Annotated in this window: 53 protein-coding genes and 1 tRNA gene; 34 read left to right on the top strand and 20 right to left on the bottom strand. The window is 69.1% G+C overall.

Annotated features, from left to right (window positions below; genetic code table 11):
* The first annotated feature begins 147 nt into the window (after positions 1–147).
* The 3 genes from ON31_RS23780 (at position 148) to ON31_RS23770 (ending at position 3370) form a co-directional block, all read left to right on the top strand.
* Positions 148–768, top strand: a complete 621-nt coding sequence (locus ON31_RS23780; RefSeq protein WP_039816976.1) for a CHAP domain-containing protein — start codon at positions 148–150, stop codon at positions 766–768.
* A gap of 81 nt (positions 769–849) precedes the next feature.
* A complete protein-coding gene (locus ON31_RS34855) occupies positions 850–2418 on the top strand; it encodes a hypothetical protein (protein ID WP_157533762.1) in 1569 nt (522 codons plus the stop codon).
* A 220-nt stretch (positions 2419–2638) separates the two neighbouring features.
* Complete coding sequence (locus ON31_RS23770; protein ID WP_039816974.1) at positions 2639–3370, top strand: DUF1906 domain-containing protein; 732 nt, start codon at positions 2639–2641, stop codon at positions 3368–3370.
* 18 nt (positions 3371–3388) lie between these two features.
* On the opposite strand, the gene ON31_RS23765 is transcribed toward ON31_RS23770, so the two are convergent.
* Positions 3389–3766 (bottom strand): hypothetical protein, encoded by a 378-nt coding sequence (locus tag ON31_RS23765; RefSeq protein ID WP_039816973.1) that lies wholly within the window; start codon positions 3764–3766, stop codon positions 3389–3391.
* Positions 3767–3892: 126 nt separating this feature from the next.
* Positions 3893–4675, bottom strand: coding sequence for an Rv1157c family protein (locus ON31_RS23760; protein WP_039816972.1), 783 nt, complete (start codon positions 4673–4675; stop codon positions 3893–3895).
* A gap of 298 nt (positions 4676–4973) precedes the next feature.
* Between ON31_RS23760 and ON31_RS23755 the strand changes: the two genes are divergently transcribed.
* The gene (locus ON31_RS23755) at positions 4974–6194 is read left to right on the top strand and encodes a mannosyltransferase (protein WP_039816969.1); all 1221 of its coding nucleotides are present in this window, start codon (positions 4974–4976) and stop codon (positions 6192–6194) included.
* On the opposite strand, the gene ON31_RS23750 is transcribed toward ON31_RS23755, so the two are convergent.
* Both ON31_RS23750 and ON31_RS35790 read right to left on the bottom strand, forming a co-directional pair.
* Positions 6136–6429, bottom strand: a complete 294-nt coding sequence (locus tag ON31_RS23750; RefSeq protein WP_029931425.1) for a 4a-hydroxytetrahydrobiopterin dehydratase — start codon at positions 6427–6429, stop codon at positions 6136–6138. The genes ON31_RS23755 and ON31_RS23750 overlap by 59 nt on opposite strands.
* Before the next feature lie 74 nt (positions 6430–6503).
* Positions 6504–6683, bottom strand: a complete 180-nt coding sequence (locus tag ON31_RS35790) for a hypothetical protein (RefSeq protein ID WP_081592687.1) — start codon at positions 6681–6683, stop codon at positions 6504–6506.
* A gap of 153 nt (positions 6684–6836) precedes the next feature.
* Between ON31_RS35790 and typA the strand changes: the two genes are divergently transcribed.
* The 5 genes from typA to ON31_RS23725 all read left to right on the top strand — a co-directional run bounded on the left by typA (position 6837) and on the right by ON31_RS23725 (position 12095).
* On the top strand, positions 6837–8732 hold the full coding sequence (gene typA / locus ON31_RS23740; RefSeq protein ID WP_039816965.1) for a translational GTPase TypA: 1896 nt from the start codon (positions 6837–6839) through the stop codon (positions 8730–8732).
* 69 nt (positions 8733–8801) lie between these two features.
* Positions 8802–10517 carry an ABC transporter family substrate-binding protein gene (locus ON31_RS23735; protein ID WP_051037669.1) on the top strand — a complete coding sequence of 572 codons (1716 nt, stop codon included), beginning with the start codon at positions 8802–8804 and terminating at the stop codon, positions 10515–10517.
* Entirely contained in the window at positions 10514–11437 is a 924-nt protein-coding gene (mshB, locus tag ON31_RS23730) for an N-acetyl-1-D-myo-inositol-2-amino-2-deoxy-alpha-D-glucopyranoside deacetylase (protein WP_051037665.1), read from the top strand. Before ON31_RS23735 ends, mshB begins: the two co-directional genes overlap by 4 nt.
* Before the next feature lie 5 nt (positions 11438–11442).
* A complete protein-coding gene (locus ON31_RS37325) occupies positions 11443–11601 on the top strand; it encodes a hypothetical protein (RefSeq protein WP_162836497.1) in 159 nt (52 codons plus the stop codon).
* On the top strand, positions 11598–12095 hold the full coding sequence (locus ON31_RS23725) for a hypothetical protein (protein WP_051037664.1): 498 nt from the start codon (positions 11598–11600) through the stop codon (positions 12093–12095). The genes ON31_RS37325 and ON31_RS23725 overlap by 4 nt, the downstream gene beginning before the upstream one ends.
* 70 nt (positions 12096–12165) lie before the next feature.
* On the opposite strand, the gene ON31_RS23720 is transcribed toward ON31_RS23725, so the two are convergent.
* The 3 genes from ON31_RS23720 to ON31_RS23710 are packed head-to-tail and all read right to left on the bottom strand — an operon-like array spanning position 12166 to position 14860.
* Positions 12166–12771, bottom strand: a complete 606-nt coding sequence (locus tag ON31_RS23720) for a hypothetical protein (protein WP_039816962.1) — start codon at positions 12769–12771, stop codon at positions 12166–12168.
* Positions 12768–14357, bottom strand: a complete 1590-nt coding sequence (locus ON31_RS23715; RefSeq protein WP_306306425.1) for a PH domain-containing protein — start codon at positions 14355–14357, stop codon at positions 12768–12770. Before ON31_RS23715 ends, ON31_RS23720 begins: the two co-directional genes overlap by 4 nt.
* Entirely contained in the window at positions 14354–14860 is a 507-nt protein-coding gene (locus ON31_RS23710; protein ID WP_039816961.1) for a PH domain-containing protein, read from the bottom strand. The genes ON31_RS23715 and ON31_RS23710 overlap by 4 nt, the downstream gene beginning before the upstream one ends.
* Before the next feature lie 128 nt (positions 14861–14988).
* Between ON31_RS23710 and ON31_RS23705 the strand changes: the two genes are divergently transcribed.
* Positions 14989–17649: a bifunctional FO biosynthesis protein CofGH gene (locus ON31_RS23705; RefSeq protein ID WP_039816959.1), complete on the top strand. Its 2661-nt coding sequence runs from the start codon at positions 14989–14991 to the stop codon at positions 17647–17649.
* Positions 17650–17717: 68 nt separating this feature from the next.
* Here the strand turns inward: ON31_RS23705 and ON31_RS23700 are convergent, their stop codons facing one another.
* Positions 17718–18875: an MFS transporter gene (locus ON31_RS23700; protein ID WP_039816958.1), complete on the bottom strand. Its 1158-nt coding sequence runs from the start codon at positions 18873–18875 to the stop codon at positions 17718–17720.
* 80 nt (positions 18876–18955) lie between these two features.
* Here ON31_RS23700 and ON31_RS23695 point away from each other — a divergent pair, with 80 nt between their 5' ends.
* The 7 genes from ON31_RS23695 (at position 18956) to ON31_RS23665 (ending at position 25563) form a co-directional block, all read left to right on the top strand.
* Entirely contained in the window at positions 18956–19393 is a 438-nt protein-coding gene (locus ON31_RS23695) for a MarR family winged helix-turn-helix transcriptional regulator (protein WP_051037663.1), read from the top strand.
* A 151-nt stretch (positions 19394–19544) separates the two neighbouring features.
* Positions 19545–19868, top strand: coding sequence for a ferredoxin (gene fdxA, locus ON31_RS23690; RefSeq protein ID WP_029931437.1), 324 nt, complete (start codon positions 19545–19547; stop codon positions 19866–19868).
* A gap of 9 nt (positions 19869–19877) precedes the next feature.
* On the top strand, positions 19878–20984 hold the full coding sequence (gene dapC, locus ON31_RS23685; protein ID WP_039816957.1) for a succinyldiaminopimelate transaminase: 1107 nt from the start codon (positions 19878–19880) through the stop codon (positions 20982–20984).
* Positions 20985–21075: 91 nt separating this feature from the next.
* Positions 21076–21149: transfer RNA gene (locus tag ON31_RS23680), tRNA-Asp, on the top strand.
* Positions 21150–21417: 268 nt separating this feature from the next.
* Positions 21418–22941, top strand: a complete 1524-nt coding sequence (locus ON31_RS23675) for a GMC oxidoreductase (RefSeq protein WP_255222230.1) — start codon at positions 21418–21420, stop codon at positions 22939–22941.
* A 40-nt stretch (positions 22942–22981) separates the two neighbouring features.
* Positions 22982–24616: an L-glutamate gamma-semialdehyde dehydrogenase gene (pruA, locus tag ON31_RS23670; RefSeq protein WP_039816954.1), complete on the top strand. Its 1635-nt coding sequence runs from the start codon at positions 22982–22984 to the stop codon at positions 24614–24616.
* On the top strand, positions 24616–25563 hold the full coding sequence (locus ON31_RS23665) for a proline dehydrogenase family protein (RefSeq protein ID WP_029931441.1): 948 nt from the start codon (positions 24616–24618) through the stop codon (positions 25561–25563). Before pruA ends, ON31_RS23665 begins: the two co-directional genes overlap by 1 nt.
* Before the next feature lie 337 nt (positions 25564–25900).
* Here ON31_RS23665 and ON31_RS23660 read toward each other — a convergent pair whose 3' ends face one another.
* The gene (locus ON31_RS23660; protein WP_039816953.1) at positions 25901–26767 is read right to left on the bottom strand and encodes an oxygenase MpaB family protein; all 867 of its coding nucleotides are present in this window, start codon (positions 26765–26767) and stop codon (positions 25901–25903) included.
* 158 nt (positions 26768–26925) lie between these two features.
* On the opposite strand from ON31_RS23660, the gene ON31_RS23655 reads away from it, so the two are divergent.
* Positions 26926–27558 (top strand): TetR/AcrR family transcriptional regulator, encoded by a 633-nt coding sequence (locus ON31_RS23655; RefSeq protein ID WP_029931443.1) that lies wholly within the window; start codon positions 26926–26928, stop codon positions 27556–27558.
* A gap of 17 nt (positions 27559–27575) precedes the next feature.
* On the opposite strand, the gene ON31_RS23650 is transcribed toward ON31_RS23655, so the two are convergent.
* Positions 27576–28427 (bottom strand): oxygenase MpaB family protein, encoded by an 852-nt coding sequence (locus ON31_RS23650; protein WP_039816952.1) that lies wholly within the window; start codon positions 28425–28427, stop codon positions 27576–27578.
* Positions 28428–28561: 134 nt separating this feature from the next.
* Here ON31_RS23650 and ON31_RS23645 point away from each other — a divergent pair, with 134 nt between their 5' ends.
* A complete protein-coding gene (locus ON31_RS23645; RefSeq protein ID WP_039816982.1) occupies positions 28562–29971 on the top strand; it encodes an acyl-CoA synthetase in 1410 nt (469 codons plus the stop codon).
* Positions 29972–30023: 52 nt separating this feature from the next.
* Positions 30024–30395 (top strand): PPOX class F420-dependent oxidoreductase, encoded by a 372-nt coding sequence (locus ON31_RS23640; protein ID WP_039816950.1) that lies wholly within the window; start codon positions 30024–30026, stop codon positions 30393–30395.
* Between the two features lie 81 nt (positions 30396–30476).
* Here the strand turns inward: ON31_RS23640 and dapD are convergent, their stop codons facing one another.
* Positions 30477–31433, bottom strand: a complete 957-nt coding sequence (gene dapD, locus ON31_RS23635; protein ID WP_039816948.1) for a 2,3,4,5-tetrahydropyridine-2,6-dicarboxylate N-succinyltransferase — start codon at positions 31431–31433, stop codon at positions 30477–30479.
* Positions 31434–31517: 84 nt separating this feature from the next.
* Between dapD and dapE the strand changes: the two genes are divergently transcribed.
* The 6 genes from dapE (at position 31518) to ON31_RS23605 (ending at position 37942) form a co-directional block, all read left to right on the top strand.
* Complete coding sequence (dapE, locus tag ON31_RS23630) at positions 31518–32621, top strand: succinyl-diaminopimelate desuccinylase (protein ID WP_039816946.1); 1104 nt, start codon at positions 31518–31520, stop codon at positions 32619–32621.
* 253 nt (positions 32622–32874) lie between these two features.
* The gene (locus ON31_RS23625) at positions 32875–33675 is read left to right on the top strand and encodes an LOG family protein (RefSeq protein WP_039816944.1); all 801 of its coding nucleotides are present in this window, start codon (positions 32875–32877) and stop codon (positions 33673–33675) included.
* Positions 33669–34241, top strand: coding sequence for an LOG family protein (locus ON31_RS23620; protein ID WP_039816942.1), 573 nt, complete (start codon positions 33669–33671; stop codon positions 34239–34241). Before ON31_RS23625 ends, ON31_RS23620 begins: the two co-directional genes overlap by 7 nt.
* A 59-nt stretch (positions 34242–34300) precedes the next feature.
* Positions 34301–36070: a long-chain-acyl-CoA synthetase gene (locus ON31_RS23615; protein WP_039816941.1), complete on the top strand. Its 1770-nt coding sequence runs from the start codon at positions 34301–34303 to the stop codon at positions 36068–36070.
* 82 nt (positions 36071–36152) lie between these two features.
* On the top strand, positions 36153–37025 hold the full coding sequence (gene folP, locus ON31_RS23610) for a dihydropteroate synthase (RefSeq protein ID WP_039816939.1): 873 nt from the start codon (positions 36153–36155) through the stop codon (positions 37023–37025).
* Positions 37022–37942 carry a glucosyl-3-phosphoglycerate synthase gene (locus ON31_RS23605; RefSeq protein WP_039816938.1) on the top strand — a complete coding sequence of 307 codons (921 nt, stop codon included), beginning with the start codon at positions 37022–37024 and terminating at the stop codon, positions 37940–37942. Before folP ends, ON31_RS23605 begins: the two co-directional genes overlap by 4 nt.
* 75 nt (positions 37943–38017) lie before the next feature.
* Here the strand turns inward: ON31_RS23605 and ON31_RS23600 are convergent, their stop codons facing one another.
* From ON31_RS23600 to sigE, 5 genes are all read right to left on the bottom strand, one after another.
* Positions 38018–38854, bottom strand: coding sequence for a hypothetical protein (locus ON31_RS23600; protein WP_029931453.1), 837 nt, complete (start codon positions 38852–38854; stop codon positions 38018–38020).
* 59 nt (positions 38855–38913) lie between these two features.
* Complete coding sequence (tatB, locus tag ON31_RS23595) at positions 38914–39315, bottom strand: Sec-independent protein translocase protein TatB (RefSeq protein ID WP_039816937.1); 402 nt, start codon at positions 39313–39315, stop codon at positions 38914–38916.
* A 97-nt stretch (positions 39316–39412) separates the two neighbouring features.
* Positions 39413–40996 (bottom strand): S1C family serine protease, encoded by a 1584-nt coding sequence (locus tag ON31_RS23590; protein ID WP_051037662.1) that lies wholly within the window; start codon positions 40994–40996, stop codon positions 39413–39415.
* Positions 40997–41006: 10 nt separating this feature from the next.
* Entirely contained in the window at positions 41007–41417 is a 411-nt protein-coding gene (locus ON31_RS23585) for a zf-HC2 domain-containing protein (RefSeq protein ID WP_029931456.1), read from the bottom strand.
* A gap of 81 nt (positions 41418–41498) precedes the next feature.
* Positions 41499–42167 (bottom strand): RNA polymerase sigma factor SigE, encoded by a 669-nt coding sequence (gene sigE / locus ON31_RS23580; protein WP_063821556.1) that lies wholly within the window; start codon positions 42165–42167, stop codon positions 41499–41501.
* A 235-nt stretch (positions 42168–42402) separates the two neighbouring features.
* On the opposite strand from sigE, the gene ON31_RS23575 reads away from it, so the two are divergent.
* From ON31_RS23575 to ON31_RS36915, 7 genes are all read left to right on the top strand, one after another.
* Positions 42403–43050 (top strand): O-methyltransferase, encoded by a 648-nt coding sequence (locus ON31_RS23575; RefSeq protein ID WP_051037661.1) that lies wholly within the window; start codon positions 42403–42405, stop codon positions 43048–43050.
* 235 nt (positions 43051–43285) lie between these two features.
* Positions 43286–44014 carry a hypothetical protein gene (locus ON31_RS23570; RefSeq protein WP_039816936.1) on the top strand — a complete coding sequence of 243 codons (729 nt, stop codon included), beginning with the start codon at positions 43286–43288 and terminating at the stop codon, positions 44012–44014.
* 210 nt (positions 44015–44224) lie between these two features.
* On the top strand, positions 44225–44893 hold the full coding sequence (locus tag ON31_RS23565; protein WP_039816935.1) for a TetR/AcrR family transcriptional regulator: 669 nt from the start codon (positions 44225–44227) through the stop codon (positions 44891–44893).
* A 33-nt stretch (positions 44894–44926) separates the two neighbouring features.
* On the top strand, positions 44927–45856 hold the full coding sequence (locus tag ON31_RS23560) for an ABC transporter ATP-binding protein (RefSeq protein WP_039816934.1): 930 nt from the start codon (positions 44927–44929) through the stop codon (positions 45854–45856).
* On the top strand, positions 45853–47505 hold the full coding sequence (locus tag ON31_RS23555) for an ABC transporter permease (RefSeq protein WP_039816933.1): 1653 nt from the start codon (positions 45853–45855) through the stop codon (positions 47503–47505). Before ON31_RS23560 ends, ON31_RS23555 begins: the two co-directional genes overlap by 4 nt.
* 153 nt (positions 47506–47658) lie before the next feature.
* The gene (locus tag ON31_RS23550) at positions 47659–47880 is read left to right on the top strand and encodes a hypothetical protein (RefSeq protein WP_039816932.1); all 222 of its coding nucleotides are present in this window, start codon (positions 47659–47661) and stop codon (positions 47878–47880) included.
* Between the two features lie 72 nt (positions 47881–47952).
* Positions 47953–48390: a hypothetical protein gene (locus ON31_RS36915; protein ID WP_147286994.1), complete on the top strand. Its 438-nt coding sequence runs from the start codon at positions 47953–47955 to the stop codon at positions 48388–48390.
* Here ON31_RS36915 and ON31_RS23545 read toward each other — a convergent pair.
* Positions 48317–49522, bottom strand: a complete 1206-nt coding sequence (locus ON31_RS23545; RefSeq protein ID WP_039816931.1) for a DUF7373 family lipoprotein — start codon at positions 49520–49522, stop codon at positions 48317–48319. The two genes, ON31_RS36915 and ON31_RS23545, sit on opposite strands and share 74 nt — an antisense overlap.
* Positions 49523–49597: 75 nt before the next feature.
* Positions 49598–50812, bottom strand: coding sequence for a glucose-1-phosphate adenylyltransferase (gene glgC / locus ON31_RS23540; protein WP_039816930.1), 1215 nt, complete (start codon positions 50810–50812; stop codon positions 49598–49600).
* Between the two features lie 209 nt (positions 50813–51021).
* Here glgC and glgA point away from each other — a divergent pair, with 209 nt between their 5' ends.
* Positions 51022–52191 carry a glycogen synthase gene (gene glgA / locus ON31_RS23535; RefSeq protein ID WP_039816977.1) on the top strand — a complete coding sequence of 390 codons (1170 nt, stop codon included), beginning with the start codon at positions 51022–51024 and terminating at the stop codon, positions 52189–52191.
* Between the two features lie 174 nt (positions 52192–52365).
* Here glgA and ON31_RS23530 read toward each other — a convergent pair whose 3' ends face one another.
* Positions 52366–52884 carry a nitroreductase family deazaflavin-dependent oxidoreductase gene (locus ON31_RS23530; protein WP_039816929.1) on the bottom strand — a complete coding sequence of 173 codons (519 nt, stop codon included), beginning with the start codon at positions 52882–52884 and terminating at the stop codon, positions 52366–52368.
* Between the two features lie 79 nt (positions 52885–52963).
* Positions 52964–53470 (bottom strand): methyltransferase domain-containing protein (locus ON31_RS23525; protein WP_039816927.1); only part of this gene is annotated, 507 nt, incomplete at its 5' end.

The raw sequence follows: 53470 nt of genomic DNA, 5'->3' as shown, positions 1-53470 counted from the left end.
AGCCGCGGGAGCGCTGGTGCGGTAACGCGCGGGAACCGGGGCGGCGCTGCGAGACGACGCAGGACGCCGCTGGGAGTGGTGCGGAACCGAATGCGCCCGACGATCGTCGAACTAAGGTGGTCGTTGAAACGCCGGGAGGGGAGCGAGATGAGCGTGGGTGCGAGATCGGTCGCGGAGTCCGCGGGCCGTGGTCGCAGGGGTGCGCGCTGGGTGGCGGCGGTGGCGGCGCTCGCGGCGGTGACCGTGCTGGCGGTGGTCGGGGTCGGCTGGTGGCAGCGGGGGCACCTGCCCGCGGTGGCGGGGGAGCGGCTGCGCGACTTCCCGGCGGTCGAGCAGGCGGGGCTGGACGATACCCAGAAACGCATTGTGGAGGTGCTGCGCGGCGAATTCGCGCGCCAGCCCGCCGGCACCGAATACTCCGAGGGCGTCGAGGAGCCGTGGTGCGCCGATTTCGTCAGCTGGGTGCTGCGCGAGGCCGGACGGCCGCTGGCCAATCCGAACTCGGGATCGTGGCGGATTCCCGGGGTGTACACGCTCACCGAGTACTACCAGCAGCAGGGGCGCTTCGAATCGCCCTCATATCGACCGCGGGTCGGTGATGTGGTGCTCTACAGCGAGACCAGTCCGTTCAGTCAGCACACCAACTTCGTGGTTGCCGCCGACGGCGATACGATCACCACCGTGGGGGGTAATGAGTTCGGGCGCATAACCATCCACCGCTATCGGCCCGCGGAGCTTTCCGGCCTGGTCGGATACGGCCGACTGTGATCACCGGCATCCCGCATGATGAAAAACATGCGGGCGTGCCCTAGGTAACGGGGGAATTACGCCCTACCATGGAGCCCGGCGGTGCCCGGCAGCATCGCCGAACGATCCCTGTCCTGCTGCCCCCTCATCGGCAGGACAGGGATTCCGCCCGACGAAAGAAGCTGGATGCCGTTATCCGACCAACCGACCTGGATCGATTACGCCGAATTCGGTGAACGATTCGTCGAGGCGGCGGTCACGGAATCCCGAATCGAGGCGGCGGTCTCCGGTATGGCCGGTCGGGGGATGACGATCGGACCGTTCTCGGTCGGACCGGCCGGACTCGCGCGATTCGTCGCCAAAGGCAGTGTGGGCAAACCACATATCGTCCGCCATGGGCCGCATGTGCACTTCGAGGTCATGGTGCCGGTGAAATTGCGGGTGGACATCACGCTGGGCGGCCAGCGTCTGCGACTCGAGGCGGTCGTCGAAATCGACTTGGACCTGCACGCCCGCACCGCGCGACCATTGCTCATCGTGATCGACATTCCGCCCGTCACCGGGCGGGACGTCAGCTTCGTCATGCGGGCGCAGGCCATCGGCACCGCGTTCGAACTGCTGCTCGACCCGATTTCCCGGATGGTGCAGCGCGAGGTCGCCAATCGGCTCAATGCCATGCTCGACGATCCGGAATCGCGACGCGGCCGGGTATTCGATGTCGAGGCCATCGTCGACGGCCGGCAATCGGAGTATCGCGGACAGGCGGAATTCGACTGGATCGGCTACGACGAATTCGGGCGACAGTTCTTCCAGCGCGTGGTGACCGCTCAGCGGGTGCGCGAAGTCGTGGAGTCGCTGGCGGGCAAACCGATCGAGGTCGGGCCGCTGCGCACCGGGCCGCGCAATGCCGCCGAGGTGTCGGTGCGGGGGAGCGTACGCATGCCGCGACTGGTGCCGCACGGGGACGCCACGAATGACGCGGTGCCCGGCCGCGCGACGACCGCCGCCAGCACGGCCGGTGCTGCCGGTGCGGACGCGAGCGTCGCCAGCGTGCATGCGGGTGCCGGTGTGGACGCGAGTGCTGCCAGCACGGATGCCGGTGCGGCCGGCACGGATGCCAGTACCGCCGGTGGTGCGGACGCGAGTGCTGCCAGTGCGGACGCGGGGGCTTCCGACGCGGGTGCTGCCAGGGTGAACCCGGGTGCTGTCAGCGCCGACGCGGGTGCTGCCGGGGTAGACCCGGGCGGTGCGAGTGCGTCGAGTACGGGCGCGGCCGCGGACAGCGACGCCGGGCGTACCGGTCTCCATGACGGCAGCCCTTCCGACACCGATGGGCTGGTGGCCTTCGACCTGACGATCCCGGTGACCCTGGACATCACCGTCGACGTGTTCAAGGCCAACCGCTACCGCGCCGAGGTGGAGGTCCCGCTCGAACTGGTGGCGCGGGCGGCCGACCCGCTGCTCATCGTGATCGACACCGAGGCTCCGGCGGCGCGGGATATCGCGCTCGAGGTGGTCGCGGAGGGCTGGCGGGCGCGGATGCTGGGTCGCCTCGCCAAGATCGACGAACAGGTGGCGGCCCAGGTGGCGGCGGTGGTGCGCGGTGAGGTTGCCGACGCCTCGCGTCGCACCATCGACGTGGCCGCGCGGCTGAACAGCATCGGCGTCTGAGAAGTCCGCTCTGCCGGCTGTGTCCCCTCGGTCTGCCCTGGGGCCAATGGTGCACATGTGTCCGGTGAGCCTGGCGATTCCCATGTGAATGTGGTGAAATGAGTGCACGTTCGGGGTCCCCGGCGCACTGATGGCATGTCCCGCCATCGGGGAAGGTGCGCCGGGCATGCCGCAGACTTTGCTCGATCAGGTTCGTCCCATGGTGCGAAGGAGTTCTGCGATGCGCTATTCCGATGTCAACCGCCGCGACTTCCTCGCCCGCGCCGCCGCGCTCGCCGGCGGTGCGGCCGCCCTGGGCGTGGCCGGAGCCGCCGTGGCGCCCACCGCCACTGCCCGCACCTCCCTGGGCACGCTGCTCGACTACGCGGGCGGGGTGCCCGACGCCCGGGCCATCGCCGAGGCCGGACATATCGGCGTCATCCGATACGTCTCGGATCGGCGACCCGGGGCGGAGTGGATGGCGGGCAAACCGCTGCTGGCCGCGGAGGTATCGGCACTACAGGCGGTGGGCCTGAGCATCGTGTCGTGCTATCAGTTCGGGAAGGGGCCGACGGCGGACTGGCGCGGCGGATTCGAGGCGGGCAAGCAGCACGCCCAGCGCGGCCTGGAGTTGCACAATGCGGCGGGCGGACCCGATACCGCGCCGATCTACGCCTCTATCGACGACAATCCGAGCGAGGGCGAGTTCCACGACCTCATCGCGCCGTACCTGGAAGGCTGGGAAGCGGTACTCGGGCGGGAGCGCACCGGCGTGTACGCCAATACGCCGACCATCGACTGGACGCGCGGCGCGGGGCTGGGTTCCTGGTTCTGGCAGCACAATTGGGGCACCCCGAAGGGATTCGTGCACCCCGCGGCACACCTGCACCAGTTCGAGATCGACAAGCGCACCGTGGGTGGCGTCGGCGTCGACCTGAACGCCGTGCTGACGCCGGACTACGGGCAGTGGTGAACCCCCGGCGTTGAGTCTCTAGGTCTGGGTGTGGCAGGTCGGGTCCTGCCGCAGATCGGGTTCGTCGGCGACCACCCGCAGTGCCGGGCGGCCCTCCGCCTCCACGGCCGGGGCCGCCGGAGCCTCGTGGGCGCTCCACGCCGCGCGGTCGCTGCGCCACGAGAACATCGACCAGCTGGACAGGGCCGAGAAGGCCGACCCCAGACTGCCGAACGAGCCCGCCGAGATGATCGAACCGAACGATCCCGCCGATCCGATGGACAGCACCGATCCCACGCTGCCGATCGACAGAATCGAGTAGGACGATCCGATCGACAGGATCGAGCCCTCCGACCGGATCGACAGAATCGACCGCCGTGAATGCAGTCCCCGCACAGTCTCTTTCACCGCCGCCATGTCCCCGGTCTACCACAGTCCACCCCCGCCCGAAACATCCCGATGGGCGGGCCGACCGGTCGGTAGAAACAACAATGCCCGGGTGACCTCAGGGGTCACCCGGGTATTGGGTCGTCGCGATAGCGCCTACGCGACCGAGAAGAATCCGATGGTCGGCAGGAACGAGCAGGTGATCGGCGCGGATTCCGGATCGGCCTGGGTGGTCAGCGAACCGGAGACCACGGCGACCACGCGGCCGCTACCGGTGTCGGCGATGGCCGACAGGGTGGCCGGGCCGTCGGGGTTGATCTTGGCCTCGTCGGTCAGGTTCAGTACGCCGGACTGCCGCGTATCCAGATTGATCCACTGCACGGTCATCGGCGGATTCTGCGCCTCGGTCGGGCTCTTGGTGCCCAGCGCGGTGAACACGAAACCGGTCTGACCGGCCTGCGGGCCGGGCGGGGGCAGCTGCGCGGGGCCGGGGACGGCCAGGGCGGTGCCGATCGAGTCGGAGGACGGGCCGATGCAGCCCTTGCCGATGGTGGGCCACAGGAACTGCGCGATGACCGGGCCGTCCTGCGGGATGTCCGGACCGCCGCCGCCACTGCCGTCCAGGAACTTGATGATTCGCTCGAGGGTCGACTTGATCTGCGGGGGCAGGTTCAGCGTGTTCAGGATCTGCTTCGCCTGATCCAGGATGGCCTGCTGCGGTCCGGCGGCGATATCGGCCGGTCCGGCGGCAGCCCCGATGATGGCGGGCACCAGCGACGCGAGCGCCTCCACCGGCACGCCCTCGGGAATCACCGGAATCGTGGAAACGGCTTGGGGCGCGGGGGCGGGCTGGGCGGTCGCTGTGGGCACGGCAATGGTGGCGCAGGCCGCCACGGCCAGCGCGGTGATTGCGAACCGCGATCCTCGGGTGCGAAGCACTGGTGTTGCCGTCCTTACCTTCGGGTACATCTGCGGCGATGGGACATCGCTGCGCGACACTCTAAGTACCGGGCCGCCCTGTTGTACAGCCACGGTGTGATCTTGCTGTCTTCGATCGAATCACGCTATCGGACGGACGATCAAAAAGCCTGTTACGCGTGGTGCCAGTGATACGAATGTTACATCTGAATCCGGTGTGGCGTGCGGTTTTCGAATCGGCGTCGCGAGTCGGCGAAAATAGGGCCCGACGCGCACCGCTACTCTGGTGCATCCACAACTCGACCCGAAAGTCCGCGCTGTGACTCGACACTTCCGACTCGCCGTCGCGGCGCTGGTGTTCTCGGTGCTCGCGCGGATGCTGTGGATGCTGTTATCGCCGAACGGCATGAATCTCGTCGATTTGCACGTCTACGTCGACGGGTCGGCGGCGCTGCTCACCGATCATCTCTACGACTTCACGTATTCGAAGGAGACGCCGGACTTTCCGCTGCCCTTCACCTATCCGCCGTTCGCCGCGGTGGTGTTCTTCTCGCTGCACTATCTCCCGTTCACGGCGGTTGCCATCGGATGGCTGCTGGCCACGGTGGCCGCGCTGTACGGCGTGGTGCGGATCGGACTCGAACTCATCCTGGGCGAGCGGGCGCTGCGCGAACCGCGCTGGCGCACCGCGGCGGTGGCGTGGACCGCGGTGGGTGTGTGGATGGAGCCGGTGCGCACCACCATCGACTACGGCCAGGTGAACGTCTTCCTGGTGCTGGGCGCCATGCTCGCGGTGCGCAGTGCGCGCTGGTGGATCTCGGGCACCCTGGTCGGCGTGATCGCGGGCATCAAGCTCACTCCGGCCATCACCGGGCTGTACTTCGTGGCGCGGCGGCGCTGGGGGACGGCGGCGTGGTCGGCGGTGGTGTTCGCGGGCACGGTCGGGGTCAGCCTGCTGATCAATCAGGCGGAGGCGCGGCGGTATTTCGGCACGCTGTTGGGGGACGCCGACCGTATCGGACCGGTCGGTTCAGTGTGGAATCAATCACTGCGCGGCACCCTCAGCCGTATTCTCGGCCACGACGTGCAGTCCGGCCCGTGGTGGATCGCCGCCGTGCTGGTGGTGGCGGTGCTGGGTGTATTCGCCTGGCGCGCCCTGGGTCCGGACGACCGGATGGGCACCCTCGTCATCGTGCAGCTGTTCGGTCTGATGATCTCGCCCATCTCCTGGTCGCACCACTTCGTCTGGCTGCTGCCGACCGTGCTGTGGCTGCTCTACGGTCCACTGCGGGCGGCGGCGGGCGCCCGGCTGCTGGCCGGGTACTGGCTGGTCACCACGCTCGTCGGAGTGCCCTGGCTGCTGTCGTTCGCGCAGCCGGACATCTGGACCATTCCGCGGCCCGCGGGCTACGCGTGGCTGGGCGCGGTCGACGTGGTGGGCGTGCTGGTGCTGTTCGGCTGGATCGTCTGGGTGGGCCGAATCAACTCTGCAGAGTCAGCCGATCGATCTCGTGAGCCAGCGCCACATCCAGCTGGGTGAGCCCACCCGCCGAATGGGTGGACAGCGTGAAAGTGACCCGCCGCCAGCGGATATCGATATCGGGATGGTGATTGGCCGCCTCGGCGGCCTGGGCGACGCGCCGGACCAGCTCGATACCCGCCAGGAAGGACGGCGCTTCCACGGTGCGGGCGATGGACGCGCCGGTGTGGGTCCAGCCGGGAAGGTCGGTGAGGGCCTTGGCGATGTCGTCGTCGGACAGCAGCTCGGTACTCATAGTCCCGGTCTACGCCTTCGATCCGGAGGATGGGCGGACTCGGGGAAAAAGATGCGGAGTCGCAGGGTGGGCGCTCAGGCCGCGCGGGCGTGCTTGAGGGCCTTCTTCAGGTCCTTGCCGCAGACGCCGGCGGCCTCACACTTCTTCATGCGCATGATCACCACGGGGCATTTCAGGCAGCGCGTCTTCTTGCGACAGCACTTGTTCTTCGGCTTCAAGCTCGAGACATGCTTGGCCTTCACCTTCTTTCCCACGTTGGTTAGCTTAACCTAAGTCGTACGCGTGAAACGTGTGAGTTCCGACTGCCGGTACGCTGTTATCCGGCCGTAGCCACCATCGCCGAACGGTCGATGGCGCTCGTGTCGTCGACACGGCCGCATTACCCACTTGCACCAGGAGGATCAACCGTGTCGTCTGTCGAGTTCCGCAACGTCGCCATCGTGGCGCACGTCGACCACGGCAAGACAACACTTGTCGATGCCATGCTGCGCCAGTCCGGCGTCTTCGGTGAGCGCGCCGAGGTGGTGGACCGCGTCATGGACTCCGGTGACCTGGAGCGCGAGAAGGGCATCACCATTCTCGCCAAGAACACCGCCGTGCACCGGCACAACGCGGACGGCTCGGTCACCGTCATCAATGTCATCGACACCCCCGGGCACGCCGACTTCGGCGGTGAGGTCGAGCGCGGCCTGTCCATGGTCGACGGTGTCGTGCTGCTCGTCGACGCCTCCGAGGGGCCGCTGCCGCAGACCCGGTTCGTGCTGCGCAAGGCCCTGGCCGCCTCGCTGCCGGTGATCCTGGTGGTCAACAAGACCGACCGGCCCGACGCCCGCATCGAAGAGGTCGTCGAGGAATCCCACGACCTGCTGCTGGACCTGGCCTCCGACCTCGACGACGAAGCCTCCGAGGCCGCCGAACTGGCCCTGGACCTGCCGGTGCTCTATGCCTCCGGCCGCGCGGGCGTCGCCTCCACCAAGCGCCCCGAGAACGGCACCGTCCCGGACGCGGAGAACCTCGACGAGCTGTTCGAGGTGCTCATGAAGTACGTGCCCGCGCCCAAGGGCGACGCCACCAAGCCGCTGCAGGCGCACGTCACCAACCTCGACGCCTCGCCGTTCCTGGGCCGCATCGGTCTGGTGCGCATCCACAACGGCACGCTGAAGAAGGGCCAGACCGTCGCCTGGATGAGCGCCGAGGGCACCAAGTCGGTGCGCATCACCGAACTGCTCAAGACCATCGGCGTCGAGCGTCAGCCCGGCGAGGAGGCCGTGGCCGGCGATATCGTCGCCGTCGCGGGCATCCCGGACATCATGATCGGCGACACCCTCGCCGATGCGGAGAACCCGGTCGCGCTGCCGCGCATCACCGTCGACGAGCCCGCCATCTCGGTGACCATCGGCACCAACACCTCGCCGCTGGTCGGCCGCGTACAGGGGCACAAGCTCACCGCCCGCATGGTCAAGGCGCGCCTGGACCAGGAACTGGTCGGCAATGTGTCGCTGCGCGTGCTCGACATCGGCCGCCCGGACGCCTGGGAGGTGCAGGGCCGCGGCGAGCTGGCGCTGGCCATCCTGGTCGAGCAGATGCGGCGCGAAGGCTTCGAACTGACCGTGGGCAAGCCGCAGGTGGTCACCAAGACCGTCGACGGCAAGGTGCACGAGCCCTTCGAGGAGCTGACCGTCGACGCCCCCGAGGAGTTCCTCGGCGCGATCACCCAGCTGCTGGCCGCCCGCAAGGGCAAGATGGTGCAGATGAGCAACCACGCCGCCGGATGGGTGCGCATGGAGTTCATCGTCCCCTCGCGCGGCCTGATCGGTTTCCGCACCGACTTCCTCACCGAAACCCGCGGCACCGGCATCGCCAATGCCGTCTTCGACGGTTACGCGCCGTGGGCCGGTGAGATCCGTGCCCGCCACACCGGTTCGCTGGTCTCCGACCGCGCCGGAACCGTCACCCCCTACGCCATGATCCAGCTCGCCGACCGCGGCCAGTTCTTCGTGGAACCGGGCGCGGACACCTACGAGGGCCACGTCGTCGGCATCAACCCGCGCGCCGAGGACCTCGACATCAACGTCACCCGCGAGAAGAAGCTGACCAATATGCGCTCGGCCACCGGCGACGTGCTGGAAACCCTGGCCAAGCCGCTCCAGCTCGACCTCGAGGGCGCCATGGAATTCTGCGCCGCCGACGAATGCGTCGAGGTCACCCCGGAGATCGTCCGAGTCCGCAAGGTCATCCTCGGCGCCACCGAACGCGGCCGCGAAGCCTCGCGCCGCAAAGCCCGCGACCGCGCTGTCCAGTAGTCAGGCGGTAAGGTGCCGATCGTGAGATCGGGGGCCTACGGGCGTGCGACGTTGCGCGCGGTGTTGCTTATGGTCGCGGCCTGTCTCGGGGTCGCCACCGGGTGCACCGCGAATCCGCCGCCGCCCATCGAGAGCACCGACAGTCCCAAGACGACGCCGGCCAAGCCGAGCAATACGTCGGTGGTGGTGGCCATCGACGACATCGGGCTCGGGTTCAATCCGCATCTGCGGGCGCATCAGTCGCCGGCCGCCTCGGCGGTGGCGTCCATGGTGCTGCCCAGTCCGCTGCGGCCGGTGCCGAGTCCGACGCTGCCGGGGGCGACCGACTGGGTGCTGGACGAGGCGCTGATGGTGGCGGCGGATGTGACGGCGCAGGAGCCGTTCACCATCACCTATCAGATCCGCAACGAGGCGTCCTGGTCCGACGGTGCGCCCATCGCCGCCGAGGACTTCCGGTACCTGTGGCAGCAGATGATCACCCAGCCGGGTGTGGTGGACTCCGCGGGCTATCGGCTCATCTCCGAGGTGAGCTCGTCGGCGGGCGGCAAGACGGTGACCGTCACCATGCGGGAGCCGTATCCGGCCTGGCGGCAGCTGTTCTCGAACCTGCTGCCCTCGCATCTGGTGAAGGACTCCGGATTCGAGACCGGGCTCACCGACACCATCCGCATCTCGGGCGGGCACTTCCGTATCAAGCAGACCGATCGCGGCCGCGAGGAGATCCTGCTGGAGCGCAACGACCGGTACTGGGGTACGCCCGCGGTGCCGGACCAGATCCTGTTGCGGCGCGGCGGAACTCCGGCGCAGGTCGCCGAATCGCTGCGCACCGCGGACGCGCAGATGGCGTTGGTGCGCGGCGGGGTCTCGCTACAGGCGCAGTTGGCCGCCATCCCCTCGGTGCGCACCGCCACCAATCTGCAATCGCGGGAGATGGAACTGGTGCTCAACGGCCGCACCGGCGACCTGGCCGACCCGCGGGTGCGCAAGGCGGTGCTGGGCCTGCTCGATCCGGTGCTGCTCGCCACCGTCGGCGCGCAGACCGGAAGCTGGGTGGAACCGGTACGGGCGCAGGTGCTTTCGCCGTCGGATCCCGGCTACGCGCCCACCGCGCCGCCGCGCATCAGTCCGGAGGAGGCGTTCGCGCTGCTGGGTGAGGCCGGGTTCGGGCGCGCACCGGAACCGCCGCCCAATGCCTCGCCGACATCGCCCGCGCCGCAGCCGCGCCCGGTGGCCAAGGACGGCGAGACGTTGAGCGTGCGGATCGGCGCGGTGGAGGGCGACGAGGCCACGCTCGCCGTCGCCAATACCGCCGCCGACCAATTGCGCAGCGCCGGAATCGATGCCACGGTGCGCAGCGTCGCGGCGGACCAGCTGTACGGACCGGAACTGGTCGACGGCGGCATCGACGCCATCGTCGGCTGGGAGCGCGCCGGGGACGATCCGGCCACCGTGCTGGCCTCCCGCTACGGCTGCCCGCCCCCGGAAACCCCCGAGACCGACGGCGCGGACGCCCGCGCCGAGGCGGCCCGCAACGCACCGGCCAATCTGTCCGGTGTCTGCGATCCCACCCTGCAACCCGCCATCGACGCGGCGCTGCGCGGCATGGACACCCCGCAGGTGATCGCCGACGCCGAACCCAAGCTGTGGGAGCTGGCCACGGTGCTGCCGATCGTGCAGGACACGCAGGTGGCGGCGTCCGGCCCGCGAGTGGACGGCGCGTCGCTGAGCGGCGCCATCCAGACCGGCATCTTCGGGGACGCGGCGAACTGGCGGCGGCTGCCGTGAGCGGGTACGCCACGGGCGGACTGCTGCTGGTGCACGCCCATCCCGACGACGAATCCATCACCACCGGCGGAACCATCGCCCACTACCGCCGACTCGGCGTGCCGGTGACCGTGGTGACCTGCACGCTCGGCGAAGAGGGTGAGGTCATCGGGGAGCGGTGGGCGCGGCTGATCGCCGACCAGGCGGATCAGCTGGGCGGCTACCGGATCTCCGAATTGGCCAGGGCGCTGGCGGAATTGGACGCCGGGCCGCCGCATTTCCTCGGCGGGGCGGGCCGCTGGCGGGATTCCGGAATGGCGGGGACACCCGCGGCCCGGCATCCGCGGGCCTTCGTGAACTCCGGTGCCGAGGCGGTCGAGGCGCTGGTGGCGGTGCTGCTGGAGCTGCGGCCGCGGGTGGTGGTCGGCTACGACCCGCGCGGCGGGTACGGGCATCCGGATCACATTCGGGCGCACGAGATCACCATGGCCGCGGTGGACGCCGTGGCCGGACGCGGCTGGGACGTGCCCAAAACCTATTGGACCGTCACCGATGCCGAGGTGCTGCGCATGCACACCGAGGCGCTCAAGCGGCGCACGGTGGATCAGCTGCCCGGCGCGCTGCCGAGCGGCTGGCGGCTGCCGCACGACGGCGAACTGGCCTGCGTGCCCGGCGAATCCGTCACCACCACGGTGGATGTGGCGCATGTGCTGTCCGCCAAGCGGGCCGCACTGCGGGCGCACGCCACCCAGGTGACCGTGGCGCCCTCGGGCCGGGAGTTCGCGCTCTCCAACGACATCGCGCAGCCGGTGCTGCCGGAGGAGCACTACATTCTGGTGCGCGGTCGGCGCGGTGACTCCGGTCCGGACGGTCGTGAGCACGACCTGTTCGCGGGTTTGCCCGACATGCTCGATCCGCGTCCGAGCCGAATGGGAGACTGATCGCCATGTACAACTGGAGTATCCAGAACATGATCGCCGCCTTCGTGGAGAGTCAGAAGCCCCACTTCGAGGCGCAGCACGACCTGTATCTCCACGCGCTGCACACCTTCGTCGACATGCAGAGCCACCTGTTGGAACTGCTCGGCTTCCCGCCGGTGCCGTGACCGCGGCGCTCGGTACCGCCCCGCGCCTCGGATCGCTGTCACAGCGGAACTGGTTCACCGGCGTCATCGCGGCCCTGCTGGTGCTCGACGGCGTCGTCACCCTGGTGCTGGAGGCGCTGTTCCTGCCCATCTATCTGGGCCACGCCGACGTGGCGGCGGCCCAGCCGACGACGGCGCAGGCGGCGGCACTGGCCGCCGATCTCACCGCGGGCTCCATACCCTTCCCGATCACCGCGCTCATCGCGGCGGTCGTGAACGTGCTACTGCTCAAAGGCATGTCGACGATCACCGACCGGCTCGGCGTGATCGCCCTGCCACTGACCGCCTGGACCCTGTCCTACCTGCTGCTCACCTTCGGCGGCCCCGGCGGCGACGTGCTGTTCATCAACGACTGGCCCACCCTGGCCCTGCTGGTCTGCGGCCTGCTGCCCGCCGGCCTGTACCTGTACTACCTGGCCAACCTCCGCGCGATCGGCCCGGCTCGGCCGAACTGACCGACCCGTCGGGGGTGCGGCCGCTCGACGAACGAGGCCGTGTTCCGCGAGTTCGCTCGCGCGAGAGCCGTCAGCGGTGGTGCACCGAGGTCGGCAGCACCCGCGTCACTCGCATCCGGTCGGCGTCGAAGGTCGTCGTCTGGGGTTCCTGGCCGTCCGCTACGACAATGCTGATCGTGTCGCCGACGCCGAACGACACATGCGCCGGGCAGGGGCCCGCGAACGGCTGCGACACAAGGGTCTGCCTGCTCAATATCCAGCCGCGCTCCCGAAGCATGACTCGACATGAGGGGTCTATACCCCCGACCGACTCCATGGCGGCTTCGAATCGCCCATCCGGACTCATTTCGACGGCCACGACCTTGTTGTCGTCGAACAACATCGCCACGACCATCGCGATACCCCAGAAAAGCAGCGTCAGCGAGGCCAGGATGGAAACGAGTGTGGCCCGTATCCACATGCGGCGCGGAGCGGGCCTCGAGGCGGCGTCGAACCCGAGGGCGATCAGCGCCGCCGTCCAACATGCGGGCAGAGCCCACGTCGGGATCCAGCCGAACCGATAGTAGCGATCCGACAGGTTCAACGCGGCAGCCGCCGCGATTCCCGCCACCAGCAGTACGAGGGCTGCGAGCAGCCACCATCGGCGCCGTTCACTCACTTCCACCTCGCCCGTCACCGCTCGCCCAAGCGGCCCGGGGTGACGGCTTCGATCAGCGCCCAGGCGCGGTCGATGGGGATGTCGAGGACCTGATAGCGCTTCTTGCCCGCGGCGGTGGCGGCGGTGATGGTGGCCAGGCCGACGCGGCGCTGGAACCAGCTCTGGGTGACCGTCCAGCCGATGATGCCGGGGGCCTCCAGGCAGTCGCGGTCGCGGTCCAGCGAACCGCTGCGGGTGATGAGCCAGGTGGGGTTGTCCGCGGCGGCGGGAATGACGGTGTGGCCAAGCCCGCGGTAGCGGTCCCAGGCCAGCGCCACCGCGAGAACGGCGGCCAGCGCCAACAGGATCCAGCACCACGGCGGCAGCGGGCGCACCGCGACGGTGTAGACCGCCATGGCCGCGGCGGCGACCAGCACCGGGCTCAGCGCGCGGGTGTAGCGGCGGCGGCGGGCGGCGGGGCCGTGCGGGACCAGCGTGACCGTGCTGGGCGCGGATTCGCCGAGCAGATGGGCGAGGGTGCGGTCCACGGCGGCGCGGGGCGCTTGGGGCAGGATCCTCTGGCGGGGATCGGTGCCGGTCATGACCGCCTCGAGTTCCGCGGCGCCCGCCAGGCGCAGCAGTAGCGGCTCGTTCACGGTGGCACCGCGCAGGCGGGCCAGGTCCAGGGTGATCTGGCGGGTGGTGAACAGGCCGTGGCGAATATGCAGGGTGGTGCCGTTGTCGAGCACCTTCAGGCCGAAATAGGTTGCCAGGTATCGCCCGCTGGCGGCCAGGCTGACCACCGCGATCAGGGCTAGGGCCAGTCCGACGACCACCGCCGTCAGAAACCACAGCCCGCGGTCGTCCAGGCTGTCGACCGTGTCCGAATCGACAGTCACTCGGGCGAAACCGAATTGGAAGGCCAGGCCGACCACGGGTGCGATGAGCGCGAAACCGGTGAGCGACAAGGGCGCGTAACGCACCCACTCCGGTCGCCAGTGCGCGATCTCGACACCCGTCTCGCGGTCGGCCGCCGGACCGTCGTCCTCGGCCCCCGGAACCCGCTGTGGTGCGGTGGTTTTCGCCGTGTGCGCGAGCAGTTCGGCGCGCAGACCCGGCACCAGCCGGGCGTCCAGGGAATCGAGTTTGAAGCCCTCGCCGCGCTCCGCCTGCTGCCCGGTGCCGATCTGCAGGACGGCCAGGCCCAGGATGCGGTGCAGCACATCGGCTTCGATGTCCACCGAGCGGATGCGCGAGCGCGGCACCGCGAGCTTCTTGCGTTCGAGCAGGCCGGTGCGCAGCTCCACATTGTCCGGACCGATGCGGTAGGTGGTGGTGAACCAGCGGGTGACGGCGACGCCGACGATGAAGGTCAGCGCCAGCATCGCCCACATCGGGTTCTCGCTCTGCGCGCTGCCGATCACCGACGCGATCAGCACCGGGATGTACTTCACGGTCTCGGTGATGGGGTGCACCAGCAGCATGCGCTTGTCCAGGCGCTGCCACGGGGTTTCGAGCGGGGGAGCCACCATGCCGGACTCGGCCGTGCTCGCCGGAGCCGCGCTGTGCTCGGTCGTGCGGTCTGCCGCGCTGTGCTCGGTCGTGCCGTCCGTTCGCTCACTCATGTCGCGTCCCCGCGATGTCTGGCCGCGATCTCGGTCAGCTTCTCCACCGTCTCCTCGGCGACGGGCAGGTCGAGCGCGTCGATGGTGACCGCGCCCGCCGAGGACGCCGTGGTGACCGTGACCGTGGCCAGTCCGAGCAGCCGCTCCAGCGGTCCGCGCTGGGTGTCCACCGTCTGGATGCGGGTGATCGGCGCGACCCGGCTCTCCTGTGTCAACCACCCGGTACGGGTGTACACGGCCTCGTCGGTGATCTCCCAGCGGTGCACGGTGAACCGCCACAGCGGCACCACCGCGATATTGAAGCCGGCCGCGAGCACGATCACGATCAGCGCCGCCAGCTGCCAGCCCCGGCGGTCGGGATCGAGCACCGCCCACACGATCAGGCCGAGCAAGGGGAATACCCAGCTCAGGGCGGCTGTCAGAGACCACAGGAGTTTCGCACGCGGGCTGGGGCGCCATGCGGGGTCGGCCATGATGCCGCCGGTGCGCAGAGGCTGGGACATGCCTGCCATGCTTCCATGCCCGCACGCGACGGGGGTGGACATCTTTCCTTCGGCGGAATAGTGCGCCGCGGCACCCGGTTGTCCCCCCCGCATAGACACCCGAGTCGGACCACGCGGACGGATGGCGCATGATCGAGGACGTGACGGATCTACCGAACCCGAGTCTCCCCTCGGCACCGCAGGGCCCACCGGCCGCGGGACCCGGCGGTGCCGCAGGATCGTCCCCGGTGGCGCCGAGCGCCTCCGCCATGCGCCGGGCGCTGCGCCGCGCCCGGGACGGGGCGACGCTCAATCTCGACGAGGCCGTGGTGCTGCTGCACGCGCGCGACGCCGACCTCGATGATCTGTGCGCCACGGCGGCGCGGGTGCGGGACGTGGGGCTGCGCGACAGCGGGTACGCGGGCGACGTCCTGCCGATCACCTACTCGCGCAAGGTGTTCATTCCGCTCACTCGCCTGTGTCGGGACAAATGCCACTACTGCACGTTCGTGACCGTGCCGGGCAAGCTGCGGGCCGCGGGCCACGGCATGTACCTGGAACCCGACGAGGTGCTCGACATCGCCCGTCGCGGTGCCGAATTGGGCTGCAAGGAAGCGCTTTTCACCCTCGGTGACCGGCCGGAGGAGCGCTGGTCGGAGGCGCGGCAGTGGCTGGACGAACGCGGCTACGACTCCACGCTGGACTATGTGCGCGCCATGTCCATCCGGGTGCTCGAGGAGACCGGCCTGCTGCCGCACCTCAATCCCGGCGTGATGTCCTGGGCGGAGCTGTCGCGGCTCAAGCCGGTCGCACCGTCCATGGGCATGATGCTGGAGACCACCTCCACCCGCCTGTTCACCGAGAAGGGGCAGGCGCACTACGGCAGCCCGGACAAGGATCCGGCGGTGCGGCTGCGCGCGCTCACCGACGCGGGTCGGCTGTCGGTGCCGTTCACCACCGGCATTCTGGTGGGCATCGGCGAGAACCTGACCGAGCGGGCCGAATCGATTCTGGCGATCCGCAAGGCGCACAAGGCGTTCGGGCATGTGCAGGAGGTGATCGTGCAGAACTTCCTGGCCAAGTCGGATACCGCCATGCGCGATACCCCCGATGCCGACCTCCAGGAGTTCCGGGCCACCATCGCCGTGACCCGCATTCTGCTCGGCCCCAAGATGCGGGTGCAGGCGCCGCCGAATCTGGTCTCGCTCGACGAATGCCGGGCGCTGCTGGCCGCCGGGGTGGACGACTGGGGCGGGGTGTCGCCGCTGACCCCCGATCACGTGAATCCGGAGCGGCCGTGGCCGAATCTGGAGGTGCTGGCGCAGGTCACCGCCGATGCCGGATATGTGCTCACCGAGCGCGTCACCGCCCATCCCAAGTATGTGCTGGCGGGGCATCCGTGGATCGATCCGCGGGTGTCGGCCCATGTGGCGGCGCTGGCCGATCCGGCGACCGGGCTGGCGCGCCCCGACACCAAACCGACGGGGCTGCCGTGGCAGGAACCCGACCACGACTGGGAGTCGGTCGGGCGCATCGACCTCAATACCGCCATCGACTCCGAGGGCCGCAATACCGAATCCCGCAGTGACTCCGCGCTTTCCGACGACGGGCTGGGCGCGTTCGGCGACTGGGAGACCATTCGCGAGCAGGTGCACGAGCTGGCCGCCGCCGCGCCGGAGCGCTTCGACGCCGATGTGATGGCGGCGCTGCGGGCGGCCGAGCGCGATCCGGCGGGGTTGACCGACGACCAGTACCTGGCGCTGGCCACGGCCGACGGCGCGGCGCTGGAGGCGGTCACCGCCTTCGCCGATCAGTTGCGCCGCGACACCGTCGGCGACGACGTCACCTACATCGTCAACCGCAATATCAACTTCACCAATATCTGCTACACCGGGTGCCGGTTCTGCGCCTTCGCCCAGCGCAAGGGTGACGCCGACGCGTTCACGCTGAGTTCGGAGGAGGTCGCCGACCGCGCCTGGGAGGCGTGGGTCGAGGGCGCGACCGAGATCTGCATGCAGGGCGGCATCGATCCGGAGCTGCCGGTCACCGGATACGCGGATCTGGTGCGCGCCATCAAGAACCGGGTGCCGGAGATGCATGTGCACGCCTTCAGCCCCATGGAGGTGGTCAACGGTGCCTCGCGCGGCGGGCAGAGCATCCACGACTGGCTCTCGGCGCTGAAAGAGGCCGGGCTGGACACGATTCCGGGTACGGCCGCCGAGATCCTGGACGACGAGGTGCGCTGGATTCTCACCAAGGGCAAACTGCCCACCTCGGCCTGGATCGAGGTGATCACCACCGCGCACCGGCTGGGCATCCGCTCCAGCTCCACCATGATGTACGGGCACGTGGACAATCCGAAGCACTGGGTCGGCCACCTGCGGGTGCTGCGCGGAATCCAGGACGAGACCGGTGGTTTCACCGAATTCGTGCTGCTGCCCTTCGTGCACCAGAGCGCACCGCTGTACCTGGCCGGTGCCTCGCGTCCCGGCCCCACGGTGCGTGACAACCGCGCCGCCCACGCCCTGGCCCGCATCATGCTGCACGGCCGCATCGCCAATATCCAGACCAGCTGGGTGAAGCTCGGTATCACGGGCACCCAGCTGATGCTGAACGGCGGCGCGAACGACCTGGGCGGCACCCTCATGGAGGAGACAATCTCGCGCATGGCCGGTTCCGAACACGGCTCGGCCAAGACGGTGGCGGAACTGACCGAGATCGCGACGGGTATCGGCCGCCCGGTGCGCCAGCGCACCACCACCTACGGCACCCCGCCGCGCCGCACCCCGGTCTCCCTGCCGGTGAGCTGAGCTGACTCCGGCGGGCGGCCCGAGCCGTGCCCCGGCGGCGCACGAGACCGGGCGGTGTCGGCTTCGGGTCACGCCGTGACGAGTGTGGTCCGGTCCCGGTACCGCAGCTGTACCGCGACCGCCACCCCGACCGTGGTGAGGGCCGCGCCGATGAGCGGGAGCGCTCGCAGGCCCGGGCCGTCGGCGATGACCCAGCCGCCGACACGTCCGGCGAGGGCGGCCGCCACCTGGAAGGCGGCCGCGTTGACGGCGACGCCGAGGGTCGGTGCGGCGGCGGAGGCCGCGACCACGCGCGCCTGCATGCCCGGGATGATCGCGAATCCCAGTGCGCCCAGGGCGAAGACGAGAACGGCGGCGGCCACGGCGACCTCGCCGACCGCCCAGAACAGCGCCAGGGTCGCGGACAGGGCGAGCAGCAGGCCGATGAGGGCGGGCAGCAGGGCCCGGTCGGCCAGGCGTCCGCCGACGTGGTTGCCGACGATCGCGCCCGCGCCGTAGACGAGCAGCAGCGCGGGCACGGCCGCCGCGGTGAGGCCGGCGACATCGGTCAGCAGCGGCGCGATGTAGGTGAAGACCATGACCACGCCCAGATTGCCCGCCGCCGTGAGCGCGATGGCCAGCAGCAGTCCGCGATCGCCGAGGACGCGCAGCTCACCGAGCACGGATCCGGTGGTGGCCGCGGGCAGGTCGGTGACGAAACGCGCGACCGCCAGCAGTCCCAGCGCGGCGCACGCCGCCACCACCACGAACGTGGTTCGCCAGCCGAAGTGCTGACCGACGAGCGTGCCGAGCGGACTGCCCAGCACGATGCCGAGATTCATGCCCAGCGCCACCCGCGCGACGGCCGATGCCTCCCGGCCCGGCGGCGCCAGCCGCACCGCCGTCGCGATGGCGATGGCGAAGAACGTGGCCACGACCAGACCGGCGGCGAAGCGGGTGGCCAGCAGCAGCGCATAGCCGGGTGCCAGGGCGGACGCCAGATTCGCCAGTACCGCGAACGCGATGAGGCCGAGGATCAGCGGTCGGCGCGGTAGGCGCGCGGTGAGGGTCGTGACCACCGGTCCGCCGACGATCATGCCCAGGGCGTAGGCGCTGACCAGCAGTCCCGCCGACGACACCGGTACGGCGAGGTCCGCCGCCACCTCCGGAAGGATCCCGGCGATCACGAATTCGCCGGTGGTGAGCCCGAATACGACAAGTGTGAGGGAGAGAACAGGAAGTTTCACGGACGCTCCAAGTAGTTACAACTCGAATGATTCGAACTAGAACTATCACAGTTCGAATGAACGCCGCTAGACTCGGCGGCATGGGTGGGCGAGACGCCGACGTGACTCGGGAAATCGACCGTGACGTGTGCAAACTCGTGCACTCGTTCACTCGTCGGCTCGATGTGCACGTGCGCCGCGCGGCGGAGGACCTCGGGCTGACCCCCACGCAGGTGATCGCGCTGCGGGAGCTGTCCGAACCCGTCACCGCGCGCGAACTGGCCGTTCGTATGTCGTGCGAGCCGTCGAATGTGACCTTCGTAGTGGATAGGCTGGAGGCGCAAGGATTGGTCGAGCGCACCCCGCACCCGACCGACAGGCGAGCCAAACGACTCGAGCTCACCGCCGCCGGGCAGCGCAGCCGGGATGCGGTGTTGACGCGACTGGCGAGCGGATCGCCACTGACCAGGCTCGGTGTCGCGCAGCAGCGGGAACTGCGAGAACTGCTGCGGCTGCTGGTGGCATCGGAGGACCCGTGACGAGTGTGGCCGCGCCGGTCGGCTCACCGAGGTCGGTGGGATAGCATTCGCCCCGAGTTAGGGCAGGCTGGCCAGTAGTAATGTTGGGGCGCCGGGATACTGTTTCGCGGGCGGAGTATCCCGCATGTGAGGACAGACTAGGAGAGCGGCAGTGCCGTACATCATCGCTGAACCGTGCGTTGACGTGAAGGACAAGGCGTGCATCGAGGAATGCCCCGTGGACTGCATCTACGAGGGCGGCCGCATGCTGTACATCCAACCGGACGAGTGCGTGGACTGTGGTGCATGTGAACCGGTGTGCCCGGTGGAGGCGATCTTCTACGAGGACGACACCCCGGATCAGTGGAGCGGTTACGTCAACGCCAATGTCGAGTTCTTCGACGATCTCGGCTCGCCCGGTGGCGCGACCAAGGTCGGCAAGGTCGACTACGACCCGCCGTTCATCGCCGCGCTACCGCCGATGGCCAGCGAGTAGGCAGCAGGTTTGAGCGCGCGTGGCCGGGTCAGCTCGCTGCTGCCCGATTTTCCCTGGGACACCATCTCTTCCGCCAAGGCTCGGGCCGCCGAGCATCCCGGCGGCATCGTCGACCTGTCGGTGGGCACGCCCGTCGATCCGGTGGATCCACTGATCCGTGCGGCGCTGTCCTCGGTGGCGGAGATACCGGGTTATCCGACCACGCACGGCACCTCCGAATTGCGCACGGCCGCCGTGGAGGCGATGAAGCGGCGGTTCGGCATCACGGGCGTCGGCCCGGCCGCCGTGCTGCCCGTCATCGGCACCAAGGAGCTGATCGCCGGACTGCCGCGCATGCTCGGGCTGGGCGCGGCGGATCTGGTGGTGATTCCGGAGGTCGCGTACCCCACCTACGAGGTGGGCGCGCTGCTGTCCGGAACCCGAATCCTGCGCGCGGACGGCGTGACTCGGCTCGGCCCGGAAGCGCCCGCCCTGATCTACGTGAACTCGCCGTCGAATCCGACCGGCAAGGTGCTCGGGGTCGAGCATCTGCGCAAGGTGGTGGAGTTCGCGCGGGAACGCGGCGCGATCGTGGCCTCGGACGAGTGCTATCTGGGACTGGCCTGGGAGGGGCGGGCGGTGTCCATCCTCGATCCCGAGGTGTGCGACGGCGACCACACCGGCCTGCTGGCCATCCACTCGCTGTCCAAGACGTCGAATCTGGCCAGCTACCGCGCCGGGTACGTGACCGGTGATCCGGACCTGGTGGCGGAACTGCTGGAGGTGCGCAAGCACTCCGGCATGATGCTGCCCTTCCCGATCCAGGCCGCCATGACGGCCGCGCTGGCCGACGACGAGCACGAGGCGCGGCAGCGGGAGCGCTACCGGGTGCGCCGCGAGGTGCTGCGAAAGGCTTTGGTGGAGGCGGGATTCCGCATCGACCATTCGGAGGCCGGGCTGTACCTGTGGTGCACGCGCGGGGAGCCGTGCCGGGTCACCCTGGATCGGCTGGCCGAGCGCGGCATCCTGGCCGCCCCGGGCGAGTTCTACGGTCCGCTGGGCGCCGAACATGTGCGCATCGCGCTGACCGCGACCGATGAGCGCATCGCGGCCGCCGCGGCACGTCTCGCCGAATAGCGGTTTGGTCGTCTGACCAGCCGATTTCCTCCGGTGTCGAGCGGCGTGATAGCGTCTTCCACGCAGTCGGCCCGCGGGTCGGTGCGAGTAAGGCCCTGTGGCGCAGTTGGTTAGCGCGCCGCCCTGTCACGGCGGAGGTCGCGGGTTCGAGTCCCGTCAGGGTCGCAAGGATTGATTCCAGCGGTGAACATTCTGTTCACCCCGCCCTTTTCACTCCATGATCGAAAGATTTCCGGCGTGTCCGGAATATCCCGCGCGGTCGCGTTTCTCATCGCTATAACAGGTTCCCATCTACGACTCGATGAGGAGCCTGGGTTTGTCTGTTCGCACCTATGAAATGCCTGTTGGTGGCCGGTTCGGGCGGGGGGTGAGCAGGCGCGGGTTTCTAGCTGCAACGGGTTTCACTGTTGCCGCCGCGCTGGTGGGGAGGTCCATGACACGGGCGCTGGCCGCACCGCTGGCGGACGGGGAGACGATCCCCGCACTCGTCATCGGCAGCGGATACGGGGGAGCGGTGGCCGCGCTGCGGCTGGCGCAGGCGGGGGTGGAGACCACCGTGGTCGAAATGGGGAAGTCCTGGGATACGCCCGGATCCGACGGCAAGATCTTCTGCCCGGTGCTGAAACCCGACGGCCGCTCGTACTGGCTGCGGGACCGCACCGACCAGCCCATCGGTTACTTCGTCGGCGGCGACTACAACAAGGACATCGAAAGGTACACCGGCGTCCTGGATTCCGAGCACTTCGGCGGCATCCGCGTCTACCAGGGCCGGGGCGTGGGCGGCGGCTCCCTGGTCAACGGCGGTATGGCGGTGACGCCCCGGCGGGAGCACTTCGCCGACATCCTGCCCTCGGTGAACGCCGATGAGATGTACAACGTCTACTACCCGCGCGCCAACAGCGGCCTGGGCGTGAACCACATCGACGAGAACTGGTTCGAGTCCGCCGAGTGCTACCAGTTCGCGCGGGTGGGCCGCAAACACGCGGAGCGCTCCGGCTTCGGCTGGACCTTCGTGCCCAACGTCTACGACTTCGGCTACATGAAGAAGGAGCAGGCGGGCACCGTCACCCGCTCCGCCCTGGACGGCGAGGTCATCTACGGCAACAACCACGGCAAGCGGTCGCTGGACAAGACGTATCTGGCCGCCGCCACCGGCACCGGCAAGGTCCGCATCACACCCCTGCACGTGGTGACCGCGGTATCCCCGACCGAGGGCGGCTACCGGGTGGAGATGAACCAGATCAACACCTCCGGCGCGACCGTGGCGACCAAAGCCGTTGTGGCGCAGAAGGTGTTCTTCGCGGCGGGCAGTATCGGCACCTCGAAGCTGCTGGTCGCCATGAAGGCGCAGGGCAAGCTGCCCGACCTGCCCGACACCGTCGGCAAGAAGTGGGGCAACAACGGCAATGTCATGGTGGGCCGAGCCAACCACATGTGGGACGGCACCGGGAAACTGCAATCCAGCATGCCGTGCCTGGGCATCGACAACTGGGCCGACACCGGCGGCCCGGCCTTCGCGGAGGTCGCGCCGTTCCCGGCCGGGCTGGAGACCTATGTGAGCCTCTACCTCGCCATCACCAAGAATCCCAACCGGGCGCAGTTCACCTTCAATTCCGGTACCGGGAAGGTCGACCTGAACTGGCAGACCTCGCAGAACCAGTACTCCATCGACGCCGCCAAACGCATCTTCGACAAGATCAACAAAAAGGAGGGGACGATCTACCGGACCGACCTCTTCGGCGTGTACAAGACCTGGGGTGACGATCTCACCTACCACCCGCTGGGCGGCTGCGTGCTCGACGAGGCCACCGACAATTACGGCCGCCTGCCCGGCTACACCGGCCTCTACGTCATCGACGGGTCGTTGATACCCGGCAATACCAGCGTGAATCCGTTCGTCACCATTACCGCACTGGCCGAACGCAATATCGAGAACATCGTGGCGAACGACCTGTGAGTCGGCGGCGTCCGTAGCCGGGTACGCGTTAGCCTGGGATATGGACGCTGTCACGGTTGTCCCCCTTCCCGGTAACGAACCGGTGCACTCCTACGCGCCGGGAAGCCGGGAACGCGCGCTGCTGCGTGATCGACTCTCCGAACTCTCCGCCGAGACGGTGGACGTGCCGCTGGTGATCGGCGGCAAACACCAGCCCGGCGGCGGCGAGCGGCACCACATCGTGATGCCGCATCGACACCGGCACGTGCTGGGGACCTACACGAATACCACCCACGACGAGGCCAGGACCGCCGTCGAAGCCGCGACGGCCGCGGCGGCGGACTGGCGGGCGCTGCCCTTCGACGAACGGGCGGCCGTCCTGCTGCGGGCCGCCGACCTGCTGGCCGGGCCGTGGCGGGAGACGGTCGCCGCCGCCACCATGCTGGGCCAGTCCAAGACCGCGCAGCAGGCGGAGATCGACGCACCCTGCGAACTCGTGGACTTCTGGCGCTTCAATGTGGCCTTCGCCCGCGGGATTCTCGAGCAGCAGCCGCAGTCCTCGGCGGGAGTCTGGAACCGCATGGACTACCGGCCGCTGGAGGGGTTCGTCTACGCCGTCACCCCCTTCAACTTCACCGCCATCGCCGGCAATCTGCCCACCGCACCGGCACTGATGGGCAATACGGTGGTGTGGAAACCGTCGCCCACCCAGACGCTGTCGGCCTACTACGTGATGAAACTGCTGGAAGCCGCCGGGATGCCGCCGGGGGTCATCAATATGGTCACCGGTGACGGGGTGCGGCTGTCGGAGGTGGCGCTGACCGATCCGCGCCTGGCCGGGATCCACTTCACCGGCTCCACCCGCACCTTCCAGTACCTGTGGCAGCAGGTGGGCGCGAATATCGGCAACTACCGCGGCTATCCGCGCCTGGTGGGCGAGACCGGCGGCAAGGACTTCATCGTCGCGCACGCCTCCGCCGACCCGGACGCGTTGCGCACCGGGCTGATTCGCGGAGCCTACGAATACCAGGGGCAGAAGTGCTCGGCGGCCTCACGCGCCTACATCGCCGCATCGGTGTGGCAGCGCATGGGGGACGAGTTCCTCGCCGAGGTCGAAGGGCTCAGCTACGGTGACGTGGCCGATCTATCGAATTTCGGTGGGGCCGTGATCGATCGGCGCGCCTACGACAAGAGCGTCGCGGCCATCGAGCGGGCGCGGGAGCGCGGGGTCACCATCGCCGCCGGTGGCACCTACGACGACAGCGAGGGGTACTTCATCCGGCCGACGGTGCTGCTCACCGACGATCCGACCGATGAAGCCTTCAGCACCGAGTTCTTCGGTCCCATCCTCGCGGTGTACGTCTACGACGACCGCAATCCGGACGCCTACGCCGATGTGCTCGCCGAGGTCGATTCCGCCGCGCCCTACGCGCTCACCGGAGCCGTCTTCGCCACCGACCGCCAGGCCGTCGACCAGGCCTCGGCCGCACTGCGATTCGCGGCGGGCAACTTCTACGTCAACGACAAGCCCACCGGTGCGGTGGTCGGTCAGCAGCCTTTCGGCGGGGCCCGCGCCTCCGGGACCGACGACAAGGCCGGGTCCTATCTCAATCTGCTGCGCTGGGTCGCGCCGCGTTCGCTCAAGGAGACCTTCGTTCCGCCAACGGATTACCGCTACCCGCACATGGAGGCGTGATGAATCCCCTGCGCCCGGTCATCCTCGCCGCGGCCGGATCGGATCGGCTGCGGCGGGCGATCGCCTCGGCTCCCGTCACCTCCGGGGTGGTGCGGCGGTTCGTGGCGGGGGAGACGCGCGCGGAACTCGCTCCGGTGGTGCGCGCACTGCTCGCCGACGGACGCGCCGTCAGCGTGGATTTCCTCGGCGAGTACACCACCGAGCGGGCCATGGCGGATACGGCGGTGGCCGAATACGTGGCGCTCATCGACGATCTGTCCGCCCTGGGCGGCGGGCAGGAAACCGCACCGCGCGTGGAGGTTTCGGTGAAGCTCTCGGCATTGGGGCAGTCGCTGGGGCAGGACGGCCCGGCCATCGCCATCGAGAATCTGCACAAGCTGTGCGGGAAGGCCGAGGAATCGCGGGTGTGGGTGACCGTGGACGCCGAGGACCACACCACCACCGAGGAGACCCTGGAGGCGGTACGTCAGCTGCGCGAGGAGTTTCCGTGGCTGGCGGTCGCGGTGCAGACCTATCTGCGGGCGGCGGAGGGACGCTGCCGGGAGCTGGCGGCGGCGGGGGCGCGCATCCGCCTGTGCAAGGGCGCGTACCAGGAACCCGCGACGGTCGCGTACCAGAAGCGTGCCGAGGTGGACGCCTCCTACCTGGAATGCCTGGACGTGCTCATGCGCGGCGACGGCTACCCCATGGTGGCCTCGCACGATCCGGCCATGATCGCGGCCGCGCTCACCGAGGCCGCCGAATACGGCCGGGGCGCGGGGGATTTCGAGTTCCAGATGCTGTACGGGATTCGCGACGCCGAACAGCGTCGCCTGGTCGAACAGGGGCACACCGTGCGCGTGTACGTGCCCTACGGCGGGCAGTGGTACGGCTACCTGATGCGGCGGCTCGCCGAGCGGCCCGCCAACCTGGGCTTCTTCCTACGGGCGCTGGCCGAACGGAACTGATCGGCGGTTGCGTCGATTTCGGGAACGACGCTGCCGGGCGGCGTCGAACCGGAGGTCCTCGGTCGGTGAGCTAAGGCCCGAGAGCCGTCGAGCTTGCCGCCGAGAGCCGTTGCGCCTGTGGCCGAGAGTTGTTGCGCGTGTGGCCGAGGGGCGGTCGCAGTGCGGCCGGGTACCGGTGCGTACGCGAGTCGGTCTGGACCGGAGCGGGTGGAGGTGCGGCCGTAGGGGCCTGTCGGCGCGGAATCGGCGAAAGCTCGCACGGGCAGCGCGCCGAATGATCGGGCGGGCGGGAGTGTCAGCTTTCCCGCCCGCCCGGCAACCGCAGGCCCCTTATGCCCTAGACCAGCGGTCGACCCAGTCGCCGCCGGATGCGCATATCGGCGAGGTAGAAGTTGAACGGGAACAGGCGCAGCGGGACCGGCAGGCGGGTCCACACCGTGGCGATGGCGCGCAGCATGGCGCCGAAGACGCGCTCGTCGCGGGCGGTCCAGGTCATGTGCATCTGATCGCGCAGGTGCTGGGGCAGCAGAGCCGTCACGATGAAGCGGTGCAGGCGGCCGAAGACCAGTTGGAGCGGGCGCGGCAGCATCTTCAGGTCGGTGAGGTCGTTGAAGTAGCGCCGGGTGGGCTCGTCGATGGTGTGCGTGGGCAGGGTCGCGTCCCAGTAGGCGTAGAACTCCTCGCGGGTGGCGGGCCACATCTCCGGGCGCATCTGCAAGGTGGTGCCCAGGCGGGCGCAGTACCGGTAGAACGACTCCGCCACATCGGGTTTCATGGGGCCACGCATGCGGTGGTAGAGGTCGTCCACACCCCAGTAGAGGCAGGCCGCGACCCATAGTTGGAGTTTCGGATCGAAGGCGTTGTACTTCACCGGGCTGGTCGGCTTGGTGCGGATGGTGCGGTGCGAGCCGTTGACGGCCTCGCGGTAGTCCGCGCGGTCGCGGTCGTCGCCGAGCCAGGCGACGGCGAGGTAGGTGAGCGTGGTGCGCAGTCGCTTGATCGGGTGCACGGTGATCGCGCCGCTGTGCACATCGCTCTCCATGACGCCGTAGGCGACCGGCTTCAGCGACAGCTGCATGATCACGTTGGCGGCGCCGCCGAGGAAGGCCGCCACGCCGTCGATGTGCTCCCGCACTGTTTCCGGGGTGAACGATTCGGGTATATCGACCGGTTGGTACTCCGATTTGCGCAGAGGGGCGGTCATCGTTGACTCGTCTCCTTGTCCTCGCTCCCCACCTCGCAGTCGCGCCGTGGAGAGAGTATGAGAATTATCTCCTCGCACCTTCTCACTCCGGGCGGGTGGTGTCAATGTGCGATGATTTGTGTGTCATCGTTTCGCCGCACCGAGAGGGGATCGGGTACATGGCCAAACTGGCCAAACTGCTGCCGTTGGTGCGCGGATCGGGGCCCGAGGACCGCAATCAGGCCACCGTGCTCGATGCCGCCCTGCTGGCCTTCCTGGACTTCGGCATCAAGCGCACCAGCATGGTCGAGGTGGCGCGGCGCGGCGGACTGTCGCTGGCCACCCTGTACCGGCGCTTCGCCGGCAAGAACGACCTCATCCAGGCCGTCGGGCTGCGGCAGACCCGGCAGTTCATCGACTCCGTGGACGCCGCCATCGCCAGCGAGATCGAGCGCGACGCCAGCGCCGAGGATCAGATCGTCGCGCTGTTCACCGCTTTCATCGAAGGTCTGCGCGGCAACAAGCTGCTGGTGCGGCTGCTCAGTACCGAGCCGGAGATGGTGCTGCCGTATCTCACCGTGCAGGGCGCGCCGGTGATCGAACTCGGCCGCGACTACCTGGCCGAGTTCATCACCCGCTTGCAGTCGGAAGGCAAACTGCCGCACTACGATCCGATGCCGCTGGCCGAGATGATCGCGCGCACCGCCCTGTCCATGGCGCTGACCCCGCAAACCGTCATCCCGCTCGACGAGCCCGAGAAGCTGCGCGAATTCGCCGTCGAGCACGTGGTTCCCGGGTTCCGGCTGATCTGAGGGGATATCCGGCCTGCTCAGACGAGCCGCAGTCCCAGGCGGCGGCGCACGCGCATATCCGTCAGATAGAGATTGAGCGGGAAGGTGCGCACGGCCGTGGGCAGGTGGTCCTCGACCCGACCCAGCGTGCGCAGCATGCGGGCCAGCACCCGGTCCTGGCGCGGCGACCAGGTCATCCCCATTTCGTCCCGCAGATGCTGGGGCAGCAGGCCGGTGACGAAGAAGCGGTGGGTCGGCCCGAAGGCCAGCTGGAATGGGCGCGGCAGCATCTTCAGGTCGATCAGATCGTCGAAGTAGGCGTGCACCGTCGGATCGATGGCGGCGCGGGCCAGATTCTCGGCCCAGTAGCGGTCGAAGTCCGCACGCGTCGGCGGCCACATCTCCGGGCGCATCTGGAGCGTGGTGCCCAGCCGGGCCGAGTAGTGGTAGAAGGCGTCGGCGGTGGTGTCGTCCATGGGGCCGTGCATGCGCTGGTAGAGATCCCGCGCGCCCCAGTAGAGGCAGGCCGCCACCCAGAGCTGAAGTTTCGGATCGAAGGCGTTGTACTTCACCGGGCTACCCGGGCGGGAGCGGACGTGGCGGTGCGAGGTGTCCACGGCGGCGCGGTAGGCGGCCCGCTCGTCCTCGCTGCCCAGCATGGCCACGGCGAGGTAGGTGACGGTGGTGCGCAGTCGCTTCACCGGATGCTTGAAGACATTGCCGCTGTCGACCGGACTCTCCACCACGCCGTAGCCGACCGGTGGTTGGGACAGCTGCATGATCACATTGGCCGCTCCGCCGAGCAGGCCCGCGGCCCCGTCGACGAACTGCCGGATATCGATCGGCGGCAGGTCCGGTTCGTGCGTGGGCAGGCGCAGGGGACTGGTCATCGTTGACCCCGTTCTCGATGAGAAGGTTATACACATACTTTCTTACCCGCTCAGGGGAGTGTCAACCGTTCCGGCCGAATCGTGACGACCTCGATCCGGGCAGTACCGTTGGCGGCGTGTCGTATGGGTCGCCGCTGCTGCTGAGCTCGTTGAATCCCGCCGCCGTCGCCGCCGGGGACGATATTCCCGATGCCGTCACCATCGACGGCGTGACGCTGTCGCGCGGCGATCTGCTGGGCGCGGCCACCTCCGTCGCCGAACGGGTGGCACGGGCGCAGCGGGTGGCCGTGCTGGCCGAGCCGACCGTCACCACCGTGCTGGCCGTGGTCGGCTGCCTCATCGCCGGGGTCACCGTGGTGCCGGTGCCGCCCGACGCGGGCAGCGCCGAACTGGCGCACATCCTGACCGATTCGGGGGCGCAGGCGTGGCTGGGGAAGGCTCCCGAAGGCAGCACGCTGCCGGTGGTGCCGGTGCGCAAGCACGCCCGCTCCTGGCATACGTATGCCGAACCCGACCCCGGGGCAACGGCTTTCATCCTGTACACCTCCGGCACCACCGGCGCGCCCAAGGGTGTGATACTGAGCCGCCGGGCCGTCGCCGCCGGGCTGGACGCACTCGTCGAGGCGTGGGGGTGGACCGCGAACGACGTACTGGTGCACGGGCTTCCGCTGTTCCACGTACACGGGTTGATCCTGGGTGTGCTGGGGCCGCTGCGGGTGGGCAGCCCGCTGATCCACACCGGCAAGCCGACGCCCGAGGCGTACGCGCGAGCGCGGGGGACCATGTACTTCGGCGTTCCGACCGTGTGGTCGCGGGTGGTCGAAACGCCTGCCGCGGCTAGGGAACTGGCGTCCGCCCGGGTGCTGATCTCCGGGAGCGCCCCGCTGCCGGTGCCGGTGTTCGAGCGGCTGCGCGAACTCACCGGGCACGCGCCGATCGAGCGCTACGGCATGAGCGAAACCATGATCACCCTGTCCACCCGGCCGGACGGGGAGCGGCGGCCCGGATGGGTCGGCACCCCGGTCGCCGGTGTCGAGACACGACTGCGGGACGAGGCCGGGAACCCGGTGCCGCACGACGGGGAGAGTGTCGGCGGACTACAGGTGCGCGGGCCCATGCTGTTCGACGGCTACCTGAACCGGCCCGAGGCGACCGCCGCGAACTTCACCGCGGACGGCTGGTTCACCACCGGCGACGTGGCGGTCGTCGACGCCGCCGGATTCCATCGCATCGTGGGCCGGGAATCGGTGGACCTCATCAAATCCGGCGGCTACCGGATCGGGGCCGGAGAGATCGAGACCGCACTGCTCGGGCACCCCGCCGTGGCCGAAACCGCCGTGGTGGGAGTGCCCGACGACGATCTCGGGCAGCGGATCGTCGCCTTCGTGGTGCTGCGTGACGGCGACTCCGCGGCCATCGAGCAGCGGCTCATCGACCATGTGGCGGGCGAACTCTCGGTGCACAAGCGCCCGCGCGAGATCCGCGTGGTCGCATCCCTGCCGCGCAATGCCATGGGCAAGGTGCAGAAGAAGCTGCTGCTGTGACATGAGGCGCGGGGTTGACCTCGAGCCCGCTCGAGGTTCTACCGTCACACCCATGGTCGCAACGCTCACCCCCGCCCAGATCGACTATCTCCGCAGCCAACGACTCGGCCGCCTGGCCACCATCCGTCCCGACGGCTCCCCGCAGAACAATCCGGTGGGCTACCGCTACGACGAGATCCTCGGCGTGATCGACATCGGCGGCTACCGCATGGGCGCCACCCAGAAGTTCCGCAACCTCGACAAGGAGCAGCGGGTGTCCTTCGTGGTCGACGACATCAAGTCGGTGGATCCGTGGGAGGTGCGGTGCCTCGAAATCCGAGGTACCGCCGTCGCGTTGCGCGATGTGGAACCCTACGCCGACGGGATGTCGCGCGAACTCATCCGCATCACCCCCGAGCGCGTGCTGGCCTTCGGCATCGACTGAGCGGGTTCCGAGCGGTCGTGCTGTCTCGAATACGACAGTGCCCCCACGGTTCTCACCGCGGGGGCACCGGTCGATCGCGGATCAGTCGTTGGCGTGCAGGGCGGCGTTGAGTTCGATGCCGGTGCCCTTGCGGGGCACCACCTCGACCGCGCCGGAGACGGAGTTGCGACGGAACAGCAGGTTGGACTTGCCGCTCAGGTCGGCGGCCTTGACGGTGCCGCCGTCCGGGAGGGTGACCTTGGTGCCGGCGGTGACGTAGAGGCCCGCCTCCACCACGCAGTCGTCGCCGAGGGAGATACCGATACCGGCGTTCGCGCCGAGCAGGCAGCGCTCGCCCAGCGAGATGACCTGCTTGCCGCCGCCGGACAGGGTGCCCATGATGGACGCGCCGCCACCGACGTCGGAGCCGTCGCCCACCACCACACCGGCGGAGATGCGGCCCTCGACCATGGAGTTGCCGAGGGTGCCCGCATTGAAGTTCACGAAGCCCTCGTGCATGACCGTGGTGCCGGAGGCCAGATGCGCGCCCAGGCGGACGCGGTCGGCGTCGGCGATGCGCACCCCGGAGGGGACCACGTAGTCGACCATGCGCGGGAACTTGTCCACGCCGTACACGGTGACCGGGCCGCGGGCGCGCAGGTTCAGGCGCACCAGCTCCAGCTCCTCCAGCGAGCAGGGGCCGTGGTTGGTCCACGCCACATTGGCCAGGTGGCCGAAGATGCCGTCCAGATTCAGGCCGTGCGGCTTGACCAGGCGATGCGAGAGCAGGTGCAGGCGCAGGTAGACGTCGTGGGTGTCGACCGGCGCGGCGGCCAGGTCGGCAATGCTGGTGCGCACCACGACCACCTCCACCCGGCGGGCCTCATCCGGGCCCGCGACCTGGGCGAACTTGGCGTACTCGACATCGGAGGCGTCCAGGCGCGCGGTGCCGGTCTCGGCGACCTCACCCAGCTCCGGGTACGGATACCAGGTATCCAGAACCGTCCCGTTGGCGGTGATGGTGGCGAGGCCGACTGCTGATGCTCCCTGAGTGCTCACGTCCCCAGAGGTTACCCGGCGGCAGCTGGACGGTGAATCACTGCCTGGCGGGGGATCGATACAGCGAATCAATACAGTGGGGGCGTGACCATCGATCTGCGCGCCGACCCCATCGCCCTCACCGCCGCCCTCGTGGATATCCCCAGCGTGTCCAAGGACGAGGCGGTCATCGCGGACACCGTCGCCTGGGCACTGCGGGAGCAGACCGAAGGGTTCGAGATTCTGCGGCACGGGAACACCGTGCTGGCGCGCACCAATCGCGGACTGCCGACCCGGGTGATCCTCGCCGGACATCTGGACACCGTGCCGATCGCCGACAATGTGCCCGGCCATTTCGTGGAGGGCGAGAACGGGGAGCGGCTGCTGTACGGCTGCGGCAGCGTGGACATGAAATCCGGCGACGCGGTGTTCCTGCACCTGGCCGCCACCGTCGCCGAACCGGTGCACGATCTGACCCTCATCTTCTACGACTGCGAGGAGATCGCCGCCGAGTTCAACGGGCTCGGGCGGATCGAGCGGGAGCTGCCGGAATGGCTGGACGGTGACCTCGCGATCCTCGGCGAGCCGTCCGGTGGCTGGGTGGAGGCGGGCTGTCAGGGCACGCTGCGGGCACGCATCACCACCGCCGGGGTGCGGGCGCATTCGGCGCGGGCGTGGCTGGGCGACAATGCCATTCACCGGCTGGCCCCGGTGCTGGAGCGGATGGCGGCCTATCGGGCGCGGGAGGTCGACATCGACGGCTGCGTGTACCGCGAGGGGCTGTCGGCGGTGCGGATCTCCGGCGGGGTGGCGGGCAATGTGGTGCCCGACGCCGCCGAGGTGGACGTGAACTTCCGCTTCGCCCCCGACCGCACCCTGGACGAGGCCACCGAGCACGTGCGCGCGGTCTTCGACGGCCTCGACATCCACTTCGAGCGCACCGACGGCGCCCCCGGCGCCCTGCCCGGCCTGTCCGCCCCCGCGGCCAAGGACCTCATCAGGATCGTGCACGCCCACGGCAGCGGCGGCGTCCGCGCCAAGTACGGCTGGACCGACGTCTCCCGCTTCGCCGCCCGCGGCATCCCCGCCGTCAACTTCGGCCCCGGCGACCCCAACCTCGCCCACAAACGCGACGAACACCTCCCCGTCACCCAGATCACCCAGGTGACCGCCATGCTCCGCAGCTACCTCACCGGCGACAACCGCTGACCCACTGCCCCCGCGGCCGCCACGACCGAGACGCTGCCAGCGACGCCCCATCTCCAGGTAGCCGTGGCGAGAGAACGCCGCGCACAGAGGTGCTCCGGCGGCCGGTCCAGCGTGTGGGGCCCTCGCGGCCGGTCTCGTGTGCGAGGACTCCGCTGACACGACAACTTCTGGAGCAGCACCCCGACTCACCACATCCCGAACAACCACACGCCCCGCCCGGAGCGCAGCGGAGGGCAAGATAGATACTGCCCGTATGTCTGCTGACGCCGAATTCGGTGCTCGCTCGTCCAAGACTCCTCGGTTCCGGGGTCCGATAATGCTGCGCCGTGATCGTAAGAAGGGGATAGGGACCACCGACGAGCATTTGCTCGACGAACGCGGGACCGGTGACTGGGTGCACACCGATCCGTGGCGGGTGCTGCGGATTCAGGCCGAATTCGTCGAGGGCTTCGGCACTTTGGCGGAGGTGCCGCGGGCCGTGGCGGTGTTCGGGTCGGCGCGGACTCCGGCCGATCATCCGGAGTATCAGGCGGGGCAGGCCATCGGGGCGGCGCTGGCGCGGGCCGGGTTCGCGGTGATCACCGGCGGTGGGCCGGGGGCGATGGAGGCCGCCAACCGGGGCGCGTCCGAGGAGGGCGGGTATTCGATCGGGCTCGGCATCGAGCTGCCGTTCGAACAGCACCTCAACGAGTGGGTGGATCTGGGGATCAACTTCCGCTACTTCTTCGTCCGCAAGACCATGTTCGTGAAGTACTCGCAGGCATTCGTCTGTCTCCCAGGCGGTTTCGGCACCCTCGACGAGCTGTTCGAGGCGCTCACCCTGGTGCAGACCCGCAAGATCACCCGCTTCCCGATCATCCTGTTCGGCACCCGCTACTGGTCGGGTCTGGTGGATTGGCTGCGGGATTCGCTGTTGGGCTCGGCCAAGATCTCCCCCGGCGACCTCGGCCTGCTGCATGTCACCGACAGTGTGGAGGATGTGGTGAACATCGTGACGCAGGCCGCCGAGGCCCGCGCCGAACTCGAGGCGGCGGAGGTGGAGGAACAGTGGTGAGCGACGCGGGTCCGGACAACACCGCGTACGCGGTGTGCGTGTACTGCTCGGCCAGTTCCGCCGACGCGTCGGTGCTGGAGCTGGCGGCGCGGGTGGGCACCGAGATCGGCCGTCGCGGGTGGCGACTGGTGTCCGGCGGCGGCAATGTCTCCATGATGGGCGCGGTGGCCCAGGCGGCGCGGGCGGCGGGCGCGCACACCCTCGGCGTGATCCCGAAGCACCTGGTGCACAAGGAGGTCGCGGATGTGGACGCCGACGAGCTGATCGTCACCGACACCATGCGGCAGCGCAAGCAGATCATGGAGGACCGCGCCGACGCCTTCCTCACCCTGCCGGGCGGTATCGGCACCCTCGAGGAGTTCTTCGAGACCTGGACCGGTGCGTATCTCGGCGTGCACGACAAACCGGTGGTGGTGCTGGATCCCGACGACCACTACCGCGGCATGTTCGACTGGATCGACGAGCGGTTGGGCGGCCGGGGTTTCGTCGGACGTGAGGCGGTCGACCTGGTGACGGTGACCAAGGATCTGCCCGCGGCGTTCGCCGCCCTGCGGCCCGACGCCTGAAGCGGCCGAATTTCGCGTTCTCCTCGACAACTCGGGCGTCATCGGAAAGGCTGGAAGATGTGACGACCGATGCACGTTCGACGGTGAGCCTGCTCGACCTGGTCCGCGCCCTGCCCGGGATGGCCGTGCGAGCACCGCGGATGGCGCGAAATGCGCTGGGCCTGTTGGTGAAATCGCGGGACAGAGCCTCGATCGGCCTGTTCTTCCAGCGTGCGGCCCGGCGGCATCCGGACCGGCCCTTCCTGAAATTCGAAGGCCGCGTGTACACCTGGGACGAGGCGAATGCCGAGGTGAACCGGTACGCGCACGTGCTGGCCGGGCGCGGGGTCGGCCGCGGTGACGTGGTCGGCGTGCTCATGACCAACCGCCCGGAGACGCTGTTCACCGCGCTGGCCACGGTCAAGCTCGGGGCGACGGTCGGGCTGCTCAACCACAATCAGCGAGATACCGTGCTGGCGCACAGTTTCGGGCTGTTGGACAGTGTGGTGGACGTGGTGGGGGAGGAGTGCCGGGAGGCGCTCGAGTCGTTGTCCGAGCCGCGCCCCGCGGTGCTGTGGTCGCAGCAGCTGGCCGACGCCGCCCGCACCGCCGACACCGCGAATCCGGCGGTGACGGCGGAGGTCACGGCGGGCGAGCGGGCCTTCCTGATCTTCACCTCCGGCACCACCGGCATGCCCAAGGCGAGCGTCATGACGCATCTGCGGTGGACCAAGAGCATGGCGGGCCTGGGTGGGCTCGGCGTGCGGCTGCGCGGCGACGACACCATGTACTGCTGTCTGCCGCTGTACCACAACAACGCGCTCACGGTGGCGCTGTCGTCGGTGGTGTCGGCGGGCGCGTGCCTGGCGCTGGGACGGCATTTCTCGGCCTCCCGGTTCTGGGACGAGGCCATTGCCGCCGATGCCACGGCCTTCATCTACATCGGTGAGCTGTGCCGGTATCTGCTCAACCAGCCGCGCAAGAGCACCGACCGGTCGCATCGGGTGGCCGTCGCGGTGGGCAACGGGCTGCGGCCGGAGCTGTGGGACGAGTTCCGGGATCGGTTCGGCATTCGGCGAATCGTCGAGTTCTACGGTGCCAGTGAGGGGAACGTCGCCTTCATCAACGCCTTCGGTGTGGACCGCACCGCCGGCTTCACGCCGCTGCCCTTCGCCATCGTCGACTACGACGACGAGACCGGTAAGGCCCGACGCGGTCCGGACGGCAAGCTCCGCAAGGTGTCGACCGGCGGCGTCGGCCTACTGCTGGCCAAGGTGACCGACCGCTCCCCCTTCGACGGCTACACCGACGCGGACGCCACCGAATCCAAGCTGGTCCGCGACGGCTTCGCCGACGGCGACTGCTGGTTCGACACCGGCGACCTGGTCCGCGATCAGGGTTACCGGCACATCGCCTTCGTGGACCGCCTCGGCGACACCTTCCGCTGGAAGGGCGAGAACGTGGCCACCACCGAGGTCGAGGGCGCGTTCGACGGCCTCGACGCCGTCTCCCAGGCGGTCGTCTACGGCGTCGACATCCCCGGCACCGACGGCAAGGCGGGCATGGCCGCCGTCACCCTCGCCGAGGACGCGAAATTCGACGGTCACCAGGTCGCCGCCCACCTGTACGACCGCCTCCCCGCCTACGCCGTCCCCCTCTTCATCCGCGTCGTCGGCGAACTGGAGCAGACCTCCACCTTCAAGAGCCGCAAGGTCGACCTCCGCAAGCAGGGCTACACCCCCGACGACCACAGCGACCTCTACGTCCTCTCCGGCCGCACCGACGGCTACGTCCCCGCCTACCCCACCTATCCCGAGGACGTGGCCAACGCCCGAGCCCCCCGCGACTGACCGCCGTCGCGGGGAGCCGGACCCGGGTGTCCTCGATCTCCTGACGGGCGGGGTGGGTACAGGGCTGGGTACAGTCGAGGGCATGTGTGCGCCGTTGCCGACATTGTGCGGGAAGCCGGTGGCGACGGATCGGGCGCTGGTGATGGCGATCGTGAACCGGACGCCGGACAGCTTCTACGACAAGGGTGCGACCTTCGGTGACGAGGCCGCCATGGGGGCGGTTGCCCGGGCGGTGCGGGAGGGGGCCGATCTCGTCGACATCGGCGGGGTGAAGGCCGGGCCCGGTGCCGAGGTGGACGCCGCCGAGGAGGCGCGGCGGGTGGTGCCGTTCGTGGCCGCCATTCGGGAGGCGCATCCGGACCTGTTGATCAGTGTGGACACCTGGCGGGCCGAGGTGGCGCGGGCCGCGGTGGCGGCGGGCGCGGATCTGATCAACGACACCTGGGCCGGCGCCGATCCGGACCTGGTGGGGGTGGCGGCCGAACTGGGGGTGGGCATCGTGTGCAGCCACACCGGCGGAGCCGTGCCGCGCACCCGCCCGCATCGGGTGCGCTACGCCGATGTGGTGGCCGAGGTCACCGAAACGGTGGTGGGCGCGGCCGAGGCCGCCGCGGCGGCTGGCGTGGCAAAAGATTCGATACTGATCGATCCCACGCATGATTTCGGCAAAAACACCTACCACGGGCTGGAATTGTTGCGGGCTTTGGACGTTCTCGTTAACTCCGGCTGGCCGGTCTTGATGGCGCTGAGCAATAAGGATTTCATCGGAGAGACTCTTGGTGTCGGCCTGTCCGAACGATTGGAGGGCACATTGGCAGCAACTGCTTGGTCCGCCGCCGCGGGTGCTCGGGTTTTCCGGGTGCACGAGGTCGCCGCCACGCGCCGTGTGGTCGACATGATCGCCGCCATCCAGGGTCTCCGCCCGCCCGCCCGAACCCTGCGAGGTCTCGTATGACGGACTGGAACTTCACCCATACCTGGGATCGTCCCGACTGGACGGTCGAAGAGCTCGTCGCCGCCAAGAAGGACCGCACCGTATCGGTGGTCCTGCCCGCCCTCAACGAACAGGACACCGTCGCCGACGTCGTCGCCAGTATCAGACCCCTGCTCGGCACCCTGGTGGACGAACTGGTGGTGCTGGACTCCGGCTCCACCGACGCCACCATCGAACGCGCCCGCGCCGCCGGGGCCACCGTGTACACCCGCGAACAGGCCGTACCCGAACTCGAGCCCGTGCCGGGCAAGGGGGAGGTGCTGTGGCGGTCGCTGGCCGTCACCGACGGTGACCTGGTGGCGTTCGTGGACTCCGATCTCATCGATCCGGACCCCATGTTCGTGCCGAAGCTGCTCGGCCCACTGCTCACCGTGCCGGACGTGCAACTGTCCAAGGCCTACTACCGCCGCCCGCTGCGCCACGACACCGGTATCGACGAGCACGGCGGCGGCCGCGTCACCGAACTGGTGGCCCGTCCACTGCTGTCGGCGCTGCGACCCGAACTGTCGAAGGTGTTGCAGCCGCTCGGCGGCGAGTACGCGGGCACCCGTGAACTGCTCACCTCGGTTCCGTTCGCACCCGGCTACGGCGTCGAGATCGGCCTGCTGCTGGACACTTTCGACCTGTACGGCCTGCACGCCATCGGCCAGGTCAACCTCGGCGTCCGCACTCATCGCAACCGCCCGCTGTCCGACCTCGGCGTCATGAGTCGCCAGATCCTCGGAACGGTGCTGGGCCGCAGCGGAATCCCGGACTCCGGCGCGGCCCTGACCCAGTTCCCGCTCATCGGCGGTGAATTCACCGCGCTCACCACCGAGGTATCCCTCACCGACCGCCCACCTATGAAGGAGCTGCGCCCCGCCTGGGCCGCCGCCTGACCTGAATCCGTCGCGAAGGCGGGCCGACCGGAATCGCCGGAGCGGCCCGCCTTCTCGGTGTCACGAGGCCGCCTGTCAGCGGTCGTGGCGGTAGATGGGGGTGAGCAGGTCGGCTTCGATGGGTTCGCCGGTGGAGCGGTCGTAGCGGACGCCCACGACGGCCGAGAAGGGGTGGATGCCCGCGCGCTCGTGCAGGGTCGCCAGACGGGTGGCCAGCAGGCGGATGGCGCCGAGGGAGGCGGGTGGGTGCAGGCCGTCGATGACCAGCACGTGGCCGCGGCCGTCGGGGCGGGGGAGGCGGGCCAGGTAGGCGATGTCGTAGGGCTCGGTGCCGCCCGGTCGGTATACCCGGCGGGCGGCGCGATCCTCGATACCGCGGCGCACCCGCCCGGCCCGCGCCACCGTGCGCCGCAGCCGCGGGTCCGCCGCCACCAGGTAGCGCAGGCTGGGGGAGAGCTCGGGCCCGCCGAGCACGATCAACCCGTCCCGGTCGAGATCCAGCGGACGTCCGGGCAGGAAGCGCTCGATGGTGACGGTGAATCCCAGTTCGCGCAGCAGTTCCAGCAGCCGGTGCGGCCCGGCCGGGTCCGGCGCGCCCACCAGGGCCATGGCGCGGGTGGTGGACCGTACGTCAGGGGTGAGGATGGTGAGCGGTCCGTGCCCGAAGAACAAACCTTCCGGTACCGGTCCCTGCGTGCTCACCTGATGGATGCGCGCCCGGGAAAGCCCCGCCGCCGCACCGATTCTCGCGAAGGTCCAGCCCTCCGCGTGCAGTTCCCTGATGACCGCACGCCGAATTCTGGTGAGCTCGTTGATGGTCTGCTGGGCTGCGGCCACACCATCGGTGGCCGCCTTGAGGCGTTCGACCTTGTCCTCGATCGCGAACACCCGTGCCACCTCATCGGCCGACATAACCGAAGTCTAGGTACCTGAACAGCTCTCGGCGTCTACTCCGGTTTACTTGGCCCGAATTAGGTCGCGTCGGGATCCAGCGGCGGGCGCTCGTTGCGCTCCAGCGGTTTAGCCGGTTCCGGCATCGAAAAACTGCCGTAATTGCTGCTAGGAGCGCTGACGGGTTTGTCGAATTTTCCGGTGAAGAGGGAATCGTCGCCGTCGAGAAGGTGTTTGGTCACCATCGACCGCGGATTCATACCGCGGAGTTCGTTCAACTGCTCGAGCGGTTTCCGGATCTCCTCGAATTCCGGCCCGAGTTCCTGCTTCAGCGATGTCGTCGCACCGGTAGCGTAATCGCGTACCTGTCGCAGCGTTCTACCGGTCCAGCGGATAGCGCCGGGCAGCCGCTCCGGTCCGAGGATGACGAGGGCGGCGACGACCAGGATCATCATCTCGCCCCAGCTGATATTGCTGAACACGGTGTCTTCTTGCCTCCGCTTCGCTCCGGCTGTTCGCGGCCCCGGCGGGCCGCGATTCTCCCTCCTCCGCTCCTGTCGAGGTGTCGTTCGAGGGTGGTCAGTCTGATTCGAGAGTAACCGGGACATCTACTTCCCGGCCGTCGCGGATCAAGCGGACGGTGACCGTCTGGCCAATTTCCTGTGACTGCACCGCGACGGTGAGCTCCTCCGGACCGGTGACCTCGCGGTCGCCGACCCCCACGATCACGTCGCCCTCCACGATGCCCGCCTTGGCGGCCGGACCGCCGGCCTGCACATCGGCCACCTCGGCACCGCTCATCACGTCATTGGCGACGATCTTGGTGCGGGCGCTCACACCCAGCCGGGGGTGGTGCACCTCACCGTTGTCGATCAGCGCCTGTGAAATCCGCTTCACCTGATCCACCGGAATGGCGAAACCGAGGCCCACCGAGCCGCCGCTCTCGGATTTGATGGCGGTATTGATGCCGACCAGTCGGCCCTGCATATCCACCAGCGCACCGCCGGAGTTGCCGTGATTGATGGCGGCATCGGTCTGCACGGCGTCGAGCGTGGCATCGGTGTCGGTGCCCTCACCGCCGACCTTGACCGGTCGATTCAACGCCGACACGATACCGGCGGTGACCGTCTCCTCCAGGCCCAGCGGTGAACCGATGGCCAGCACCTGATCGCCGACCTTCACATTCTCCGATTCCCCGAGCTGGATGACCGACAGATTCTTCACGTCCACATGCAGCACGGCCAGGTCGGATTTGGGATCGCGTCCGACAATGGTGGCCGGGACCCGCGTGTTGTCGGAGAACACCACCTGCAGTTTGGCCTGGCCGGTCTTGTCGTTGGCGGCCAGTGAGATCACGTGATTGTTGGTGACGATATGGCCCTCGCCGGAGATCACCACCCCGGAACCGGAGGAGCCGCTGTCGCCGACCCACGCCCGCACCGTGACCATGGCGGGCATGACCGCGCCGACCACCCTGCCGATCTCACCGGCCGGGATCTCACCGCCGCCGGCGGTCTGCAACTCCACCTTGCGCGCGGTGAGCGAGGAGGCGGACTGACCGGCGAACAGGCCGATCACACCGCCCAGCAGACCCGCGAGCACACCCAGCACCACCGCCACCGTGCCCAGCGCGAGCAGCGCCTCCGGCTTCACCTTGCCGCCGAACAGCACCTCGCGGGCGGTCAGCTGCTCACCGGGAGCGAGTGGTTCGGGCCGCGGCACGGCGATCGCGGGCGCGCCCAGGCGCGCGACCGCATCCGGGTCACGCCACGGATCGGCGGGCGGGGTCGCGGCCGCGTCGTCGTGCGCCGCCTCCGGATCGCGCTGCAACAGCTCGGTGGAGCCCTCGGGACGCGAGAACGCCTCGGCCAGTACGGCATCCGGCGGGCGGTTCTGCACCTCGGGCGCATCCGCGGGCGGCGCGGCCGGGACTCCGCCGGGCCGCGGGCCGAAGGAACCGGCCTGTCCGTTCGGGCGGCGGAAGGCGCGGGCGGTGTGCTTGTCGACGTGCGGGCGGTAGACCGGGCGCGGCCCCAGGACCGGTGCGTCCGACGGCCTCAGGTTCCCCCTGTTGGCCGCCGAATCGGGCGTCTCCGCGGAGTGCGGTGGCTGCTGGTCCCCGGCACCCGATGCCGCCGGAGTGTTCTTCGATTCGGAGGTCACGCGATGAACTCTACTTGCGCCACCACGCCGTCCACCGCCTGCTGTCGAACGAATCTTGGCGCATGCCGAAGGAACTCGCTCCCGCGGCGAACATGCCGTGGTCGGCGGCGGGGCCCGGGGCGGGATGCTGCGGTGGTGTCGGCTCCGCGCCGGGCAGCTCCGAGATGGGGATCCGGCTCAGGGTGTCGTGCAGCCGCAGCGGTGCGGTGATGTGGCTCGACTGCCGCAGCGCGATCCGCGCCTGCTGCTGGGACTCCACCTCGGCCGCGCATTCGGGGCACACCGACAGGTGATGCGAGGCGCGCAGATACGCGTTCATCCGCAGCTCACCGTCCACGTACGCGGCAATGGCCTCGGTGGCCAGATGCTCGGTGGGGGCGAATCGAGGCGGACGCTTCGGCGTTCTGTCCTCGCCGTTCATATGGTGCACACCCTTCCGGAACGACCTCGGCAATGCCCGGGAACCCGGTGCCGGGAACTACGGACACACAGCCCGCAAGGTTTACCCGACCTTCGCGGCGTCGAAACGCCGCTGTGTCCCATTATGCTCGAGGTATTCGCGCAGTGCCTGCCGTCCCCGGTGGATTCGGCTGCGCACGGTGCCCAATTTCACGCCCAGGGTGGCGCCGATCTCCTCGTAGGACAGGCCCTCGATGTCACAGAGGACGACCGCCGCACGGAACTCCGGCGCCAGCGCGTCCAGCGCCGACTGCAGGTTCGGGTCCAGATTCGCGTCGTGGTAGACCTGCTCCGGCCCCGGACCCTCGGACGGCACCCGGTCGTAGTCCTCCGGCAACGCCTCCATGCGGATGCGGTTACGGCGGCGGACCATGTCGAGGAACAGGTTGGTGGTGATGCGGTGCAGCCAGCCCTCGAAGGTTCCCGGCTGGTAGTTCGACAGGGAGCGGAAGACGCGAATGAAGGTTTCCTGGGTCAGGTCCTCGGCGTCCTGCGGGTCACCGGTCAGGCGATAGGCGAGGCGATAGACGCGATCGGCGTGCTCGCGCACCAGATCGTCCCAGGAGGGCATCATGGTGCGGTCACCGGTGGCGTCGAAGGCGGCGGTCCCGGTGAGGGGCTCGTCCGCGAAGGATTCGCCGTCCAGCGCGATATCGCTGTTCGGCGGGATCTGCTCGGGCAGATTGGCGTGTTCACGCGCCGCGTCGACCATGTGGATGGGGTTACCTCCTACTCGGGACCGTGAACGTCGGTACGGGGTACAACCGAAGGGTTGGCTCGAGTTGTTCCCGAACCGGGCTCGCGGTCGCTGGCCTGGCGTTGGCGATTACTCTTCCCGGTCCCGATGTGGCAGCCGTATGCGCAGGCTGAGGGACACCTGAGAAAATTCGCCACACCGGTCGGTCACCGGCACGCGATAGGGGCGTCGCGCCGTTAGCCTCATATCCGTGAGCCAGACTCCCGCGGCATCGAACCTGCAGCGCAACCTCGCCTACGTCGAGGAATCCGTGGCCGAGGACGATATTCTCGTCGCCGCCCGCGAACGCGCCGTCGAATTGGGCGCGTCTCCGGTGCCGCCCGCGGTCGGAGCGCTGCTCAGCATGTATGCCCAGCTGCTGGGGGCCAAGGCCGTGGTGGAGGTGGGCACCGGGGCCGGGATCAGTGGGCTGTGGCTGCTGGACGGCATGCACTCCGAGGGCACCCTCACCACCATCGACTCCGAGCCCGAACACCAGCGGGCCGCCCGGGAGGCGTTCCGCGCCGCGGATATCGCGCCCGCCCGCACGCGGCTCATCAACGGCCGCGCCCTGGACGTGCTGCCGCGTCTCGCCGACGGGGCCTACGACCTGGTGTTCATCGACTGCGCGCCGCTCGAGCACCCGCAGTATGTGGAACAGGGGGTGCGCCTGCTCCGCGAGGGCGGCGCGATTCTGCTGCACAATGCCCTGCTCGGCGGCCGCGTGCCCGACCCGGCCCAACGCGATCCGGCCACCCAGGCGGTCCGCGCCGCCACCCGCGCCGTAGCCGAGGACCCGCAACTGACCAGCGTCCTGATCCCGGTCGGCGACGGTCTGTTGTGCGCGTCGCGCGGCTGAGCCCGTGGGCACCGCGCCGCACCGGCCGTGCGGTGGGTGACGCCTAGAGCGTCGCGCGGTCGCGACCGGTGGCGCGCCGACCGTATTCGGGTGCGTCGCAATGGCTCCCGCAGCGACCGCGGCCGGTGGTGGGTCGGAGGGCGGACGGTGTCGCGCAGGTGGCATATCGGACGGTTCGGGGCTGTGTCTGCGGGTATTGCTCGCGAGAGTCGAGTGATTCGAGAGGTGCAGACGAATGGCTATTGCCGACGGCATTGTGCGGGGAGCGTTCGCGGCGGCCGCGCGAGTGCGTGACGCCCGTGTCTTCCATCCGAACGGATTGCCGTTGACCGGTGTGCTGCATGCCGTCGACGGTGTCTACAAGCAACTGCTGGGCAGTGCGGCTCGTCCTGTGCTGGCGCGGATTTCGAAGGGCGTCGGGTTGCCCGACGGGGTGCCGGACGTGCTCGGACTGGCGGTGCGGGTACTCGACCGGCACGACCGCCCGTGGGATCTGGCGCTGGCCACCACGGGCACCGGCACGCTGAGCCGGTTCGTGATCACGCCCGCGCTGGGCTGGTCGAGTGCGTACTACGGCAGTCTGATGGCGTACCGGTTCGAGGACGGTCCCGTCGAGTGGATCTTCGCCGAACCCGATGCGGCCCAACCCGAATCACCGTCGCTCGGGGCGATGTCGACCCATCTGGAGGGGCACCGACTCGGCTTCACCCTGCAGGCCGCGCCGCTGACCGGTCCCAAGCGGACGCTGGCGGAGATCACCGTCGCCGCACCGGAGATCGGCGAACAGGCCGGACCCGGATTCTTCGATCCGGTGCGCAATCTGCCGCCGGAGGTGGAGTTGCTGCCGCGTCCGGTGACCGCGGTGCGGAAGTGGGCGTACACGGGCAGCCGCCGCGGTCGGCACGAGACCGACGCCGTGGCGACCGCGGGTGTCGCCGGATTGCAGGGCATGTCCGAACGCTGAGGCCGGACACCACCGGGACGGCACTGGGGTCGCACCGCCGGATGCCGCCGCGCCGGGCATCGGCGTTTGTCGAACGCGTGGAATTCTGACATGCGGAGCAATGCTGCCGGGTTGAACTTGCCGTGCGGAATATCCGCGCGAGGCATGCGGCGACCAGGGGAGTGTCGGGTCTTGCGGAAGCGTTGAACGCCTGTTTAGTATATTGAACGTGTGTTCAACCGACTAGCCGTACCGCAAGGATCCGCCGAGGATCTGAGTACTCGCGCCCGTATCCGGGACGCCGCCATCGCCGTATTCGGTGAGCAGGGCTTCGGGGTGGGCGTACGCGCGATCGCCACGGCCGCGGGAGTCTCGCCCGGCCTCGTCAACCATCACTTCGGATCGAAGGACGGTCTGCGCGCGGCGTGCGACGAGTACGTCCGCGCGGTGGTGCGGGAGGCCAAGGTCGAATCCATGGAACGGCCGTCACCGTCGGGGCTGCTGCGGCAGATCGCCGAGATCGAGGAGTACGCGCCGCTCATCGCCTACCTGGTGCGCAGCTTTCAGGCCGGAGGCAGTCTGGCCGCCGCCTTCTTCGAGCACATGGTCGAGGACGTCGAGCACTATCTGAGCGCCGGTATCGCGGCCGGAACCCTGCGTGCCCCCAGCGATCTCGCGGCAATGGCGCGTTTCCTGGCGACCACCAACGGCGGCGGCATGATGATGTTCCTGCAGCTCTACGCGACCGAACACCCCGGCCCCGTCGACTACCGGAAAGCCCTGCGCGAGTACGCCGACCGCATGATGCTGCCCGCCCTCGAGCTCTACACCCACGGTCTGCTGACCGACTCCATGATGCTCGACACCCTGCTCGCCCAGCGGCAGGACAACCCCCCATAGCCGACCGGATCCTGCTTCCGGCAAGGAGATTCGATGAATGCCTCGACCACCCCGGCCATCTCGGTCCGGGATCTGCACAAACACTTCGGGCCGGTGCGCGCCCTGGACGGCCTCGACCTCGAGGTCGCCGCGGGGGAGGTGCACGGCTTCCTCGGACCGAACGGGGCGGGCAAGTCCACCACCATCCGCGTGCTGCTCGGCGTGCTGTCCCGCACCTCGGGCGAGGCCCGGGTGTTCGGCCGCGACCCCTGGGCCGACGCCGTCGCTCTGCATCACGACATCGCCTATGTGCCAGGCGATGTCACGCTTTGGCCGACACTCAGCGGCGGGGAGACCATCGACCTGCTCGGGCGGATGCGCGGCGGCATCGACGACGCGCGGCGCGCCGAGCTGATCGAGCGTTTCGAACTCGATCCCAAGAAGAAGGCCCGCACCTACTCGAAGGGCAATCGGCAGAAGGTCGCACTGGTCTCGGCGTTCTCGTCCCATGCCAGCCTGCTCCTGCTGGACGAGCCCACCTCCGGCCTGGATCCGCTCATGGAGCAGGTGTTCAACGAGTGCGTGGCCGAGGCGGCGCGGCGCGGCTGCACCGTCCTGCTGTCCAGCCACATCCTGTCCGAGGTGGAGAAGCTGTGTCAGCGCGTGACCATCATCCGCGCCGGACGCACCGTGGAATCGGGCAGCCTGCGCGAGCTGCGGCATCTGAGCCGCACCTCCATCACCGCCGAATTGTCCGGTGACCCGGGCGATCTCGGCCGCCTTCCCGGTGTGGCCGACGTGAGCCTGGAGGACCATACGCTGCGCTGCCAGGTGGATGCCGAGCATCTCGGCGAACTCGTCCGCGTGCTGGGCGCGGCCGGAGTGCGGAGCCTGGTGAGCCAGCCGCCGACGCTGGAGGAACTGTTCCTACGCCACTACTCGCACAATGGCGAGCGGGCCGCCGGGGCGGAGGCGGTGCGATGACCACCGCCGTGCTGCCGCGCCCGCGCGCGACCGAAACCGTGTTCCGTGCGGCCGATTTCGCCGGTACCGGTCAGATGCTGCGGTTGTTCCTGCGTCGCGACCGCATCGTGCTGCCGCTGTGGGTGCTGCTGCTGTCGCTGCCGTTGGGCAGTGTGTACATCGAGAGCATCGCGTCGGTGTACCCCGACGAGGCCGGACGGGTCGGCTTCGCCCGGTCGATTCTGGCCAGTCCCGCCCAGCTCGCCATGTACGGCCCGATCTACGACACCGGTCTCGGCGCGGTCGGGATCTGGAAAGCGGGCATGTTCTTCACCCTGCTCGGCATCGCCACGATCCTCACCGTCATCCGGCACACCCGGGCCGAAGAGGAAACGGGGCGCGGGGAACTGGTGGCCTCCACCCGGATCGGACGGTTCGCCGGACTCACCGCGGCGCTGGTGCTCGGCCTCGGCGGTGCGCTCGCCACCGGGTTGCTGGGCACGCTGAGCCTGCTGGGCACATCGGTACCCGCCTCGGGTTCACTGGCTTTCGGGCTGGCACTGGCCGGATCCGGCGCGGTCTTCGCGGCCGTGGCGGCGGTGGCCGCACAGGTATCGCCGAGCGCCCGCACGGCACGCGGAATCGCGTTCGCGGTACTGGCCGCCACCTACACGCTGCGGGCCATCGGCGACGCCCGGGCCGGGGACGGGCCGACCTCGGTGCTCACCTGGCTGTCGCCGCAGGGGTGGTCGTTGCAGGTGCGGGCGTACGCGGGCGACCATTTCGCGGTGCTGCTGCTGCACCTGGTCGCGGTGATCGTGCTGACCGCCGTCGCCTACACCCTGCTGGCGCACCGCGATCTCGGCGGCGGTCTCATCGCCGAACGGTCGGGCGCGCTGCGGGCCGGGCCCGCGCTGTCCGGTCCGCTGGGGCTGGCGTGGCGGCTGCAACGCGGATCGCTGCTGGCGTGGACCGTCGGACTCGCGCTGTACGGGTTGGTGTTCGGCAGCGTGGTGTACGGCATCGGCGACGAACTGGGCGACAGCGAGATGATTCGCGAGCTGATCCAGCGCATGGGCGGTGCACAGCTGCTGGAGGATGCGATGCTCAACTACGGATTCACCATGCTGAGCGTGGCCGCCACCGCCTACGCCATCTCGGCGGCGCTGCGCCTGCACGGCGAGGAGGCCGCCCAGCACGCGGAGACGGTGCTCACCGTCGCTGTCTCCCGGATCCGCTGGGCCGCATCGCATCTGGTGATAGCTCTGCTGGGTCCGGCGGTGATACTCGCCGTGGCCGGGACGGTCGGCGGGCTGGTGTACGGGCGGGCCGCCGGGGATGTGAGCGGCAAACTCGGCGCCGTGCTGGGCGCGGCCCTGGTGCAGTTGCCCGCCATCTGGCTGTTCGTCGGTGTCGTGATCCTCCTGTTCGGCGTGGCGCCGCGCTGGACCCCGGTCGCCTGGGGCGTCTTCGTCGCCGCCGTGGCGGTCTTCCTGCTGGGCGCGATTTCCGGAGCACCCCAATGGTTCCGCAATCTCGACCCCTACCAGCACGCACCGAAACTCCCGGGCGCGGAGTTCACGGCCACGCCGCTGGTGATCATCACCCTGCTGGCGGCGACCCTGATCATGATGGGGCTGTTCGGTTTCCGTCGCCGAGATCTGCGCTAGGGCAAGGCCGCTCCGAATCTCCTGGCGTGCTGTGGATTTCCGACCGGTCGGTTATGGGTCGGGAGTCTGTGAACTCGGGCCGAGGTCTGGATTTCCCCACCTGGACGGTGGTACACGAATGGTGGGGGAATCGAAGGATGAGGAGGTGCGGCAATGTACGAAGGGGCAATCCTCGGCGCGCATCTGCCGTCGGGATGGCTGTGGCCCGCGCTGATCCTGTTCGGCGGCGTGGTTTTCGTGGCACTGCTGGTGCTGCTGCTGGTCAGCGGGGCGCGGTTCGACGACCATCAGGGTGGTATATCGCCGACCCCGACGCCGGGATCCTGCGCCCCGTTCTGTACCGAACCGGTGTACGCCCCGGCTCACCAGCGCTGAATCGGTGCGGTGAGGATTACCTCACCGCCGTGGCGGCTACTCCATCGATGAGATCGACGGATGGGGTGTGCCATGGTGCAGCGGTTTCCGACCGTGGTGGGGTTGTACCTGCGTGAAGGTCAGCGGTGGCGGCGCATCGCCGAGTTCCGGGTGAATACGGAGGGGTACGCCACATTTCGCGCCATCGATCCGGTCGAGGGGCTGGTCGGCCGCGTCTGGTTCCAGCAGGGCGTCGACATCCTCGGCGAACAGCGCACGGTGCTGCCCGGCGCGGGCGCGGAATTCCTACGGGCACTATTGCAGCCCTTCGGATTCCGCGACTACCTCTTCCGTGACGACAGCGTACCGGCCGAGGCGGGCGCACGGCCGCGCCCTGGCCGCACCCGCACGCACGGCGCGAGTGCGGGCCGCAACGGTTCCGGCGACCGGCACTGCGCTAGAGACTATTGGCCAGCAGCGCGTACTGCGCGGACGCCTTCCGCTGCACCGACGTCTCCGAATCCGCGTTGACCAGCGCCACATACCGCTTGTAGGACACATAGCAGCGGTACACGCCGTCGCCGCTGCTCGAGCGCGGCAGCCGCATGCATGTCGTATCGGGCACCCGTTCCGGCGCCGAACCGCTCACCCAGCGCTCGCCGAGACTGCCGATCAGCCCGTCGATCAGATTCCGCCCGGCGGCGGCGTCACGCACCCGGAACAGGACGTTCTCCTCGGTCAGGCTCATGGCGTCGAGGTCGGTGTCGTCGACCAACTGCTGCCGTTTGGCCTGATCGGGCGCACCCAGCACCAGCGCGTTCGGGCCGTAGACCGCGAAGTCGTCCGGATTCGGGGTGTGCCCGTCGCGGTTGTCCACCAGGGTCCGCGCCAGCATCTGTCCCGGATCGACGGGCAAATCGTCCACCCGATCCGCGGGCGTGGGTTCGAAGGCGTCCACCAGCGGCACCTGGGCGTCCAGGGTCTTGCGCGCCCACGACACCAGATCCTGTTCGTCGGCACGCGGCCGGGACGCGAACACCGCGATCACGAACTCCTTGCGCGGCATGGTCATTCCGATATTCGGCACGCCCGGCCGCCAATGCGCGAAGGCATCGGGGTATTCGGCGATGGTCAGCTTGCGGTTCTGCTCGCGCGCCACGTCGAAATCGGCGTCCTCGAGTTCCCGCGCGGCCAGCTTGGCGGCGTCCTCCGACGGGAAGCGCAGCAGTCGAACGGTCACCGTGGTGCTCGTCGGATCGGGCGCGTCCGAACCCGCCGGATCGGGCTTGTCGGAACCGCTGGCCGCATAGCCCGCGATGAAGCCGCGATTCTCCAGGATCGGCCGCGACACCCCGGACAGATGGCTCACCTCGACCACCGTGTCCGCATCGGGCAGCACGATGCCGCCGCGACCCACCGTGAGCGACGGATCGATCCGCACCGCGGGGGTGACCGCCTCGGCCATGCGCATACCCTCCAGCACCGGGCCGGAGCCTTCGGCGCGCTCCTGATAGGTGTAGCGGTCGACCGGATAGGAGCCGGTGTCGAGGGTGCGGACGTCGATCTCGCCCGCCGTGGGCGTGCCGGACACCCCGCATCCGGTGAGTAGGGCCGTCACGGCCAGACAGGTCGCGGCGGTGGCGGCACGTGCGGCGCGTCTCATGATGCTCCCTCCCGCGCTGCCGAGCGGCGCGCGTCACCCACTCGATTCTCTGGCCGCGAGCGGGCGGCTGTCCAGCTAAACCCAGATGCCCTTGCCGACGGTCACCACACCGCCGTTGCTCACCGCGAACCGTTCCCGATCCCGTTCCAGATCCACGCCGATGATCTCGCCCTCCGAGACCACCACGTTCTTGTCCAGGATGGCGTGCCGCACCACCGCGCCGCGCCCGATGCGCACACCCGGCATGAGCACACTGCCCTCCACCGTCGCGCCGTCCTCCACGAATACATTCGAGAACAGCACCGAATTGCGGACCGTGGCCGCCGACAGAATGCTGCCCGCGCCCACGATCGACTCCTGCGCCAGGCCGCCGCGGCCGAACTTGGCCGGAGGCAGGTTCTCGGCCGCGCCGCGAATCGGCCAGTGCCGGTTGTACAGGTCGAACACCGGATCCACCGACACCAGATCCATATGCGCGTCGTAGAAGGCGTCGATGGTGCCCACATCGCGCCAGTAGCCGCGATTGCGTTCGGTGGATCCGGGCACGTCGTTGCGGGCGAAGTCGTAGACCGACGCCTGCCCGGCGCGTACCAGCTCCGGGATGATGTCGCCGCCCATATCGTGATCGGAGTCGGTGTTGTCGGCATCCGCGCGAATGGCGTCCACCAGCACCTTGGTGGTGAAAACGTAATTGCCCATGGAGGCGAAGGTGGCGTTCGGGTCGTCCGGGGTGCCCGGCGGATGCACCGGCTTCTCCAGGAAGCCGATGATGCGACCGGACTCGTCGGAGTCGATGCAGCCGAAGGCGCTGGCGCTGCTGCGCGGCACCCGGATCCCCGCGACCGTCACGCCCGCGCCGGATTCGATGTGATGCGACACCATCTGCTCGGGATCCATGCGGTACACGTGATCCGCGCCGAAGACCACGATGTACTCCGGATCCTCGTCGTAGATGAGGTTCAGCGACTGCATGATGGCGTCGGCGCTGCCGGTGTACCAGCGCGGGCCCAACCGCTGCTGCGCGGGCACCGGGGTGATGTACTCGCCGCCGAAACCCGACAGCCGCCAGGTCTGGGAGATGTGGCGGTCCAGGGAATGCGACTTGTACTGGGTGAGGACGCAGATGCGCAGGTATCCGGCGTTCACCAGATTCGACAGCACGAAGTCGATGAGGCGGTAGGCCCCGCCGAACGGCACCGCGGGCTTGGCCCGGTCCTTGGTGAGCGGGAAGAGTCGCTTGCCCTCGCCACCGGCGAGCACGATCCCGAGTACGTGCGGCTGGCTCCTCACCCTCCCCAACTTACAGCGTCAGGGTGTCTGCGCAGTGCCGGCGAGACACACGCCGACTTACGAGCAATCGGACAATCCCGTCGCCGATATCGAGACACGCCGAAGACCCGCTGTGACGCGGCCCGGACAATCCGTACAGAGCTTGGTGGCGATTCGGTCGAGCGTTTAGGTTGGAGCGCGTGGAATACGGCGCGGACGGTGGACGCGAACTGCGCGTCGCCATGATGACCCGCGAATACCCGCCCGAGGTGTACGGCGGGGCGGGCGTGCACGTCACCCAGCTGGTGCCGCGGCTGCGGCGGCTGTGCGACGTCACCGTGCACTGTATGGGGGTGCCGCGCACCGACGCCGTCGTGCATCAACCCGATCCCATGCTGTACGCGGCCAATTCGGCGCTGCAGATGATGTCCGCGCAACTGCGCATGGCCGATGCGGCGGGCGGGGCCGACGTGGTGCACTCGCACACCTGGTACACCGGGTTGGCCGGGCATCTGGCGGCCGAACTGTACGGGATACCGCATGTGCTCACCGCGCATTCGCTGGAACCGAGGCGGCCCTGGAAGGCCGAGCAGCTGGGCGGTGGATACCGGCTCTCGTCCTGGTCCGAGCGCAATGCCATGGCCGCCGCCGATGCCGTGATCGCGGTGAGTTCCGGGATGCGGGCCGACGTCCTCGACGCCTACCCGGATCTCGACCCCGAGCGAGTGCACGTGGTGCACAACGGAATCGACGCGCAGACCTGGCATCCCGGCGGGCCGCCCGAGGGGGTGCGGGACGTACTGGCCGAACTCGGGGTGCGCCGGGACCGGCCGATCGTGGCGTTCGTCGGGCGCATCACCCAGCAGAAGGGCGTCTCGCACCTGCTGGCGGCGGCGCGGCGACTGGACCCGGACATCCAGCTGGTGCTGTGCGCGGGCGCGGCGGATACGCCCCGGCTGGAGGCCGATGTGGCGGAATCGGTGCGGGAGCTGAGCCGACGACGCGGCGCGGTGTTCTGGGTGCGGGAGATGTTGCCCACCGAGATGGTGCGGCAGATTCTTTCCGCGGCAAGCGTTTTCGTCTGCCCCTCGGTGTACGAGCCGCTGGGGATCGTGAATCTGGAGGCCATGGCCTGCGGAACCGCGGTGGTGGCGTCGGATGTGGGCGGCATTCCGGAGGTGGTGTCCGACGGGGTGACCGGGCGGCTGGTGCCCTACGACGCGCACGACACCGTGGGCTTCGAGGAGGCGCTGGCCCGGGTCATCGAGTCCGTCGCGGGCGACCCGGTGACCGCCGAGGCCATGGGCGCGGCCGGAAGAGCCCGCGCCATAGCCGAATTCGACTGGAACCGGATCGCCGCGCAGACGGTGCGGGTCTACGACCGGGTGCGTAAGAGCTAGAAACGCGCGGTGTCGGGGTGCACGAAGCTGGTGCTCGCCGCGGTGCCGGGTACACGATGCGGGTGCTCGCCGCGGTGCTGTGGCCGACGCGGTGCTCGCGGCGGTGCCGGAAACCGACGATCGCGGCGTGGTTCGCGCCGGTGGCGGCGCGACAGGTTGCCGCCGGTGCCGTGACTACCGGGCGGCGGTGCGGCGCAGGGCGAAGATACGCAGTTCGCGGCTGGTGCGGCCCTTGTAGGCGGTGTACGCCTGCGTGGTCTCCTCGAAACGGGCGAAGATCTCCGCCTGCTGCTCCGGGTCGGTGACGCGGGTGGCCGTCACCGGAATCCGCTGTCCGGCAATGGTGACCGTGCCCGTCGGATCGGCCAGCAGATTGCCCGTCCACGCCGGATGGGTGGCCTGACCGAAATTGCTGCCGATCACGTACAGCACATCGCCGTCGTGCACGTACAGCAGCGGCGTGGTGCGCGGCTGCCCCGACTTGCGGCCGGTGGTGGTCAACAGGATCACCGGCGCACCGATCGGCCCCAGCACCGTGTACTTGCCCGCGGTGCGCTCCAGCACTCGCCGATCCAGCGGCGTGAGCTTGCGAATCACCGTCGACCCCACGTTGGTGGCCGCGAACGAACTCGCCGCCCGCCGCAGCAGACCTGTCTGCGGACCCCACCGCCGATCCGGGAACTGAGCGCTCATGCGGAGAACCGTACCGCCACAACCGGACACGGAGGTATTCGAGGAGGCCGGTGCGGGCGGCACCCGGCTCTGGGGGTGGTCAGCCGCGCGGGCGGTACACCGACACCGTGACCGAGGCGGTCACCGGATACGGCTCGGGCATCGCCGCGATGCGTTCGTCGCGGGTGTCGGCCGCGTGGAAGGCGGACGGGCCCATGCGCACCACGTGGCGGATATCGGCGTGGTCGAGCGTCATCGTGTACTCCACCGGGGTGCGCTCCAACAGTTCGAACCGCGCACCCAGCGATTGCGCCAGCCGCTCCTGCTTGTCCGCGTCCACCCGCACCATGGCGAGCGGCTCTATGAGCTCACCCAGATGCCGCTCGGTCGGCGTGACCACCACGAACCGGCCGTCCGATGTCAGCACCCGCGCCACCTCCTCCGCGTTGCGTGGCGCGAACACGCACAGCACCGCGTCGAGCACCCCGTCGCGTACCGGCAACCCCCGCCACGCATCGGCCAGCACCGCCCCCGCCCGCCCATGCGCCCGCGCGCACCGCCGCACCGCCGGTTTCGACACATCCACCGCGATCCCGCGCGCGGCGGG

Origin of the sequence: Nocardia otitidiscaviarum NBRC 14405 (assembly GCF_000308635.1) — a bacterium.
GTDB lineage: Bacteria > Actinomycetota > Actinomycetes > Mycobacteriales > Mycobacteriaceae > Nocardia > Nocardia otitidiscaviarum.
Note: the sequence above shows the minus strand (reverse complement) of the source record. Positions and strands in the feature narration are given on the sequence as shown.

Bases quoted from the DNA above. Each gene is read 5' to 3' on its own strand.
- ON31_RS23780 (WP_039816976.1), top strand. From the start codon at position 148: ATGAGCGTGGGTGCGAGATCGGTCGCGGAGTCCGCGGGCCGTGGTCGC.
- ON31_RS23770 (WP_039816974.1), top strand. From the start codon at position 2,639: ATGCGCTATTCCGATGTCAACCGCCGCGACTTCCTCGCCCGCGCCGCC.
- ON31_RS23765 (WP_039816973.1), bottom strand. From the start codon at position 3,766: ATGGCGGCGGTGAAAGAGACTGTGCGGGGACTGCATTCACGGCGGTCG.
- ON31_RS23750 (WP_029931425.1), bottom strand. From the start codon at position 6,429: ATGAGTACCGAGCTGCTGTCCGACGACGACATCGCCAAGGCCCTCACC.
- ON31_RS23735 (WP_051037669.1), top strand. From the start codon at position 8,802: ATGGTCGCGGCCTGTCTCGGGGTCGCCACCGGGTGCACCGCGAATCCG.
- ON31_RS37325 (WP_162836497.1), top strand. From the start codon at position 11,443: ATGTACAACTGGAGTATCCAGAACATGATCGCCGCCTTCGTGGAGAGT.
- ON31_RS23715 (WP_306306425.1), bottom strand. From the start codon at position 14,357: ATGAGTGAGCGAACGGACGGCACGACCGAGCACAGCGCGGCAGACCGC.
- ON31_RS23710 (WP_039816961.1), bottom strand. From the start codon at position 14,860: ATGTCCCAGCCTCTGCGCACCGGCGGCATCATGGCCGACCCCGCATGG.
- ON31_RS23705 (WP_039816959.1), top strand. From the start codon at position 14,989: ATGATCGAGGACGTGACGGATCTACCGAACCCGAGTCTCCCCTCGGCA.
- ON31_RS23695 (WP_051037663.1), top strand. From the start codon at position 18,956: ATGGGTGGGCGAGACGCCGACGTGACTCGGGAAATCGACCGTGACGTG.
- ON31_RS23675 (WP_255222230.1), top strand. From the start codon at position 21,418: ATGACACGGGCGCTGGCCGCACCGCTGGCGGACGGGGAGACGATCCCC.
- pruA (WP_039816954.1), top strand. From the start codon at position 22,982: ATGGACGCTGTCACGGTTGTCCCCCTTCCCGGTAACGAACCGGTGCAC.
- ON31_RS23665 (WP_029931441.1), top strand. From the start codon at position 24,616: ATGAATCCCCTGCGCCCGGTCATCCTCGCCGCGGCCGGATCGGATCGG.
- ON31_RS23660 (WP_039816953.1), bottom strand. From the start codon at position 26,767: ATGACCGCCCCTCTGCGCAAATCGGAGTACCAACCGGTCGATATACCC.
- ON31_RS23655 (WP_029931443.1), top strand. From the start codon at position 26,926: ATGGCCAAACTGGCCAAACTGCTGCCGTTGGTGCGCGGATCGGGGCCC.
- ON31_RS23650 (WP_039816952.1), bottom strand. From the start codon at position 28,427: ATGACCAGTCCCCTGCGCCTGCCCACGCACGAACCGGACCTGCCGCCG.
- ON31_RS23640 (WP_039816950.1), top strand. From the start codon at position 30,024: ATGGTCGCAACGCTCACCCCCGCCCAGATCGACTATCTCCGCAGCCAA.
- ON31_RS23625 (WP_039816944.1), top strand. From the start codon at position 32,875: ATGTCTGCTGACGCCGAATTCGGTGCTCGCTCGTCCAAGACTCCTCGG.
- folP (WP_039816939.1), top strand. From the start codon at position 36,153: ATGTGTGCGCCGTTGCCGACATTGTGCGGGAAGCCGGTGGCGACGGAT.
- ON31_RS23605 (WP_039816938.1), top strand. From the start codon at position 37,022: ATGACGGACTGGAACTTCACCCATACCTGGGATCGTCCCGACTGGACG.
- ON31_RS23600 (WP_029931453.1), bottom strand. From the start codon at position 38,854: ATGTCGGCCGATGAGGTGGCACGGGTGTTCGCGATCGAGGACAAGGTC.
- ON31_RS23585 (WP_029931456.1), bottom strand. From the start codon at position 41,417: ATGAACGGCGAGGACAGAACGCCGAAGCGTCCGCCTCGATTCGCCCCC.
- sigE (WP_063821556.1), bottom strand. From the start codon at position 42,167: ATGGTCGACGCGGCGCGTGAACACGCCAATCTGCCCGAGCAGATCCCG.
- ON31_RS23570 (WP_039816936.1), top strand. From the start codon at position 43,286: ATGGCTATTGCCGACGGCATTGTGCGGGGAGCGTTCGCGGCGGCCGCG.
- ON31_RS23560 (WP_039816934.1), top strand. From the start codon at position 44,927: ATGAATGCCTCGACCACCCCGGCCATCTCGGTCCGGGATCTGCACAAA.
- ON31_RS23555 (WP_039816933.1), top strand. From the start codon at position 45,853: ATGACCACCGCCGTGCTGCCGCGCCCGCGCGCGACCGAAACCGTGTTC.
- ON31_RS23550 (WP_039816932.1), top strand. From the start codon at position 47,659: ATGTACGAAGGGGCAATCCTCGGCGCGCATCTGCCGTCGGGATGGCTG.
- ON31_RS36915 (WP_147286994.1), top strand. From the start codon at position 47,953: ATGGTGCAGCGGTTTCCGACCGTGGTGGGGTTGTACCTGCGTGAAGGT.
- ON31_RS23545 (WP_039816931.1), bottom strand. From the start codon at position 49,522: ATGAGACGCGCCGCACGTGCCGCCACCGCCGCGACCTGTCTGGCCGTG.
- ON31_RS23530 (WP_039816929.1), bottom strand. From the start codon at position 52,884: ATGAGCGCTCAGTTCCCGGATCGGCGGTGGGGTCCGCAGACAGGTCTG.